The 57,671-nt window shown below is 69.5% G+C and carries 41 protein-coding genes (2 of these 41 cut by a window edge); 24 read left to right on the forward strand and 17 right to left on the reverse strand.

Annotated features, from left to right (window positions below; translation table 11 throughout):
• The 5 genes from plsX to RAH39_RS03920 form a co-directional block, all read left to right on the forward strand.
• Positions 1–924, forward strand: the 3' portion of a protein-coding gene (gene plsX, locus RAH39_RS03900; protein ID WP_306591494.1) for a phosphate acyltransferase PlsX. Its footprint begins 102 nt before the window's first position; 924 of the gene's 1,026 nt are visible here — the last part of the coding sequence; its start codon lies off the left edge, out of view; its stop codon occupies positions 922–924.
• 96 nt (positions 925–1,020) lie between these two features.
• Positions 1,021–1,959, forward strand: coding sequence for an ACP S-malonyltransferase (fabD, locus tag RAH39_RS03905; RefSeq protein WP_306591495.1), 939 nt, complete (start codon positions 1,021–1,023; stop codon positions 1,957–1,959).
• Between the two features lie 153 nt (positions 1,960–2,112).
• Positions 2,113–3,903 carry a 2-oxoacid:acceptor oxidoreductase subunit alpha gene (locus tag RAH39_RS03910; protein ID WP_306591496.1) on the forward strand — a complete coding sequence of 597 codons (1,791 nt, stop codon included), beginning with the start codon at positions 2,113–2,115 and terminating at the stop codon, positions 3,901–3,903.
• An 8-nt stretch (positions 3,904–3,911) separates the two neighbouring features.
• Entirely contained in the window at positions 3,912–4,799 is an 888-nt protein-coding gene (locus RAH39_RS03915) for a 2-oxoacid:ferredoxin oxidoreductase subunit beta (protein ID WP_306591497.1), read from the forward strand.
• Positions 4,800–4,839: 40 nt separating this feature from the next.
• Complete coding sequence (locus RAH39_RS03920) at positions 4,840–5,364, forward strand: ferritin-like domain-containing protein (protein ID WP_306591498.1); 525 nt, start codon at positions 4,840–4,842, stop codon at positions 5,362–5,364.
• Between the two features lies 1 nt (position 5,365).
• Here the strand turns inward: RAH39_RS03920 and RAH39_RS03925 are convergent, their stop codons facing one another.
• The 5 genes from RAH39_RS03925 to RAH39_RS03945 form a co-directional block, all read right to left on the reverse strand.
• Complete coding sequence (locus tag RAH39_RS03925; RefSeq protein ID WP_306591499.1) at positions 5,366–5,746, reverse strand: hypothetical protein; 381 nt, start codon at positions 5,744–5,746, stop codon at positions 5,366–5,368.
• Between the two features lie 262 nt (positions 5,747–6,008).
• A complete protein-coding gene (locus tag RAH39_RS03930; RefSeq protein ID WP_306591500.1) occupies positions 6,009–7,574 on the reverse strand; it encodes a DHA2 family efflux MFS transporter permease subunit in 1,566 nt (521 codons plus the stop codon).
• 16 nt (positions 7,575–7,590) lie between these two features.
• A complete protein-coding gene (locus RAH39_RS03935; protein WP_306591501.1) occupies positions 7,591–8,703 on the reverse strand; it encodes an HlyD family secretion protein in 1,113 nt (370 codons plus the stop codon).
• Between the two features lie 11 nt (positions 8,704–8,714).
• On the reverse strand, positions 8,715–10,097 hold the full coding sequence (locus RAH39_RS03940; RefSeq protein WP_306591502.1) for a TolC family protein: 1,383 nt from the start codon (positions 10,095–10,097) through the stop codon (positions 8,715–8,717).
• A 38-nt stretch (positions 10,098–10,135) separates the two neighbouring features.
• Positions 10,136–10,618, reverse strand: coding sequence for a MarR family winged helix-turn-helix transcriptional regulator (locus RAH39_RS03945; protein WP_306591503.1), 483 nt, complete (start codon positions 10,616–10,618; stop codon positions 10,136–10,138).
• Between the two features lie 138 nt (positions 10,619–10,756).
• Here RAH39_RS03945 and RAH39_RS03950 point away from each other — a divergent pair, with 138 nt between their 5' ends.
• Positions 10,757–11,737: an alpha/beta hydrolase gene (locus RAH39_RS03950; protein WP_306591504.1), complete on the forward strand. Its 981-nt coding sequence runs from the start codon at positions 10,757–10,759 to the stop codon at positions 11,735–11,737.
• On the opposite strand, the gene RAH39_RS03955 is transcribed toward RAH39_RS03950, so the two are convergent.
• Positions 11,738–12,163 (reverse strand): hypothetical protein, encoded by a 426-nt coding sequence (locus RAH39_RS03955; protein WP_306591505.1) that lies wholly within the window; start codon positions 12,161–12,163, stop codon positions 11,738–11,740.
• 154 nt (positions 12,164–12,317) lie between these two features.
• Between RAH39_RS03955 and fabG the strand changes: the two genes are divergently transcribed.
• Both fabG and RAH39_RS03965 read left to right on the forward strand, forming a co-directional pair.
• Positions 12,318–13,061: a 3-oxoacyl-[acyl-carrier-protein] reductase gene (gene fabG, locus RAH39_RS03960; protein WP_306591506.1), complete on the forward strand. Its 744-nt coding sequence runs from the start codon at positions 12,318–12,320 to the stop codon at positions 13,059–13,061.
• 13 nt (positions 13,062–13,074) lie between these two features.
• Positions 13,075–15,003 carry a SpoIIE family protein phosphatase gene (locus RAH39_RS03965; protein WP_306591507.1) on the forward strand — a complete coding sequence of 643 codons (1,929 nt, stop codon included), beginning with the start codon at positions 13,075–13,077 and terminating at the stop codon, positions 15,001–15,003.
• A 4-nt stretch (positions 15,004–15,007) separates the two neighbouring features.
• On the opposite strand, the gene RAH39_RS03970 is transcribed toward RAH39_RS03965, so the two are convergent.
• A complete protein-coding gene (locus RAH39_RS03970; RefSeq protein ID WP_306591508.1) occupies positions 15,008–17,713 on the reverse strand; it encodes a serine/threonine-protein kinase in 2,706 nt (901 codons plus the stop codon).
• A 97-nt stretch (positions 17,714–17,810) separates the two neighbouring features.
• Here RAH39_RS03970 and RAH39_RS03975 point away from each other — a divergent pair, with 97 nt between their 5' ends.
• Positions 17,811–19,739, forward strand: a complete 1,929-nt coding sequence (locus RAH39_RS03975; protein WP_306591509.1) for a S9 family peptidase — start codon at positions 17,811–17,813, stop codon at positions 19,737–19,739.
• Between the two features lie 43 nt (positions 19,740–19,782).
• Here RAH39_RS03975 and RAH39_RS03980 read toward each other — a convergent pair whose 3' ends face one another.
• Positions 19,783–22,350 carry a response regulator gene (locus RAH39_RS03980; RefSeq protein ID WP_306591510.1) on the reverse strand — a complete coding sequence of 856 codons (2,568 nt, stop codon included), beginning with the start codon at positions 22,348–22,350 and terminating at the stop codon, positions 19,783–19,785.
• A gap of 83 nt (positions 22,351–22,433) precedes the next feature.
• A complete protein-coding gene (gene xseA, locus RAH39_RS03985; RefSeq protein ID WP_306591511.1) occupies positions 22,434–23,744 on the reverse strand; it encodes an exodeoxyribonuclease VII large subunit in 1,311 nt (436 codons plus the stop codon).
• Between the two features lie 159 nt (positions 23,745–23,903).
• On the opposite strand from xseA, the gene RAH39_RS03990 reads away from it, so the two are divergent.
• The 6 genes from RAH39_RS03990 to RAH39_RS04015 all read left to right on the forward strand — a co-directional run bounded on the left by RAH39_RS03990 (position 23,904) and on the right by RAH39_RS04015 (position 35,260).
• The gene (locus tag RAH39_RS03990) at positions 23,904–27,197 is read left to right on the forward strand and encodes a S41 family peptidase (RefSeq protein WP_306591512.1); all 3,294 of its coding nucleotides are present in this window, start codon (positions 23,904–23,906) and stop codon (positions 27,195–27,197) included.
• Between the two features lie 167 nt (positions 27,198–27,364).
• Positions 27,365–28,990, forward strand: a complete 1,626-nt coding sequence (locus tag RAH39_RS03995) for an L-lactate permease (RefSeq protein WP_306591513.1) — start codon at positions 27,365–27,367, stop codon at positions 28,988–28,990.
• A gap of 112 nt (positions 28,991–29,102) precedes the next feature.
• A complete protein-coding gene (locus RAH39_RS04000; protein ID WP_306591514.1) occupies positions 29,103–30,248 on the forward strand; it encodes a glycerate kinase in 1,146 nt (381 codons plus the stop codon).
• Between the two features lie 82 nt (positions 30,249–30,330).
• Entirely contained in the window at positions 30,331–32,205 is a 1,875-nt protein-coding gene (locus RAH39_RS04005) for an aldolase/citrate lyase/malate synthase family protein (RefSeq protein ID WP_306591515.1), read from the forward strand.
• Between the two features lie 311 nt (positions 32,206–32,516).
• Positions 32,517–33,917 (forward strand): FAD-binding oxidoreductase, encoded by a 1,401-nt coding sequence (locus RAH39_RS04010; protein ID WP_306591516.1) that lies wholly within the window; start codon positions 32,517–32,519, stop codon positions 33,915–33,917.
• Positions 33,914–35,260 (forward strand): (Fe-S)-binding protein, encoded by a 1,347-nt coding sequence (locus tag RAH39_RS04015; protein ID WP_306591517.1) that lies wholly within the window; start codon positions 33,914–33,916, stop codon positions 35,258–35,260. Before RAH39_RS04010 ends, RAH39_RS04015 begins: the two co-directional genes overlap by 4 nt.
• A gap of 66 nt (positions 35,261–35,326) precedes the next feature.
• Here the strand turns inward: RAH39_RS04015 and RAH39_RS04020 are convergent, their stop codons facing one another.
• The 3 genes from RAH39_RS04020 to RAH39_RS04030 form a co-directional block, all read right to left on the reverse strand.
• The gene (locus RAH39_RS04020; protein ID WP_306591518.1) at positions 35,327–38,137 is read right to left on the reverse strand and encodes a M20/M25/M40 family metallo-hydrolase; all 2,811 of its coding nucleotides are present in this window, start codon (positions 38,135–38,137) and stop codon (positions 35,327–35,329) included.
• Positions 38,138–38,241: 104 nt separating this feature from the next.
• Positions 38,242–39,555, reverse strand: coding sequence for an aminotransferase class I/II-fold pyridoxal phosphate-dependent enzyme (locus RAH39_RS04025; protein WP_306591519.1), 1,314 nt, complete (start codon positions 39,553–39,555; stop codon positions 38,242–38,244).
• A 175-nt stretch (positions 39,556–39,730) separates the two neighbouring features.
• A complete protein-coding gene (locus RAH39_RS04030; RefSeq protein WP_306591520.1) occupies positions 39,731–41,146 on the reverse strand; it encodes a pyridoxal phosphate-dependent decarboxylase family protein in 1,416 nt (471 codons plus the stop codon).
• A 104-nt stretch (positions 41,147–41,250) separates the two neighbouring features.
• Between RAH39_RS04030 and RAH39_RS04035 the strand changes: the two genes are divergently transcribed.
• A complete protein-coding gene (locus tag RAH39_RS04035; protein WP_306591521.1) occupies positions 41,251–41,517 on the forward strand; it encodes a toxin-antitoxin system HicB family antitoxin in 267 nt (88 codons plus the stop codon).
• A complete protein-coding gene (locus tag RAH39_RS04040; RefSeq protein ID WP_306591522.1) occupies positions 41,514–41,876 on the forward strand; it encodes a type II toxin-antitoxin system PemK/MazF family toxin in 363 nt (120 codons plus the stop codon). The genes RAH39_RS04035 and RAH39_RS04040 overlap by 4 nt, the downstream gene beginning before the upstream one ends.
• Here the strand turns inward: RAH39_RS04040 and RAH39_RS04045 are convergent.
• From RAH39_RS04045 to RAH39_RS04060, 4 genes are all read right to left on the reverse strand, one after another.
• The gene (locus RAH39_RS04045; protein WP_306591523.1) at positions 41,873–42,640 is read right to left on the reverse strand and encodes a carbonic anhydrase; all 768 of its coding nucleotides are present in this window, start codon (positions 42,638–42,640) and stop codon (positions 41,873–41,875) included. The genes RAH39_RS04040 and RAH39_RS04045 overlap by 4 nt on opposite strands.
• A gap of 325 nt (positions 42,641–42,965) precedes the next feature.
• Positions 42,966–44,252, reverse strand: coding sequence for an ABC transporter permease (locus tag RAH39_RS04050; RefSeq protein WP_306591524.1), 1,287 nt, complete (start codon positions 44,250–44,252; stop codon positions 42,966–42,968).
• A 2-nt stretch (positions 44,253–44,254) separates the two neighbouring features.
• Positions 44,255–45,481 (reverse strand): ABC transporter permease, encoded by a 1,227-nt coding sequence (locus RAH39_RS04055; RefSeq protein ID WP_306591525.1) that lies wholly within the window; start codon positions 45,479–45,481, stop codon positions 44,255–44,257.
• A 7-nt stretch (positions 45,482–45,488) separates the two neighbouring features.
• Entirely contained in the window at positions 45,489–46,709 is a 1,221-nt protein-coding gene (locus tag RAH39_RS04060; RefSeq protein WP_306591526.1) for an efflux RND transporter periplasmic adaptor subunit, read from the reverse strand.
• Between the two features lie 149 nt (positions 46,710–46,858).
• Between RAH39_RS04060 and RAH39_RS04065 the strand changes: the two genes are divergently transcribed.
• The 4 genes from RAH39_RS04065 (at position 46,859) to RAH39_RS04080 (ending at position 51,070) form a co-directional block, all read left to right on the forward strand.
• Complete coding sequence (locus RAH39_RS04065; protein WP_306591527.1) at positions 46,859–49,246, forward strand: TonB-dependent receptor; 2,388 nt, start codon at positions 46,859–46,861, stop codon at positions 49,244–49,246.
• Between the two features lie 111 nt (positions 49,247–49,357).
• Positions 49,358–49,519 (forward strand): hypothetical protein, encoded by a 162-nt coding sequence (locus RAH39_RS04070; RefSeq protein ID WP_306591528.1) that lies wholly within the window; start codon positions 49,358–49,360, stop codon positions 49,517–49,519.
• Entirely contained in the window at positions 49,509–50,525 is a 1,017-nt protein-coding gene (locus RAH39_RS04075) for a ChuX/HutX family heme-like substrate-binding protein (RefSeq protein WP_306591529.1), read from the forward strand. The genes RAH39_RS04070 and RAH39_RS04075 overlap by 11 nt, the downstream gene beginning before the upstream one ends.
• Before the next feature lie 50 nt (positions 50,526–50,575).
• Entirely contained in the window at positions 50,576–51,070 is a 495-nt protein-coding gene (locus RAH39_RS04080) for a ferritin (RefSeq protein WP_306591530.1), read from the forward strand.
• A 46-nt stretch (positions 51,071–51,116) separates the two neighbouring features.
• On the opposite strand, the gene RAH39_RS04085 is transcribed toward RAH39_RS04080, so the two are convergent.
• On the reverse strand, positions 51,117–51,956 hold the full coding sequence (locus RAH39_RS04085) for a transporter (RefSeq protein WP_306591531.1): 840 nt from the start codon (positions 51,954–51,956) through the stop codon (positions 51,117–51,119).
• A gap of 95 nt (positions 51,957–52,051) precedes the next feature.
• On the opposite strand from RAH39_RS04085, the gene RAH39_RS04090 reads away from it, so the two are divergent.
• The 3 genes from RAH39_RS04090 to RAH39_RS04100 form a co-directional block, all read left to right on the forward strand.
• Positions 52,052–54,133 (forward strand): S46 family peptidase, encoded by a 2,082-nt coding sequence (locus RAH39_RS04090; RefSeq protein ID WP_306591532.1) that lies wholly within the window; start codon positions 52,052–52,054, stop codon positions 54,131–54,133.
• 122 nt (positions 54,134–54,255) lie between these two features.
• Positions 54,256–56,334, forward strand: a complete 2,079-nt coding sequence (locus RAH39_RS04095; protein ID WP_306591533.1) for a S46 family peptidase — start codon at positions 54,256–54,258, stop codon at positions 56,332–56,334.
• 105 nt (positions 56,335–56,439) lie between these two features.
• Positions 56,440–57,671, forward strand: the 5' portion of a protein-coding gene (locus RAH39_RS04100; RefSeq protein WP_306591534.1) for a S46 family peptidase. 835 nt of this gene lie beyond the right edge of the window; the window shows 1,232 of its 2,067 coding nt (coding positions 1–1,232); the start codon lies at positions 56,440–56,442; its stop codon lies beyond the right edge, outside the window.

The following is a 57,671-nucleotide window of genomic DNA, read 5'->3' on the forward strand; positions in this document are numbered from 1 at the left end:
TTCCTGTTCCTGGTGGGGGACGAGGCGGTTCTGCGCCCGCAATTGGCGCGGCACGGCTTCACGCCCGCGCTGATGGCGCGCGCGGAGGTGGTGCACGCCTCCCAGACGGTGGTCATGGAAGACAAGGCCACCAGCATTCTCAAAGAGAAGAAGGAAAGCTCCATCCGCGTGGCCGCCCAGCTGGTCCGCGAGGGGCGCGCCCACGGCGTCGTCTCCATGGGGCATACGGGCGCCGCGATGGTCGCCTCCAGCCTCGTCATCGGGAAGCTCGACGGCGTGGACCGGCCGGCCCTGGCCAGCGTTCTGCCGAACATGACCGGGGAACCCACCGTCCTGCTGGACGTGGGCGCCAACGTGGACTGCCGCGCGGAGCACATCGCCCAGTTCGCCGTGATGGGTTCCGTCTACGCCGAGGAAGTCCTGGGGCTGGAACGGCCCCGCGTGGGCATCCTCAGCGTCGGGGAAGAGGACGGCAAGGGCACGGACGTGACCAAGGACGCCTCCGCCATGCTGCGGCAGATGGAGATCCGGTTCGAAGGCAACGCCGAAGGCCGGGACATCTGGAACGGCAATTTCGACGTCATCGCCTGCGACGGGTTCGTGGGCAACGTCGTGCTGAAATCGAGCGAGGCTCTGGCGGAAGGCATCCTCGCCGGCCTCCGCGACAGCTTCATGGAAGGCGCGGTCACCAAGCTGGCCGGCCTTCTGGCCAAGCCCGCCATGAAGCGGTTCAAGAAGAAGCTCGACTACGCGGAGTACGGCGGCGCGCCGCTGCTGGGCGTCAAGGGCGTGAGCATCATCGGCCACGGCCGCAGCGACGCCAAGGCCGTCCGCAACGCCATCCGCGCCGCCCTCCGAGCCGCGGAGCACCGCCTCCACGAGCGCATCCAGGAGCGCGTCGCGCTGCTGCTTCCGCAGGACTGAATCCTTCCCGCCGCGGATGAACGCAGATGGACACGGATGGGTTTTTCATCCGCGTTCATCCGTGTTTATCTGTGGCTGATTGTTGCGGGGGTCGAGATGAGCAAGGTGGCGTGGCTGTTTCCGGGGCAGGGATCGCAGGCGGTGGGGATGGGCGTTGCCTTGGCCCAAGCCGAGCCCGCCGCTCGGGCGGCGCTGGCCGAGGCCGATGAGGCCCTGGGATTTCCGCTATCCCGGCTGATGGCGGAGGGGCCGGAAGAGACCCTGAAGCTGACGGAGCACACTCAGCCCGCCATCCTCACGCACAGCACGATGGTGGTCCGCGCCTGGGGCGCCCGGCTGCCGCAGCCCGACTTCGCCGCGGGGCATTCCCTGGGCGAGTACAGCGCCCTCGTCGCCCTGGGGGCGCTGGATTTCCGCGACGCCGTGCGCACGGTGCGCGAGCGGGGCCGCGCCATGCAGGAGGCCGTGCCCGTGGGCGTGGGCGCCATGGCGGCGCTGCTCGGGATGAGCCTCGCCGACGTGGAGGCCAGCTGTGCCGAGGCCGCCGCGGCGACGGGCAAGGTGGTGGTCCCCGCCAACTTCAACGGCCCCGGCCAGATCGTCATCGCGGGCCATGCGGAAGCGGTGGACGCGGCCCTGGAGGCGGCGAAGGCGCGAGGGGGCCGCAAGGCGGTGAAGCTGCCGGTGAGCGCGCCCTTCCATTCGCCTCTGATGGAGCCCGCGAAGGCGCGCATGGAGCCGGTGCTCCGCGCCCTGGCTTTCCACGCGCCCCTCTGCCCGCTCGTGAACAATGTGGACGCGGCGGCGGTGACCGCGCCCGAGGCCCTGCGGGACGGCCTCGTGCGTCAGATCCCGGGCGCCGTGCGCTGGCAGGCCATCCTGGAGCTGCTGCTCGATGAGGGCGTCACCACGTTCGTCGAACTGGGACCGGGGAAGGTGCTCGCCGGGTTGGCGAAGCGTCAAGCCAAGGAGCGGAACGTCGAGGTCTCGACCCTCAGCTTGGGGGCTCCCGAAGACTTGTCGCAGCTCAGCTAAATCCGCGCTGCCACGCTTTTCCGCCGGGAAGGTGTGATGAAAAGCAAGGCCCACCGCGAGTAGGGTGAAGCGAAGGCCCACGTCTTCACAGCGTGCGGCGGCGGAGGTCCGATGGGCATCCGGTCGCTGCCAACCCTCTCCCCCGAGGTGCCCATGCGCAAGGATCTTGTCTTCGGAATGGCCGGTTCAGGAGGGGACGGCATCGTCTCCGCCGGCGAATCCCTTCTGCAGGCCGCGGCAGCCGAGGGCTACCACGGCGTGATGACCAAGAGTTTCGGCTCCCAGATCCGGGGCGGCGAATCCTCCTGCCGCGTCCGCATCAGCACCGAGCCCATCCTGAATCCCGGCGGCAACCTGGACGTGGCCGTGGCCCTCAACTGGGAGGACTTCCTCCGGTTCGGCGCCGAGCTGCCCGTGAGCGGCACGACCGTGGTGATCTACGAGGCCGCCACCGGCGTGCCGGAAAGCCAGATCCCGCTGGTGGGCGTGACGCCCCTGCAGGTGATCGCGGTGCCCATCGCGGAGATGGCGAAGGCCACCGCCGGCACCGAGCGCGCCAAGAACACCGTGGTCCTCGGCGTCATCGCCGGATGGTTCGGAATCGGCGGCGAGGCCGTGATGGCCGGGATCAAGAAGAAGCTGGCCAAGAAGGGCGAGGAGCTGGTGGCGGCCAATCAGCGCGCGTTCGACGCGGGCTTCACCTTCGCCCAGGAGCATCCGCTCAAGGCGGACATGACCGTGGTGCCCTCCACCGCGAAGGGCGCGCCCAAGCTCCTGACCGACGGCAACGACATGTGCGCCGCGGCGGCCATCTTCGCGGGCTGCCAGTTCTTCGGCGGCTACCCCATCACGCCGTCCACCGAGATCATGCAGTTCTTCACCAACCACGTCTGGAAGTACGGTGGCGCCGTGCTCCAGGCCGAGGACGAGATCGCCGGCATCGGCGCCGCGGTGGGCGCGTCCTTCGCCGGCAAGAAGTCCATGACCGCCACCAGCGGCCCCGGCCTCTCCCTGAAGTCCGAGATGATGGGCCTCGCCAGCATCGCGGAACTGCCCCTCGTCATCGTGGACGTGCAGCGCGGCGGCCCTTCCACGGGCCTGCCCACCAAGACCGAGCAGTCCGACCTGTTCGCGGCGGCCTTCTCCGCCCACGGCGACGTGATCCGGCCCGTGCTCGCCCCCACCTCCGTGGCCGACACCTTCCGGATCACCGTGGAGGCCTTCAACATCGCCGAGCGCTACCAGACGCCGGTGATCGTCCTCTCCGACCAGGAGATCTCCCAGCGCAAGGAGACCCTGGATCCCATCGACACCAGCGGGTTCAAGGTGGAGGAGCGGCTGCGCCCCACCGCCGCGGATCTCCAGGACTACAAGCGCTTCAAGCAGACCGAGAACCACATCAGCCCCATCAGCCATCCTGGGATGCCCGGCGGCGCCTACCTGGCGGCGGGCATCGAGCACACGGAATCCGGCTCCCCCACCAACAGCGGGACGGTCCACCAGCGGATGAACGACAAGCGCACGAAGAAGTTCGATCCGCTCAAGGAGCGGAAGGACCTCTTCGAGGTCACGGGCAACCCCGACGCGCCGCTGGCCCTGGTGGCCTGGGGCAGCGTGGCCGGCGTCTGTCGCGAGGCCCTCCGGATGGCGCAGGAACAGGGCCTGGACGTGAAGCTGCTGGTGCCCTACCTGCTCTATCCCGTGGCCGAGCAGACCTACCGCGAATTCTTCGCGTCGGTCCAGAAGGGGCTCATCGTCGAGCAGTCCCACCTGGCGCAGACCTTCAAGGTCCTCCGGATGCACCTGGACCTGCCCAAGGGCGTGCAGTCCCTGGCCCGCAGCGGCGCGAACCCCTTCCTGCCCGGCGAGATCGTCGCGGCCCTCCACCATCTCCTCGCGGAGCTGCAGCGCAGCCACGAGGGCAGCCTCCAGCCCCAGGAGTGAGGTCCACCATGAGCGCCACCATGACCACCGCCTCCGAATTCCAAGCGAAGGACTACAAGAGCGACCTCAAGCCGATCTGGTGCCCCGGCTGCGGCGACTACTCCGTGGTGCAGGGCATCTACCGCGCCCTGGCCGCCATCGGCCGCGCGCCTCACGAGATCGCGTTCATCTCGGGCATCGGCTGCTCCAGCCGCATTCCTGGCTACACCACGGCCTACGGGTTCAATACGGTCCACGGCCGGGCGCTGCCCATCGCCCAGGGAATCAAGCTGGCCAACCCGGATCTGCTGGTGTTGGCGGCGGGCGGCGACGGCGACGGGTTCTCCATCGGCGGCGGCCACATCGCCCACTTGATCCGCCGCAACATCGACATCACCTACATCGTGATGGACAACCAGATCTACGGCCTCACCAAGGGCCAGCTCTCGCCCACCTCCCAGAAGGGCCGGATCACCTGCACCTCCCGCTACGGCAGCCTGGAGGAGCCCGTGAATCCGCTCCTCTACGTCCTGGCCTACGGCGCGGGCTTCGTGGCCCAGGCTTCGCCCACGGATCTGGCGGGGATGTCCGCCGTCATCGAGGAGGCCATCCGCTACCCCGGCTTCGCCTTCGTGAACGTCCAGTCCCCCTGCGTCACCTACGGCGAGGAGGCCCAGCAGATCAAGGGCCTCAAGGCCATCAGCGAGAGCCTCGCGGCCCTGGGCCACGATCCCTCGAACCGACTGGCGGCCATGGATCTCGCCCAGCACTACGGCGAGAAGATGCACTTGGGCGTGCTCTACCGGAACCCCGAGCCGCCGCCCACCTACGACGCGATGGTGCGCGAGCGCCAGGCCGAACTCTCCAAGGACGCGCCGTCCCGGGAGCGGATCCTGGATCTCTTCATCAAGAAGTGACCGCCTTCTCCACTTTTCCACCCCACCCGGGAGGGCCGCCATGGCCACGCGCGGAATCGACTTTGCGAACCTGAGCTTGATCGAGGCCCTCGATCTCGCCGTTCTCATCGAAGCGGAGGCCGAGGAACGCTACCAGGAGTTCGCGGCCCAGATGGACCAGCACCGCACGCCGGACGCGGCCCGCTTCTTCCGCCTGATGGCGGTGAACGAGGCCAAGCACGGCCGCGACCTGGCCGAGCGGCGGACGCAGCGCTTCGGCGACGCCCCTCCCACCGCCACGCGGGCCATGATCTTTGACGTGGAGGCGCCGGACTACGACGCCGCCCGCGCCTTCATGACGCCCAGGCAGGCCATGAAGGCCGCGCTGGCCTCGGAAGTGAAGGCCTACGCCTTCTTCGTGGCCGCGCTTCCCGCCATCCAGGACGCCGAAGTCCGCGCCCTGTTCGAGGAACTGCGGGACGAGGAGATCGAGCACCAGGACCTAGTGAAGGCGGAGCTGGCCAAGCTGCCGCCGGACAGCGGCCTGTCCGACGAGGACTTCGTCGACGAGCCCGCTGCCCAGTAGGTCACCGCGCCGGCCTTCTCCACAGGTCGAGGAGCACCACTGTTCCCAGGACGAGATAGGCGGCGGCCAGCAGCCCGACCGCCGTCCACGTCCATGCAAGATGACCCGGCCGCAACTCCGCCTGGATGAGGTCGAACAGCACCGCCGCCGCGCCCGCCGCGAGGAGGATGCGGCGGCCTCGCCAGGTCGTGCGGCGGAGGTAGCCCGCGCCCGCCGCCAGGAAGACCAGGGGGAAAAGGGCGAAGTGCACGCCCCGCGCACCGAGGGCGGCATAGACGTCGATGCCCGTGGTTTCCAGCGCCAGCGGGCGCAGGTCCTCGAACGCGGTGAGCCGCGGAGGCTGGCCGCCCTCGCCATGGCACGCGGCGCAGTTGCGGGCCACCACGGCCTCCACGGGAGCGTAGGCCTCCCGCGGCGCCGCCTTCGACCCAGCTCCGGAAGACGGCCACTTCCGCAGGGCTGGCGTGGGGGGCCATCACCCCTTCCACGACGGCGATCAGGCGCGACTGGCCGGACTTCGCCGGCCGGTCCGGCTTCAGGACGAAGCCCAGGCCGCCGGCTAAAAGGGCTCCGAGCGCCAGGATCGCCGCGGTGGCGAACAGGCGCTCGGAGAGGGGCAGGGTCCGCAGGCTCACGGCACCCCGCTAATCGATGGGCACGTCGCCGGTGGCCCGGCTGCCCCGCATGAGGAACAGCAGCGGGAAGAGGACGAAGCACATCATCCCCATGAACCAGAACGTGTCCGAGAAGGCCATCATGCTCGACTGCTTGAGCACGGTGCCGTAGACGCTGCCCTGGGCCATGTGGGCCGCGTCCGCGGGAGACAGGCCGCCGCGGAGGACGCCCATCTGGGCCGCGCGGTCCAGGAAGCCCTGGTAGGCGGGATCGCCGGGCGTCAGGTGGCCCATCAGGTTGGCCTGATGGACCTGGGCCCGCCGCGCCAGCATGGTGGTGGCCAGGGCGATCCCGGTGCTGCCGCCGATGTTGCGCACCAGGTTCATGAGGCCCGCGGCGTGGCTGGTCTTCTCCGGAGGGATGTGCTGGAAGGCGGAGACGTTGATGGGGATGAACAGGAAGGCGAAGCCCAGGCTCTGGACGACGCGGGACCACATCGCCGTCTGGAAATCCACCTGGAGGTTGAACCCGGCCATCTGGATCAGCCCCAGCCCGCAGGCGAAGAACCCGATCCCGATGAGCCACCGCGTGTCCACTTTCTTCAGGAGCAGCGCCACCACGGGCATCATCAGCATGATGGCCAAGCCGCCCGGACTCAGCACCCAGCCGCTGAGGAGGGCCGTGTAGCCCAGCAGGGTCTGGAGGAAGATGGGCAGGAGCGCCAGGCTGCCGTAGAGCACGAAGCCCAGGACGAACAGCATCAGGATGGCCACCGCGAACGTGCGGTCCTTCAGCAGGCGGAAGTCCACGATGGGCCGGGCCTTCCGCAATTCGTAGAGAACGGCGAAGACCAGCGCCACCGCCGCCGTGATGGCGAAGAAGACGATGAAATTAGAACTGAACCAATCCTTGCGCTGGCCTTCGTCGAGGACGATCTCCAGCGAGGCGAGGCCCAGGGTGAGGATCCCGATTCCCAGGTAGTCGAACCGCGCGCCCTCCTTGAGGGAGATGCGGTGGAACGTCGGCGGGTCCTGCACCAGCGAGCTGGTGAGCGTGAAGGACAGGAAGCCCACGGGGATGTTGATGAGGAAGATCCAGTGCCAGCTGAAGTTGTCCGTCAGCCAGCCGCCGAGCACGGGGCCGATGATGGGCGCGAGCACCACGCCCATCCCGTAGACGGCCATGGCGGCGCCGCGTTTCTCGTGCGGGAAGGTCTCCACCAGGATGGCCTGGGAGATGGGCTGGAGGCCGCCGCCGCCGAGGCCCTGGAGCACGCGGAAGAAGATCAGCCAGCCCAGCGACGGCGCGATCCCGCAGAGGAACGACGCCACCGTGAACACGGTCACGCAGGTGAGGTAGAACCGCTTCCGGCCGATGAGGCTGGAGAAGTAGCCGCCGAGGGGCAGCACGACGGCGTTCGCCACCAGGTACGACGTCAGCACCCAGGTGGTCTCCTCCACCGTGGCCGACAGGTCCCCCGCGATGTGCGGAAGGGCCACGTTGGCCACACTGGTGTCGAGGACCTCCATGAAGGTCGCGATCATCACCGTAAGGGCGATGACCCAGGGATTGATGGTGCGATGGGAGGAGGTCACTGGGCGGTTCCGGCGCTCACTTCAGGATCACCGTCGCCTCGACGTTCATGCCGGGGCGGAGGATCACCTTCTTGGCGTCCTGCTCGTCGATGTGGATCTTCACGGGGATGCGCTGGACCACCTTCACGAAGTTGCCCACGGCGTTCTCGGGGGGAAGGAGGCTCATCCGCGAGCCGGTGGAGCCGGCGATGGAATCCACGCGGGCCTTCAGCACGACGCCGTTCATGTCCACCTTGATTTCGGCCTCCTGGCCGGGCTGCATCCGGGCAAGCTGCGTCTCCTTGAAGTTCGCGGTGACCCAGGTCTGGTGCAGCGGAATGAGGGTGAGCAGGCCCTGGCCGGGCTGGATGGTCTGGCCCGCTTCCACGATGCGGCGCGTGACCACGCCGTCCACGGGGGCGAGGATCTGGGTGTAGCCGAGCTGCAGCTCCAGCCCTTCCTGGGCGGCGCGGGCCTGCTCCACCTGGGCCTGGGCGGACGCCAGGCGGGCTTCGGCGGCGCCCACGGCCACCTTGCGGATGTCGGCCTCCTGGTGGGAGGAACCGAGGCGCTGCTGGGCGGCGCGCCACTCGCTCTCGGCCACTTCCGCCTGGGTGCGGATGGTGTCGAACTGCTGGGCGGAGATCTCCTCGCGGTCGGCGAGGGGCTTCATCCGCTGGACGTCGCTCTTGGCCTTGTCGAGGTTCGCCTTCCGGGCGTCGAGGGTCGCCTTGACGGTCTCCAGGTCCGAGCCCTTGCCCTGCTGGAAGGCCACCCGGGCGCGGGCCAGATCGGCCTTGGCGCCCTCGACCTGGGCCTGGGCCTGGGAGTAGGCCGCCTTGGCCTGGGCGAGGCGGGCCTGGATGTCGCGGGGATCGACGGCGACGATGGGATCGCCGGCCTTCACCGCCTGGTTGTCCTCCACCAGCACCTTGTCGACGGTGCCGTAGACGCGGCAGGAGATGGGCACGAGGTGACCGTCCACCTGGGCGTCGTCCGTGCTCACGCGGTTGCGGGAGTAGAACCACATCCCGGCGCCGATGAGCAGGACGACGGGCACGCCGATTTTGAGGGCGAGCATGGCTCGGGAGCCGTTGGGGGCCGGTTCCTCCACGGGAGGCACGGCCTGGGCGGGGGCATCTTGGTTCATGGGAGTCTCCATCAGCGGGCGAAGGTCTGTTCGAGCTGCCCCGTGGCCCGGGCCAGGTCCGCGCGGGACTGGTTCAGGCGGTAGAGGGCGCTGATCTGGTTGTCGTTGGCGCGGGCGAGTTCGTCCTGCGCGTTGATCACTTCGATGTTGTTGCTCACCCCCGCCTCGAAGCGGTGGCGGGCCTGGGAGAGGGCCTCGGTGGCGAGGTTGACGGCCAGATCGGCCACTTCCACCTCGTGGGAGCCCGCCTCCAGTTCGGCCTGGGCGACCTGCACCTCGAGGCCCACCTGCGCGCGGATGTCGCGGCGGCTCTCCTGGACGCGGGCTTCCTCGGACTTGGCGCGGGCGATCTGGGAGGAGATCAGGCCGCCGGTGAACAGCGGCACGCGGACGCCCAGGGTCACCTGGTAGGTGTGGGTCCAGGGCTGGGACTGGAGCGTGGTGGAACCGATGACGCCGCTGGCCGTCAGGGTGGGCAGGCGCTGGCTCTGGGCGGCCTGGCGCAGGTTCGCGGCGGCCCGCTCGCGGGCGTCCAGCACCGCCAGTTCCGGGCGCTGGGCCAGGCCGGCCTGGTAGGCCTCCTGGAGCCCGGCGCCGGGAAGGGCGGGGGCGGCCAGGGAATCCGCCAGGTCGATCACCGTCCCGGGGGCCAGATCAAGCAGGCGTCCCAGTCCCGCCAGGGCCGTGAGGCGCTGGGTTTGGGCCTGGATGAGGCGCTGCCGCTCGGTCTGGAGCTGGACCTGGGACCGCAGGCTGTCGAGCTTGGTGCCCACGCCCTCCTTCTGCTGGTTTCCGGCCAACTGTGCGAGGGCTTCGGCCAGTTCGATCCGCGATTCCGCGGCCTTCACGGAAGCGGCGGCCCGCAGGGCGCGCAGGTACTGGCCCACGACCAGCCCGGCCACTTCCTCGCGGACGGCGCGGCCCTGGGCGCGGGCGGCGTCCTCCCCGTGGCGGGCGGCCCGCCACTTCTTCCACAGGCTGAGGTCGAAGAGGGACACCTGGGCCTCTACGCCCACCTGGCCCCAGTTGAAGGGACCCACGACTTCCGGCCCATTGGGCTGGGGCATGCCCATGAGGGCGTCGAGGTTGTACTTGTTGCGCTGGCCCAGGGCCTGGGCCCCCACCTGGGGCATCAGGGCCGCGGCGGCGGAGCGGCGGTCGTCGCCGCTTTCCGCGATGGCCAGCAGCGACTGCTGGACCTTGGGATTCTGATCGAGCGCGATCCGCAGGGCCTGGGACAGGGTGAGCGTCACCGATTTCGCCGGAGCGGCGGCCGGGGCGGGGGCTGAGGGAGGGGCCTGGGCCGCCAGGGGCGTCCCGGAGGCCGCCGAAGCGGCGGCGAGCGCGAGGCAGAGCGCGGATCCCCGGCCTGGGCCCGCGAAGGTGCGTGACATGAAAACCTCCATCCGACGTGAGGAAGCGCCCGCGCGGCTCATAGGGAAGCCCCCGCGTTGGCGCGCATGCGGTTCAGAAATCCTTTGAACTGGTCCAGTTCCTCCCGCGTGAACCCCTTGAGGTACGCGTTCAGCACCTTGATGGCCACCGGGGGGAGGAGAGGATACAGTTCCCGGCCCGCCTCCGTGAGTTCCAGGGTGATGACCCGACGGTCCGAACGGCTCCGGACCCGGTGGATCAGCCCTTTTTCCTCCAGCCGGTCCAGCATCCGCGTCATGGACCCGGTGTCGTAGCGGGTGAAGCGGCAGAGTTCCGAGGCGGTGGAGGCGCAGCCGTTGGCGATCCGCATCAGGATCACCCACTGGGCGCCGGTGATGTCCATCGCGAGGCTGGTCATCTCGTCGTCGAAGGCCATGAGCAGCCTGCGGGAGATGTCGGCGATGGACAGCCCCACATTGTCCTGCGGATTGTAGTTTTCAGCGGTATATAGCGCCTCGACTACCCGGCTTTCCTCGTCCATTGTCGACTCGACCCTATTAAATGCTTAAGCAACCACTGCCAAGGCAGTAATGTATCGGCCGGGGGAAGCCCTTGTCAACCGCCCTTCGGGAAACCGCGAACCTTTCGCCGGTGCCGTCATCCTGGAGGTGGAGGTTCCATGGTCCGCCCCGCCCTGTTTCCCGCCCTGCTGGCCCTGCCTCTGCTGGCCCAGCCCGCTCTGGATCGCCACGTCGGCTTCCCGGGCTTCAACGCGTTTCCCCTCAAAGGGAGCGTGACGCCCAGCGGGAACCACCCCTACTTCGCGGTGATGGTGGCCGGGTCGGGCCCCACCGACCGGGATTGGTCCAATCCCCTGATTCCCCTTTCGAGCCACGGGGGGCGCGACTTCGCCGCGTGGCTCCAGGCGCAGGGCGTGGGCTCCCTCCGGTACGACAAGCGGTTCATCGGGTCCAAGGATCCCAAGCTGGACGTGTCCCTGGACGCGCAGGTGGGGGACATCCGGGCCGCGCTGAAGGCCGCGCGGGACCTGCCGGAAGCGAAGGGGAAGAAGCTGCTGCTGGTGGGCCACAGCGAAGGGGCGCTGCTGTCGCTGCTGGCGGCGGGGGAGGCGGACGCGGTGCTTCTGCTGGCCCTGCCGGGCGCCAGCATGGGCCGCACCATCCTCGCCCAGGTCAAGGGCCAGCTGGACGCCGCCCAGGCTCCTGAAGCCGTGACCCAGGCGAACCTCCAGTTCCTGGAGGCGGCGCTCGACGCCCTCCGTCGCGACCGTCCGCTTCCTCCCGCCGGCGATCAGGTCGCGCCCGGCGTCGCGCGGCTGGCGGCTTCCCTGGCGGTGCCCGCCACGCGCAGTTTCGTGAAGGACACCCTGGACCTGGACCCCTGGACCCTGGCCCAGCGCCTGGCGGTGCCCTGCGCCGTGGCCTGGGGGGACCGCGACATCCAGACGCGAAAACCCGACGGGGTGCCTCCCGGCTTCAAGGGCGCCGTCATCGAGATCCCCGAGGCCAACCACCTATTCAAGCGGGAGACCCGGGCGCGGGCCGGCCTGACCGGACCGGACGCCATCAGCGCCTACGGGGACGGCGCGCCCCTGGCGGATCTGGCGCCCCTGGCGGCCTGGCTGAAGACGCTGAAATAGCTATCGCGTCGGCGGGACGGCGACGAACAGGGTGTGGATTCCGCCGTGGTCGGAGGTCATCCCCGACAGGGTGAGCGTCTGGGCCATGTGCTCGCTGAAATACTTCGCCAGACTGGCCTTGCCGTCGCGCCGGGGATGGTGGGGCTCGGGCATGAGGATGTAGAGCGTCCCGCCGGAGGTCAGGAGCCCCGCGGGCGCCCCTTCGGCCACGCACTTGGACCCGCAGTCCCGGTGGGCGTCCCCGCGCTTTCCCAGCTGGGTGTAGCACGACACGTCCACGATCTCGCCGGTGACCGTCAGGGGCTTGCCTTCGGCCAGGACCTTCTTGTTCGCCTCGGTCGCGGCGGCCTCGTAGGTGGTGGCGGACCAGGCGGGTTTGGCGGGAGCGGGATCCTGGGCCAGGAGCGCCAGGGCAAGGAAGAACATGGAAGCCTCCTGAAAAACCTCAGGGTAGGCGCGCGCCGGTCCTGCACAACGGAGGAAATGGAAAAATGCGGTCCATCGGGTTTCCTCCGGCCGCGGCGGAAGCAAGGAGCCGCTCCGTTGGGCAGGCTAGACTGGCCCTTCATCCGGAGGTCCCATGTTCAGCCTTCAGGGCAAGGTCGCCCTCGTCACCGGCGCCAGCCAGGGCATCGGGGAAGCCATCGCGAAGCAGCTCGCGGCCCAGGGGGCGACGGTGGTCTGCGCGGCCCGGACGCTGAGGAAGCTGCAGGAAGTGGCGGACGCCATCGAAGAGGCCGGCGGCAAGGCGGACGTGGTGGTGGCGGATCTGTCGGATCCCGCTTCCGTGCGGGCCGCGGTGGCGACGACGGTGGAGCGCCACGGCGCCATCCACATCCTGGTGAACAACGCGGGAATCACCCGCGACAAGCTCCTGATCCAGATGAAGGAAGAGGACTGGGACGCGGTCATCGACACCAACCTCAAGGGGGCGTGGACGGCCATCCAGGCGTCCACCAAGCCGATGATGAAGCAGCGCTGGGGCCGGATCATCAACATCGCGTCCGTGGTGGGCCAGATGGGCAATCCGGGCCAGTCCAACTACGTGGCGGCCAAGGCCGGGCTCATCGGCCTCACCAAGTCCGTGGCCCGGGAGCTGGCGAGCCGCAACGTCACCGCCAACGCGGTCACGCCCGGCTACGTGGAGACCGCCATGACCGCCGGCCTGCCCGACGCGGTGAAGGCAGAGTTCACCCAGCAGATCCCGCTGGGACGGATGGGCACGGCGGCCGACATCGCCGCGGCGGTGGCCTTCCTGGCCAGCGAAGAGGCCAGCTACATCACGGGCCAGGTCCTGGGCGTGAACGGCGGCCTGTACATGTAGCTCGGAGGACACCGTGGGTCTGCTTCCGGACGGAGTCCCCGACCGCTTCCGCACCGCCTGGGCGGGGTTCCGCTTCCGGCGCCACTGGCCGTGGGTGGCGGTGGTGTGGGGCATCCTGCTGGCGCTGCCGCCGGGGCGTTCGGGCTGCGCGGCGCTGCTGCTGTGGATCGGCGGGCCCGTGCTCGCCTTCCGCGGGCTGCGGTGGATCTGGGACCGGCTGCTGTTCCGGGTGTCGCGCCGGCTGTGGGTCATCCTCGCGCTGATGTCCGCGCTGCCCGTGGCGGCCCTGGCCCTCGCCTTGATGGCCCTGAGCTGGCTGGGGCTGGGCGCCCAGGTGAGCCGGTCCACGCAGCAGGCGCTGGGCACCTGGGAAGGGGCCCTGAAGATGGCCGCCCGCGAGCCCGGCGACGCCGCGGCGCTGCAGCTCCTGCGGAGCTATGGCGACGCGTGGGTGGAGCATGTCCGCGAGCTGCCTCCGGGCGTTTCCGAGACCTTCCTCGGGATGGTGTGGGCGGACCACCGCGAATCTGATCCCGGCGCGCCCGGGCAGGACACCTACCTCCGCGCGGTGCGGAAGGAGCCCGGCGGCTACCGCGTCCTATCGCTCCCCCTGGGCGTTCTGGGGGATCGCACCCAGGCGCTGGCGGGGGGACAGGTGGCCTTCGGCCTCGCGCCCCGCCAGGGCGAAGACGGCCACAGGATGCGGATCCGGGCCGGGAAGGAAAGCCGCGAATCGGCGGTTCTGGTGGGCCAGGGGGAGGCGCTGGCGGCCTGGACCAAGGGCGTGCCCCTGGAGGGTTCGGGGCTGTTCGCCCCCTTCCGCCTGCCGCCCCTGGCCTTCCCCCTCACCGAGTGGGCCACGGGCCGGCCCCTGGTGCTCACCGCGACGCCGGAGACGAACCTCTACGCCCTGTTCGCGGGCTACCGCAGTGGGGAAGGCCAGGCCCTGTCCGAGGGCATGGTGAAGGCCGTGGTGGTGCTGACCCTGGTGCTCGTCGCCCTGCTTCTCGCGCAGCTGGTGGCGGCGCTGCTGGGGCTCGTCCTGGCCTGGTCCCTCGGGCGGGCCGTGAACGACCTCCACGGCGGCGTGAAGCGCCTCAGCCAGGGCGATTTCACGGCCCGCATCCGGCCCCGGGGCCGCGACCAGGTGGCCCACCTCTCCGCGGCCTTCAACGAGATGGCGGGCCGGCTCCAGACCGCCGCCACGGAGCGGGAGGAGCGGCTGCGGATGGAGGAGGAACTGCGGGTGGCCCGCGAGGTCCAGATGCGCCTCCTCCCCGACCTGGAAGCCCTGCGGATGCCGTCCATCCGCGCGACGATCCTGCCGGCGCGGGAAGTGGCGGGCGACTACTACGACCTGTTCCCCCTGCTGGACGGCGGCCTGGCCTTCCTCATCGCCGACGTCAGCGGGAAGGGCACCAGCGCCGCCTTCTACGCCGCGGAGACGAAGGGCGTCCTGTCTGCCCTGGACAAGCAGGCCCTGGGGCCCGCCGAGGTGGCGGAGCGCCTCAACGCCATCTGGTGCGGGGGCCACGGTCGGAACCTGTTCCTCACCCTCGCCTACGGGACCTTCCATCCCCGCACCGGCCGGTTCGCGTTCGTGCGGGCGGGCCATCCTCCGGCCTACCTCCGCCGCGCCGACGGCACCGTGACGCGCCTCCAGCCGAAGGGCCTGGGCATCGGGCTCACGGCCACCCGCTTCGCCGCCGCCACCGAAGTCTGCGAAGGGAGCCTGGAACCGGGCGACTGCCTGGTGTTCTTCACGGACGGGCTGTCCGAAGCCCAGGACGCCGCGGGCGGGTTCTACGGCGAAGCGCGGCTGGAAGCCCTGCTTCGCGGCCCTGCGGAGAACCTGCAGGCCGCCATCCTCGCCGACGTCGTCGCCTTCACCGCCGGGTGTCCCCTGGCGGACGACCTCACCCTCCTGATCCTCAGCCGCTGATCGCTCAGCGCGCGGCGGTCAGTTCGCGCACGATTTCCGGCGCCTGGACCTTCGCTCCGGCCAGGGCCTTGGCGAAGAGGGCCTGGGCCTCTTCCGTGCGGCCCTCGCTCCGGGCCAGCCAGGCCTGGGCGCGCAGGATGTAGGGGGTTTCCTCGGCGGAGCGGGCGCGGCTGCGCTCCAGCAGGCTGCGGCCCAGGGCGCGCCGGCCTTCCCGGGCGAAGCACTCGGCTTCCCCGGCCAGGCAGTGGGCCTCCATGGAGGCGTCCCCCAGCTCCTGGTGGAGGGCGAGGGACTGGGCGTAGAACCCCCGTGCGGACACGTAGCGGCCGGCGGTGCGGTGGATCTCCCCCAGGTTGTAGAGCGCGAGGCCCTCCTTGGGGCGGAGGCGGGTCTTGCGCGCCTGCTCCAAGAACCGCTCCCCCATTTCCTGGGCGCGGTCCAGGTCGCCCCGGGCCTGGGCGACGCTGGCGAGGCCCATGAAGGAGACGGCCAGCCCCGCCTCGTCTCCCAGCGTCTGCTGGAGGTCGCGGGTCTGGCGGTAGAACGCGTCGGCGCGGTCCAGCCCGCCCTCCTGTGCCAGGGCCAGATCGCCGAGATTGCCCGTCAGCAGGGCTTCCCCCCACCGGTCCCCGTGGGCGCGAACGGTCTTGAGGGCGTTGAGGTAGTGGGCCTCCGCCGCCGGGAGGTTGCCCCGCGACCGTTCCACCACCGCCAGGTTGTTGAGGGCGTGGGTGGCGTTGAGGGCATCGCCGCTGCCCTGGTAGAGGTCGAGGGACTTTCGGTACTCGGCCTCCGCGTCGGACAGCTTGCCCAGCCGCTGGAACTCCATGCCCCACAGGAGGTGGACGCCGGCCTCGAAGGCCGTCTGGCCCAGGGCCTGGGCCAGGGCCATGGTGGCCCGCCCGGTCTCTTTCGAGGCTTCCCACTCGCCGCGGGCGGCCTGGTCGCCGGACAGGTAGTGGAGGGCCTTCATTTCCGAAAGGCGGTCGCCGTGGGCTCGGGCCGCCCAGCGGGCCCACTGGAACACGGGCGCGGCGGGAGCCTCCGTCAGATGGGCCAGGCACCGGGCGTAGCCGAGGACGGCGGGGGCGAAATCCGGCGCCAGGGTGGCCGCGGCCAGGAAGGCCGGGGCGGCTTCCTTGAAGAGCCCCCGGTCCATCAGCTCCGCGCCCCGGGCGTAGGCGTCCAGGATCTCCTCCCGCAGGGCGGGGAGCGAGGTGGACGAGGAGGCGCCCGCCGCCCGGACGAGCTCCGCCGTCAGCCGCCGTGCCAGGGGCAGCGCCACCACCGGGCGGTCGCCGGGCTCGCGAAGCTCGCCGGCCCGGCGCACCCGTCCCTTCGCGTCGACCAGTTCGTAGGTGAGGACGGCCTCTCCGTCCGCGTTCCGGGCGAGTTTCCCGCGCAGGGTGAGCTGCGCGCCCAGCGCCGCGGCCAGGTGCGTCTCGGCATCCCGGGCGAGGGCGCCCCGCGGCGCGAGATGCAGGGAGGCGCGGGCGCGGCCCAGCGTGTCCGCGTCCAGGGGGGCCAGCTTGGGGTGGCCGCTGAGGGCGGTCTCCAGGATCTCCGGCAGGATCAGGTGGGTGGCCGCGTCCAGGCGGGGATCGCCGGTGGCGTTGAGGAAGGGCATCACAGCCAGGCGCGCGGGGCGCTCCCGCGTCAGGTCGGCGATGGCGCCCCGGTTCAGGAAGAGGTGGACGCCCAACCCCCCCGCCAGGGCCGCGGCGGTGCCCACCGCCGTCCAGCGCAGCAGGGTCCGGGGGCGGAGCAGCCGGTCGAGGGTCTCCACCACGCGCCCCGCGGTGGGCCGCTTGAAGGGGTGGGGCTCCAGCATGGCCCGCAGCAGGTCCGCCGTGCCCGAGGGCAGGCCGCGGGTCTTCCATTCCCGGCGATCCCCCGCCAGCGTGGCCTGGAGGCGCGCCCGGCCTTCGCCGGGAAAGGGATGCTCGCCCGCCAGCAGTTCCCAGGCCACCACCCCCAGGGAGAACACGTCGCTGGAGGAACCCGCCGCTTGGCCCTGGATCTGCTCGGGGGAGGCGTAGCCGGGGCTGCCCATGAAGGTGCCCGCCTGGGTGAGGCGCTCCCAGGAGCGGCCGGAGGTCCCCGACGGCGGTGGGTGGGTCGCCCCGTTCCCCGCCGGATCCGAAGCGGCGGGCCGCGCGGGCGCATCGTCGCTCGCCCGGCCATCTCCCAGCCGGGCGAGGCCGAAATCCAGGACCTTCACGTGGAGGGGCTGGGTGGCCGAGCGGGGCACCACCATGATGTTGCTGGGCTTCAGGTCGCGGTGGACCAGGCCCTTCGCGTGGGCCGCCTCCAGGGCGTGGGCCACGGCGCGGATGACCTGGAGCTTTTCCCGCGTGCTGAGCTCCGCCTGATCCAGGGTGGAACCCTCCACCAGCTCCATGGCGATGAAGGCGCCCTGGGGACCGTCCACCCAGTCGTGGATGTGGCAGACGCCGGGATGGTTGAGCTGGGCCAGGGCCAGGGCTTCGCGCCGGAACCGCTCGACGGCGCCCGTGTCCCCGGCTCCCCCCGGATGCAGGGCTTTCAGGGCGACGCTGCGCTCCAGCGCCGAATCCCAGACCCGGTAGACCTCGCCCATTCCGCCGGTGCCAAGCAGCGCCTCCACCCGGAAGCGCCCGATGACGGCCCCGATGGCCAGGATCCGGGACTCGGCGGCGGAGTCGGACGAAGGCGGGAAGTCGTTGGACATTTTGCACCAGTCGTTTTTTTTACCTTAGCACGGGCAGCTAACCTGTCAGGGGCTCCGCGGCGTACCCCGCAGGACCACCCCCACAAGGAGGCTTTCCATGCGCCTGTCTCCCCTCGGCCTCGCCGCCGCCCTCCTGGGCGCGGCGGGCGCCCTTCCGCTTTCGGCCCAGCTTCCGCCCCCCATTCCCCGCGCGGTCCTGTTCGGGAATCCGGAGCGGAGCACTCCGCAGCTCTCCCCGGACGGGAAGCGGATGGCCTACCTCGCGCCGGACAAGGGGGTGCTGAACGTCTGGGTGAGGACCGTCGGGCAGAAGGACGACAAGGTCATCACCAGCGACCGCAAGCGGGGCATCCGGTCCTACTTCTGGCAGCCGGACGGCCAGCACGTCCTGTACGTCCAGGATCAGGACGGCGACGAGAACTGGCACCTCTACCAGACGGGCCTGGACGGCGCGACGACCCGCGACCTGACGCCGTTCAAGGGCGTCGCCGCCCAGATCGTGGCGCTGGACGAGCGGTTCCCCGACACCATGCTGGTGGGCCTGAACCACCGCGATCCCCGGGTCCACGACGTCTACCGCCTGAACCTGAAGAACGGCGCCCTGGACCTGGACACCCAGAACCCCGGCGACGTCCTGGGCTGGGAGACGGACCACACCCTCACCGTGCGCGGGGCGCAGGTGATGAAGCCCGACGGCAGCACGGAGATCCGCGTGCGGGACGACGCCAAGTCGCCCTGGCGGACCTTTCTCACCTGGGGCGCCGACGAGACCAACGGCGGCGTCGCCAGCTTCACGCCCGACAACAAGGGCCTGTGGGTGATGTCCAGCGTGGGCGCGAACGCGACCCGGCTGGTGCAGGTGGATCTCGCCACCGGCAAGCAGACCGTGGTGAGCGAGGACGCCGCCTACGACCTCGGCGGGCTGCTCGTGCATCCCACCAAGCACACCCTGGAGGCCGTGAACTACACCAAGGCCCGCCGCGAGTGGGTGCTGCTGGACAAGGGACTCCAGCCCGATTTCGACGCCCTCCGCAAGGTCCGCGACGGGGATCTCGCCGTGGTGAGCCGCGATCTGGCCGACAAGACGTGGCTCGTGGCCTACACCATGGATGACGGCCCCGTGTACTGGTACGCCTACGACCGCGCGGCGAAGAAGGCCGACCTCCTGTTCAGCAACCAGCCGAAGCTGGAAGAAGCGAAGCTGGCCAAGATGCAGCCCGTGAGCTTCAAGGCCAAGGACGGGATGACCATCCACGGCTACCTCACGCTGCCCGTGGGCCTGCCCCCGAAGAACCTGCCGCTGATCGTCAACGTCCACGGCGGTCCCTGGGCCCGGGACACCTGGGGCTACCGGCCCGAGGTCCAATGGATGGCCAACCGCGGCTACGCCGTCCTCCAGGTGAATTTCCGCGGCAGCACCGGCTACGGCAAGGCCTACCTGAACGCCGGCGATCGGGAGTGGGGCCGGAAGATGCACCAGGACCTGCTCGACGGCCGGGACTGGGCGGTGAAGCAGGGCTACGCCGATCCCAAGAAGGTGGCCATCTATGGGGGGTCCTACGGCGGCTACGCCACCCTGGCGGGGCTCGCCTTCACGCCCACCGAGTTCACCTGCGGCGTCGATATCGTCGGGCCCAGCAACCTGGGAACGCTCCTCGCGTCCATCCCGCCCTATTGGGCACCCATGAAGGCCATGTTCACCAAGCGCATGGGCGATTCGGAGGCCATCCTGACGGAGCGCAGCCCCCTCTACAAGGCCGGCGACATCGCCCGGCCCCTGCTCATCGCCCAGGGCGCCAATGATCCGCGGGTGAAGCAGGCCGAGAGCGACCAGATCGTCGCCGCCATGCGGAAGAACAACCAGCCCGTGGACTACCTCCTGTTCCCCGACGAAGGCCACGGCTTCGCCCGCCCCGAGAACCGGATGAAGTTCTACGCCGCCGCCGAGGCCTTCCTCGCCCAGCACCTGGGCGGCCGGGTGGAAGCGCCCACCGAAGCGGAGAAGTGGGACGCGCTGAAGAAGTAGCCGGCGGCGTCGAAGAAAACGGGCGGCTCCGGCCGCCCGTTTTTCATGCGGGCCGGTGCTTGGCGAGCACGTCCAGGACGGTCTGTTCCAGCGCCCGGACGGTGAACGGCTTCTGAAGGAACGCCGCGAGGCCCCGGCCCAGGAAATCCTGGATGGATTCCTGCGCGTTGTAGCCGCTGGTGAGGATCACGGGCAGGTCGGGGCGGTGGCGGCGGATGGCGCGGAAGGCCTCGCGTCCGTCCATGTGGGGCATGGTGAGGTCCATGAGGATCAGGTCCACCTTCCGGTCCTCGCGGAGCACCGCATCGACGGCCTCGCGCCCGTTGGAGGCGGTGACCACGGACAGCCCGATGGACCGCAGGGCCGCCGCGGCGGAATCGCGGATCATCTCCTCGTCGTCCACCAGCAGCACCGTCACGTTGCGCGCCAGGGCCGGGGGCGGCGCGGGCGTGTCCTCCTCTTCCGTCTTCACGTCGGTGATGGGGAACAGCAGCTTGAAGGTGGTGCCGCCCCCGGGCTCGCTGTAGATGCGCATTCCCGCGCGGTGGCCCTTGAGGATGCCCACGGTGGCCGACAGCCCCAGTCCCCGGCCGGTGACCTTGGTGGTGAAGAAGGGCTCGAAGATGCGCGCCTGGATCTCCGGCGGCATGCCGCAGCCGGTATCACTCACTTCCAGCGTGGCGTAGGTCCCCGTGGGCAGGTCGGATCCGTGGAGGATCTGGTCCAGGTAGCCGCGGTCCGCTTCCATCACCGCGGTGCTGAGGCGGATGGTGCCCTCTGTCTCGCCGATGGCGTCCGCGGCGTTCGTCACCAGGTTCATGATCACCTGCTGGATCTGGGCGGCATCGGCCTCCACGGGCGGCAGGTCGGGGGCCAACTGGAACCGCAGGGTGATCTTCTTGGGGATGGAGACCTCCAGGAGGTGCGTCACTTCCTTGACCACGTGGTTCAGGTCGTAGGAGCGCACCACGAAGCGGCCCTTGCCGGAGTAGGCCAGCATCTGGCGCGTGAGGTCCGCGGCCCGGTGGATGATCCGCTCCAGGCTCTCCAGGTGGGGCCGCGCGGGGGATTCGGGCGCCAGCTTCACCTGGGCCACGTTCAGGTGTCCCAGCATGGCGGTGAGGAGGTTGTTGAAGTCGTGGGCGATGCCGCCCGCCAGGACGCCCAGGCTCTCCAGCTTCTGGGCGTGCTGCATCTGGCGTTCGAGCACCGCGCGGGCGCCTTCGCTGCTGCGCCGTTCCAGCTCGGCGGTAGCCCGGGCGGAGAAGATCCGCAGAAGGGAGGCGACTTCGTTGGGCGCCGTCAGTGGAGTCCGGTGGAGCACCGCGAGGACGCCCCGGGATTTGCCCTGGGAATCCAGCAGCGGCGAGCCCACGTAGCTCTGGGCCCCCATGTGGCGGAGGGGCGCGCAGGTAGGGAAGGCCTCCTGGACGCCCGAGGGGTAGATGCACAGCTCGCCGCGGGCGGTGAGTTCGCAGGGGGTGCCCTCGGGCTCGTAGTCGAAGGCCTCCCCGGGCTTTCCGTCCTCCAGGGACACGGCCAGGGCCTTCATCCGCCACCGGCCCTCCTCGAACACGCTTTCGGCGATGAAAGCCAGGTCTGCTCCCGTGGCGCGGGCGAGGTAGGCCGTCAGCTCGTGGAGGAAGGTCTCGCCCGTGGCCGCGGACACGCCGCTGGCGACGTTCAGGATCCGCTCCTCCACCCGCCGCCGTTCGCCCAGCTCCCGCTCCAGCCCGCGGTTCAGCTCGCGGATCTCCTCGGTGGCGCGCCGCACCCGCCGGCGGAACGCCAGGGCCATGGTCGTGGCCAAGGCGAGGAGGGCCAGGACGGCGAAGCCCGCCCGCCGCACCCAGGGCGGAAGGCTGCGGCCCTGGGGCGCCAGCCAGCGGTTGATCGCCCGCTGGTAGCCCGAATCCGGCGAGCCCTTGCCTTCGGTGAGGTAGGCGTCCAGCGCGGCCAGCAGATCCGGGTTGCGCCCCTTGGCCACGGCGAAATAGGTATCGAACGGGGCGAACACCACTGCGGTGCGCTCGGCCAGGAACCGGCCTTCCTGCGAGTAGCCGAAGGTGCTGGAGGTCACGCCCCCGTCCACCCGTCCCGCCGAGACCGCGCCCAACACGTCATCGAAGGTGTAGAACTCGATGAGCGCGCAGGGCAGGTTGAACCGGGCGCACAGGTCCCGGAAGTGGTCGCCGTTCACGTCGCCGCGGACCACGCCGATCCGCCGGTCCCGGACGTCCAGGATGGTGCGGATCTCCGCGCCCGGCCGGGCGTAGAGGATGGACCAGACCGTGTAGGACGCGGCCTTGCCATAGTCGAGGCCGGCGTCCCCCTCGGGCGAGCGGGCCACGCCGGGAAGGAGGTCCACCTCTCCGGCGCGCGCGCGCTCCAGGCCCTCCTGCCAGGTGCCGGGAACGAAGACCAGGCCCCATCCCTTCCGCCGGGCCACGTCGCGGAGCATGTCCACGTAGAAGCCCTGGGCCTCGCCGCGCGGGCTCAGGAAGATCGCCGGCATGTGGGGGAACACCGCCACCCGCACCGTCCGCTGGGGCGCGGCCCAGAGGTAGGCGGCCGACAGAACCACGACCAGTGTGGCCGCAGAACGGAGCATGAGAAAAAAAGGGGAAGACCGGAATCGGAACATGAACCTGCCTGGGATCCTATCGATCCCTTTACGGTTCATTTGAACTTTGGTCAGCCCAGGGTGGCCCGGCGCTCTCCGTCCTTCCACCGCAGGCGGAGCATCGTCCCTGTTGGCTGCGCTTCCGAGCGGGTCACGGGCTTGCCCTCCGGATCGAGGGCCAGGACGAAGCCCCGCTCCAGGGGACCCGTGGGATCCAGTCCCCGCAGGCGCTCGGCGAGCACCGCCAGGCGGTGGTCGCGCCGCTGGAGACTCCGCAGCGCCGCGGGCCCCAGGCGGCGCTGGGCCTCTCGGACCCGGGGACGATCCGGCTGGCGGGCCGCGACCGCCGCCGCCTCGGCGAGCCGATGGCGGAGGAGCGCCAGGCGCGCGCCCGCGGCGTCCAAACTCCGACTGGGGCGGACCAGCGCCAGCCGCTGGCCGAGGGTCCCGAGGCGGGTCGCGGCCTCGCGCAGGGGATCCGTCCGCTGGAGGCCGTGATCGACCAGGAGGTTGAGGGTGGTTTCCAATCCGCGCAGGCGCCAGGCGGTCCGTGCGGCCAGGGCTTCGGTCCGCCGTCCCAGCTCCGCCGCGAGGGCGCTCCGGTCGGGCGTCGCCAGTTCCGCCGCCTGGCTGGGGGTCGCCGCGCGGCGATCCGCCGCCAGGTCCACGAGCGTGGTGTCGATCTCATGGCCCACGCCCGTGATGACGGGGATGCGGCATTCGGCCACGGCCCGCACAAGCTCGGGGTCATTGAAGGCCCACAGATCTTCGAGGCTGCCGCCGCCGCGCACCAGGAGCAGTGCCTCACAGCCCCAGTGCGGATCCTGCACCTCCTGGAGCGCCAGCAACGTCTCGGGAACGCAGCGGTCGCCCTGGGCCGCGGCGGGCGCGATCAGGAGGTCGATTCCCGGCGCCCGGCGGGCCGTCACCTCCAGCACGTCCCGGAGGGCCGCGCCGCCCAGGGCGGCGACGATGCCGAGCTTCTTGGGGAACCGGGGCAGGGGCCGCTTCGGGCGATCGAACAGCCCCTGGGCGCGCAGGTCCGCCTCCAGGGCCCGCAGCCGCGCCTGAAGGTCGCCCACGCCCGCCAGTTCGCAATGGGTGACGGCCAGCGTGATCGTTCCGCCCCCGACGTAGAGGTTGAGGCTGCCCCGCACCACCACCCGCTGCCCGTCCGCCGGCCGGTGCGACAGGAAGCGCTGCTGGCTCGCCCACACCGCGCAGGACAGCGCCGCGCCCTCCTCCTTCAGGGTGAAGTACCAGTGCTTCCCCGAGCCCCGGAAATTGGACACCTCCCCCACCACGCAGATCGCGGAGAAGGGCGGCTCCAGCTTCGATTTCACCTGCTCCAGCAGGCGCTTGACGGAAAGCGGCGCGTCCATCCCGGCATCATCGCACGGGGGAAAGGCGGGGTTCCCCACGGATGAATCCTGATGAGCGCGGAGGAGCCGGACTTTTTATCGCGCTTATCTGCGTTCATCCGTGGCCTATCCCTTTTGCATCGTCATACAATGCTTCAGCTCTTTCCCACGAGGTGAATGATGCGCGGACGACCGCTCCTTCTCTCCCGCCTGGCCCTGTGCCTGGCGCTGCCCGCGGCTTTGTCGGCCCAGACGAAGCTGCTGCGCTTCCCCGACATCCACGGGGACAAGGTGGCATTCACCTACGGCGGCGACCTCTGGACCGCTCCGGCCTCCGGCGGGACGGCGGCGCGGCTGACGGCCCATCCGGGGCTGGAACTGTTCGCGAAGTTCAGCCCCGACGGGAAGTGGATCGCCTTCACGGGGCAGTACGACGGCGACGAGCAGGTCTACGTGATTCCCAGCGGGGGCGGCGTTCCGCGCCAGCTCACCTTCGATCCCGCCGCCGGCCCGCTGCCGCCGCGGGGCGGCTACGACCACCAGGTGGTGGGCTGGACCCCGGATGGCGCCAGCGTGCTGTTCCGCGCGGCCACCGACGCGGACGGCGTCCTCACCCGCACGGCGCTCTACACCGTGAGCCTCAAGGGCGGCCTGCCCCAGAAGCTGCCCATGCCGACCGCCGGGCCCGGCTCCTTCTCGCCGGACGGCAAGCGCATCGCCTACGCGCCCATGTTCCGCGACTTCCGCCACTGGAAGCGCTACGAGGGCGGCTGGGCGCAGGACCTCTACGTGTTCGATCTGGCCACGAAGCAGCAGAAGAAGCTTGCCGCCACCAAGCGCACGGAGCGCGATCCCATGTGGATCGGCGACAAGGTGTACTTCGCCTCGGACCGCGACGGCACGCTGAACCTCTACGCCGCGGATCCGGCCACGGACGCGGTGAAGCAGCTCACCTTCCAGAAGACCTGGGACGTGCGGTGGCCCTCCAGCGACCACCAGTCGCGGATCGTATATGAACTGAACGGCGAACTGCGGGTGATGAACGTCCAGGACGGCAGCGACCGCGGCATCGCCATCGCGGTGCCCACGGACGGCGGCGCCTCGCGGCCCGCCCGCATCAACGTGGAGCGCAACATCGAGGAGTTCGCCCTGTCGCCCAAGGGCGAGCGGGCGCTGTTCGTGGCCCGCGGCGACCTGTTCACGGTGCCCGTGGAGAAGGGCCCCGTCCGCAACCTCACGGACAGCTCCGGCGCCCACGACCGCCAGGCGCGCTGGTCGCCGGACGGCAAGCGGATCGCCTTCATCTCCGACATGAGCGGCGAGGATCAGGTCTACCTCCTGGACCAGGACGGGAAGGGCAAGCCCGAGGCCCTGACCTCCGGCCTGGCCGTGCAGCTCAACGCGCCCGCCTGGAGCCCCGACGGCAAGCACTTGGCCTTCACCGACAAGGACGGCGTGGTGTACGTCCTGGGCGTGGCCGACCGCAAGCTCGTCAAGGCCGGGAAGGATCCCCTGGCGCGGGTCTACGACCTGTCCTGGTCGCCGGACAGCCAGACCCTGGCATTCTCGCTGTCGAACCTGAACGGCACCCGCAGCCTCCACGCCTGGACCCTGGGAGACCAGCAGCTCCGCCGCCTGACGGGCGACCTGTTCCAGGTGAGCGACCCCGCGTGGGATCCCGACGGCAAGTACCTCTACGCCCTCAGCCGCCGCGACTACGCGCCCCAGATCAGCAATCTGGAGTTCGACTACGCCGGCAACCGCAACATGGACGTGATCGCCTACGCCCTGCGGAAGGACGTGCCCCACCCCTTCCCGCCGGAGAGCGACGAGGTGGGCGCAGCGCCGGAGAAGAAGGAGGACGGCGACAAGAAGGCCGACAAGCCCGAGGCGCCGAAAGCTCCCGCGACCGTGCGCATCGACTGGGACGGATTCGAGCAGCGCGGCACCCGCGTTCCGCTGCCCGCCGACAACCTGGGCGGGCTGGAGGCGTCCAAGGGCTTCCTGCTCTACAGCAAGGGCCAGCCCTTCGTGTACGGCGAGACCAGCGGTCGTCGCGCCGGGAACAGCCTGTGGATCTTCGACCTGAAGAAGCGCCAGGAGAGCGAGCTGCTGCCGGAGATGCAGGGCTGGGTCCTCAGCCAGGACGGGAACAAGGTCCTGGCCCGCGTGGGACAGGGGCCGGCGGCTTCGTTCCAGCTGATCGACGCCAAGCCCAAGGCCACCGAGAAGAAGACCGTCTCCACGAAGGACCTCTACGTGGACCGCATTCCCGCGGAGGAGTGGCGCGAGGTCTACGACGAGACCTGGCGGCGCTTCTGCGACTTCTTCTACGTGAAGAACATGCACGGCTACGACTGGAAGGCCCTGCGCGAGCAGTACCGTCCGTGGCTCCAGCACGTCACGCACCGCTCGGACCTGACCTACGTCCTGACGGAGCTGATCTCCGAGCTGAACATCGGCCACACCTACACCGAGGGCGGCGACTACGTCCTGCCGGAGCGCGCCAAGGTGGGCCTGCCCGGCGCGCGCATCGAACTGGATGCCGCCGCGGGCCGCTACCGCCTCGCCCACATCTACCGCGGGCACAACGAGGAGCCCAAGTACCGCAGCCCGCTGACGGAAGTGGGCGTGGACGCGCGGGAGGGCGACTACCTCCTCGCCATCGACGGCGTGGAGCTGAAGGCCGACGACAGTCCGTACCGGCTGCTGCGGAACAAGACCTTCACCGTGACCCTCACGCTCAATGCCAAGCCCAGCTTCGACGGGGCGCGGCAGGTCACCTACCGGCCCATCGACAGCGACGCGAACCTCCGCTATCTGGACTTCGTGCTGCGCTCGAAGGAGTCGGTGGATCGTCTCAGCGGCGGGAAGGTGGGCTACCTCCACATCCCCGACATGGGCGGCCCCGGACTGTACGAGTTCATCAAGTGGTACTACCCGCAGATCCGCAAGGAAGGGCTGGTGGTGGACGTCCGCGCCAACGGCGGCGGGAACATCAGCCAGATGATTTTGGAGCGCCTCGGCAAGAAGCTGCTGGGCACGCGGTTCGGCTATGCGGGCGAGCATCCCAGCACCTATCCCGGCACCGTCTTCCACGGCCCGATGGTGGCGCTCACCAGCGAGACGAGCGCCAGCGACGGCGACATCTTCCCCTATCACTTCCGCTTCGCGGGCCTCGGTCCCCTCATCGGAAAGCGGACCTGGGGCGGCGTCGTGGGCGGCGGAAACTCGCCCCTCGTCGACGGCGGCAGCGTGTTCGTGCCGCAGTCCGGAACCAACGCGCCCACGGGCGAGTGGATCATCGAAGGCGAAGGCGTGACGCCGGATATCGACGTGGAGAACGATCCCGCTTCGATGCTCGCGGGCCGCGACCTGCAGTTGGAGCGCGGCGTGCAGGAGGTGCTGAAGCGGATGGCCGAGAAGCCGATGGCGCTTCCCAAGCGGCCCGCGGATCCCGTGAAAACCAAATAGGTCTAATGGTCAGACCGCGCAAAAAGCGCACGGAAAAATCCTCACGGAAAGTTGTGGTGACAGGGCCGGAGCCGAGGTGGTTCCGGCCCTCGTTTTTTGATGCGGTTTGCGCTTGGTGAGGCCCTTTTCCGCGGCTACTGTTTGGGCAGTTGATCCGGAGGTAGACAATGTTGTTAGGCGCTCTCGCGGCCATGCTGCCGCTCATCGTCCTGCTCATCGGCATTCCGCTGATGATGAAACCCGCCGCGAAGGTGGCGCCCGTGGCCTGGCTGGTGACGGTGCTCGCGGCCATCTTCGTGTTCCACTTCCCGGCCAAGACGACGTTGCTGGCCGCGGTCCAGGGCGGTCTTACCGGCCTCTTCCCGATCATGTACATCCCCTTCGGCGCGCTGGTGGTCTACAACACGCTGAAAGTCACCGGCTGGATGGACAAGATGCAGAGCGCCATGGCGAGCCTCACCGTGGACCGCCGCGCGCAGGCGCTGCTGATCGCCTTCGGCTTCGGCGCCTTCCTGGAAGGCATCTGCGGCTTCGGCGCGCCCGTCGCCATTCCCGCCAGCATCCTCATCGGACTGGGCTACAACCCGATGATGGCGGCGCTCGTGTGCCTCGTGGCCAACACCGGCCCCGTGCCCTTCGGCTCCCTCGCCATTCCCACCGTGACGCTTGCGAAGACCACGGGCCTCGACCTGATGAAGCTCTCCCAGATGACCGGCCGCTTCATGGCGCCGCTCGCGCTGATCATGGCCTTCGTCACCGTCTACGCCATGTCCAAGTCCAAGGGCATGAAGGGCGCGGTGGGCGCGATCCTGGTGTCGGGCCTCAGCTTCTCCATCACCCAGTACCTCGTGTCCAACTACATCGGCCCCGACCTCACCTCCGTCCTGGCGGCGCTCGTGTGCCTCGTGGCCACCGCCGTCTACCTCAACTTCCAGAAGGGCGCGAAGCCCTGGCTGTTCGAGGACGAAGCGCCCGTCACCGGCGCCACCGCCGAATTCCATCCCAAGGAGCTGTTCCTCTCCTGGCTGCCCTACCTGCTTCTGGCGGTGCTCGTGATCGCCGTGAACCTGCCCAAGACCAAGCCCCTGTTCAGCGGCGCCGCGGCGGGCTGGAACTGGATGCTGATCAAGGCCCAGCTCTACAACCCCGGCAAGCTCTACACCTTCACCTGGATCCAGAGCCCCGGCACCATCATGCTCATCGCCGGCCTCATCGCGTTCCCGTTCATGGGCATCAAATACTCCGTGATGGGCGAGCAGTTCGGCAAGACCTTCAAGCAGATGATCCCGTCCTTCATCGCGGTGGCCTGCATTCTGTCCATCGCCGAGGTGATGAACCTGGCCCTGCCCATCATCGATCCCAAGACCAAGCTGGCCGTGGTGGGCGACCTCGCGACGAAGCAGATCTCCATGGTCGCGACCATGGCGAACGGGCTCGTGGCGCTGGTGAGCAAGCACGTCTATCCGTTCCTCAGCCCGCTGTTCGGCACGCTGGGCGTGTTCCTCACAGGTAGCAACACCTCCGCTAACGCCCTGTTCGGCAACCTCCAGAAGCTCACCGCCCAGGGCATGGGCCTGTCGGACATCCTGATGGCCTCCGCCGGCAGCGCGGGCGCCTCCGCGGGCAAGATGATCTCGCCCCAGAGCATCATCATCGCCGCCACCGCCGTGGGCCTCGCCGGGAAGGAAGGCCTGATCATGCGCCAGACGATCAAGTACACGATCCCCTACGTGATCATCCTGGGCCTCATGGTCTTCGGCTTTGCGTTCTTGTTCCCGGGACTCGTGCCCTGAGTTTCAAAGAGGATCACCACCAAGGCACCAAGACACCAAGAAAAGAGAAAGCAGTTCTTGGCGTCTTCGTGTCTTGGTGGTGAAGTTTTTTTGAGTGAATGAGGTTCGATCTATGCGCATTCTCGTGGCTCCTGATTCCTACAAGGGGAGCGTGTCGGCGCTCGGCGTGGCCGAGGCCATGGAGCGGGGCATCCATGCGGTGTTTCCGGCGGCGGAGGTGATCAAGGTTCCCATCGCCGACGGCGGCGAAGGAACGGTGGAAGCGCTGGTGGCGGCCACCAGCGGGCGGCTGCTGCACACGGAGGTTCGCGGCCCCCTCGGCGAGCCCGTCCGCGCCCACTGGGGCGTCTCCGGCGATGGAAGCACCGCGTTCCTGGAGATGGCCTCGGCCTCGGGTCTTCCGCTGGTTCCCCGAGAGCGGCGCGATCCGCGCGTCACCACCACCTTCGGAACCGGCGAGCTGATGAAGGCCGCCCTGGACGCGGGCCTGCGGAAGCTGGTGATCGGGATCGGCGGCAGCGCCACCAACGACGGCGGCACGGGCATGGCCCGGGCGCTGGGCGCGCGATTCCTCGATGCCGAGGGCCGCGACCTGCCCGAGGGCGGCGCCGCGCTCGCTCGCGTGGCCCGCGTCGATTTGTCGGGTCTGGATCCGCGGCTGGCGGAGACGTCGATCCTCGTCGCCTGCGACGTGGACAATCCCCTGTGCGGCCCCCGCGGCGCGTCCGCCGTCTACGGACCCCAGAAGGGCGCCACGCCGGAGATGGTCCAGGAACTGGACGCGGCCCTGGGCGTCTTCGCGGACGTGGCCACGACGGCGACGGGGCGCGACATCGCGCTCCAGCCAGGAGCTGGCGCCGCTGGCGGCCTGGGCGCGGGGCTGCTGTTCTTTACGCCCGCCAGCCTGCGGCCGGGGGTCTCCATCGTGCTCGAAACCACGGGCTTCGAGACGCTGACGGAAGGCGCCGACCTCGTCATCACGGGCGAGGGCCGCACCGATTTCCAGACGGCCATGGGCAAGGCGCCAGTGGGCGTGGCGGCGGTGGCCAAGCGCCACGGCGTGCCCGTGATCTGCATCGCGGGCGGCCTGGGCGACGGCGCGGACGACGTGCTGGGCCACGGGATCGACGCCCTGGCCACCACCGTTCCCCAGCCCATGACGCTGGAGGCCTGCATGGGCCAGGGCGCCGAACTGGTGGAGGCCGCGGCCGCGCGGGCCTGCCGGCTGGTGAAAGTCGGCATGTCGCTGCGCGGCTGACCCCGCGTCAATCTGTCGCCCTTCCTCGATTTCATCGACACTGGAGGCGCCTGGGCACCGGGCGCCGGATATGGAGACTGCGATGACCACGACCCTCGAATTCCGCGCCGGCGTCCTGGCGGACTACGCCGATGTCTACACGCCGGAAGTCCTCCGCGCTTTGGAGGCGCTGGCGCCCCTGGACGACCGCCGGCGCGGGCGCATGGCCGCTCGGCTCGCCCGCCGGAAGGCCCGCGCCCAGGCCGGCGAGCGCATCGGCTTCCTGGATCCCGCCGCGCTGATTCCCGGTACCCAGATCACCGTGGCGGACGCCCGCGCCGGGAAATTCGACGGGGCGGTCATTCCCGCGGACCTCCAGCGCCAGTGGATCCAGGGCACCGGCCCCGCCACCAAGCCGCGCTCCGACGCGCGCTCGGGCATCCGCAACGCGGCCTACGCCCTGCTGTCCGGCGCCGACGGATGGATGTTCGACGGCGAGGACGCCCTGGGCCAGGTGGACACCATGTCCCTGGACAACCACCGCAACCTCAAGCTGGCCCTGGCCCGCGATCCGCTCTTTCTGGAAGTGGCGGAGGAGGTCTCCCGCGAGATGAACCAGTGGGCCCAGGGCTTCTTCGGGCGGCCCATCGTCGCGGACTGGCGGAAGCAGCTGGACTTCACCACGGTGATCTACCGCGCCCGCGGGCTCCACCTGGAGGATCGCCACATCCGCCGCAACGGCCATGGCTTCTCCGCCTCCATCGCGGACCTGGTCCTCTACGTGGTGAACAACCACGAGCGGCTGCGCGCGGCGGGCCGCAGCATCGTGCTCTACCTCCCCAAGACGCAGACGGCCGAGGACGCCGCGGTGTGGAACGCGATGCTCCTGGCGCTGGAGGCCCACCTCGGCCTGGAGCCCGGCACCATCAAGGTCTACGTCCTGGTGGAGCAGCTGGAGCAGTGCTACCAGCTGATGGAGATCCGCGCCGCCCTGGCGCCGCACTTCGTGGGCTTCAACACCGGCCGCTGGGACTACATCAACAGCGTGTCCGACGCCCTGGCGTGGGACCGGGAGTTCGTGAATCCCGACATCAGCGCCATCACGATGACCTACGGCTACATGCGCACCTACGAGGACCGCGTCCGCCGGGCCATGAACACGCCCGACCGCAACGGCCGCTTCGCCCTGTGGCAGGGGGGGATGGAGCCCAACATCCCCGTGGGCTCCGAGGCGGGCGTCGCCGCCAGCATGAAGCGGGCGGTGGCCGGCGCCGAGCGCGAGCAGCGGGAGGGCGCCTCCGGGAAGTGGGTGGCCCACTGGAAGATGGTCCACATCGTGCGGCCCGTGTGGGAGCGCGTCGGCGAGGCCAACCAGATGGGCCGTGCGTTCCCCGCGCTGGGCTACGGTCCCGAGGACGCCGCGGCCCTCACGCGGCTCGAACCCGCGCCGCGCACCGTGGCCGGCGCCCGCGACCTGCTGTCCGTGGCCCTCCAGTACGGGAACGCCTTCCTGCGCGGCTTCCAGGCCGCCGCCCTGAAGCCCGCCGATTTCTTCGGGAACGACGACGTGCTCTACCTGATGGAAGACATGGCCACGGGCGAGATCCGGCTGTCCATTCTGTGGGAGTGGCTGCACAAGGGCGCCGCCTTCACCGAGGCCGACGCAGGCACCGGCGTCGCCGCGGGAGACCGCCTGACGCCCGCGCTCTTCGCCCGCCTGCTGGAGGAGGAATACGCCAAGCTGCGCGCCGCGGGCAACCGCGACGTCCACGACGACTCCAAGGACACCACCCTGCCCATCGCCCGGGCCATCGTGAAGACCTACGTCCAGAGCGGCGTGAAGGCGCCGTGGTACGTGGACCTGCTGAACCTCAACCTCGGCGTGGAGGGCCTGGCCGAGGCGGAAGCGCGCATCGCCCGCTTCCTCGCGACCTTCGAAAAGGAAGGCACGCGCATCACCGAGAACCTCGACTTCTGACGAAGGCTCTTCGCGGCGATGTATGAAGGCCCTCCTCGCGGGGGCCTTCCTGCGTAAGGGGAGGTCGACGGGGGCTGATATGGTCAGACCACCAGACCAAAATGTGACCACCATCATCGATCCCCAGGCGCCTGTCCCTACAATCAGACATGGCTTCGCCCCGAGCGGGCCGGGCGGTCATTTCCCGGACTCCCGCCGACTTCTCATGCCATCGGTCCGGCCCGCGGGAAACGGCATTCCGCAGGCCGATTCGCAGCGCGGCCGGCTTACCCATGCATTGCATTCCGTCACGCCAACCACAGGAGGAGCAGATGCTCGACAAAGGGGTTGTGGAAAAACTTCACGCCATCGTTGGCAAGGACAACGTGCTCACCCGCAAGGTGGAGCTGGTCGCCTACAGCTACGACGCCACCGCCGACATGCCCCGGCAGATGCCCGACGTGGTGGTGATGCCCACCACCAGCGACATGGTCCAGGAAGTCGTCAAGCTGGCGAAGGCCCATGACCTCGCCATCTATCCCCGTGGCGCGGGCTCGAACCTCAGCGGCGGCACCATTCCGTTCAAGAAGGGGATCGTCCTCTCCTTCCAGCGGATGAACCAGATCCTGGAGATCGACACGGCCAACCTCACCGCCACGGTGCAGCCCGGCGTCGTCATCGCGGCGCTGAACGCCGCCATCGCCCAGCACGGCCTCATCTATCCGCCCGATCCCGGCACCGTCGCCACGGCCACCATGGGCGGCTCCAGCGCCGAGAACTCCGGCGGGCTGCGCGGCCTGAAGTACGGCGTGACCAAGAACTACATCATGGGCATGGAAGTGGTCCTGGCCAGCGGCGACAAGGTGCGCTTCGGCGGCAAGACCGTGAAGAACGTCACCGCCTACGACTTCTCGAACCTGTTCATCGGCTCCGAGGGCACCCTCGGGATCACCACCGAGCTGACCTGCAAGCTGATCCCCGCGCCCAAGTTCCGCCGCACCATGATGGGGATCTTCAGCACGCTGGAGGACGCGGGCAACGCCGTCGCCGGGATCATCGCGGCGCACGTCATTCCCGCCACGCTCGAGATCATGGACAACAAGACCATCCGCACCGTCGAGGCCTTCGCCAACATCGGCCTGCCGGTGGACGCCAAGGCCCTGCTGCTGTGCGAAGTGGACGGCATGTCCCAGGACCTCGTGGACTCCGAGGCCCAGGCGGTGGTCGAGGTGCTCAAGCGGAACAACTGCGAGTACAAGGCGGCGAACACCGACGCCGAGCGCGACCAGCTGTGGCTGGCCCGCCGCAACGCCCTGCCGGCGCTCGCGTCGCTGGACAACACCTGCATCGTCGAGGACGCCACCGTGCCCCGCAGCCGCATCACCGAGATGCTGGTGGCCTGCGAGCAGATCGCCGAGCGCCACGGCGTCACCATCGGCACCTTCGGCCACGCCGGCGACGGCAACCTCCACCCGACGATCCTCTACAACATGTACGACGAGGACCTCACCGCCCGCGTCCACCTCGCCATCGACGAGATCTTCGCCACGGCGCTGGCCCTCGGCGGAACCCTGTCCGGCGAGCACGGCATCGGCATGGCGAAGATGAAGTACCTCCGCAACGAGCTGGGCCAGAGCGGGCTCGACCTGATGCGCACCATCAAGGAGGCGCTGGATCCTGACTACCGCCTGAACCCCGGGAAGATGGTGCCCCTGCCCGAGGTCGTGGCATGAGCGCGGACACCGCCCTTTCCGCCGCCTGTACGGCGCCCACGTACCACGACGACCTGCGCCTGGTGCGGGACGAGATCGACAAGTGCATGAAGTGCGGCAACTGCATGGCCGTGTGTCCCGTCTACTCCGTGGACAAGGACGAGATGGCCGTGACCCGCTCCAAGATCGCCGTGGCCGACGCCGTCCTGAAGGGCGACCTGTCCCTGGACGATCCCGAAGTCTCGGACATGGTCTTCAACTGCCTGGTCTGCAAGTCCTGCATGAGCAACTGCCCGACCAAGGTGGGCTACGACCGCATCGCCCTCGGCTTCCGCGCTGCCCTCGTGCGGAAGAACGGCCTGCCGTGGCTGAAGAAGCTGATCTTCTCCGCCCTCAAGAACCCCAAGGCCTTCGGCGCCGCCATGAAGGTGGGCGCGTCGCTGTCCGGCATCGCCTTCAAGGGCGACCGCAAACTGAAGGCCATCTCGCCCCGCTCGCCCTTCGCCCTGGTGGGCGGCAGCGTCGGGTTCGACGCCGAGCGCAAGCTGCCCGAGCTGACCGTCAAGCCGCTCCAGGAGCGCGTCCCCGACGTGGTGCGCCCCGCGGAGGTCAAGGTGAAGGCGGCCTTCTTCACCGGCGATTCGCTCAACCACTTTTATCCCGACACCGGCCAGGACCTGATTGACGTCCTGGTGGAGAACGGCGTGGAGGTCCACATCCCCAAGGCCCAGGCCTGCTGCGGGATTCCGGTGCTGGTCCACGGCGATGCCGAGACCGCGCGCCGCATGGCCCGCCACAACCTCGACACCTTCGAGGCCACCGGCTGCGACTACCTGGTGACGGGCTGCGGCTCCTGCGGCGGCGCCTGGCAGCACGACTACGTGGACCTGCTGGCCGGCGATCCCGTCTACAAGGTCAAGGCGGAGCACTGGGCCAAGCGCACCTACGACGTGTCCACCTTCCTCACCAAGGTGCTGTCGTTCCGCCAGCCCAAGGGCACGGTGGAGACGGTCGTCACCTTCCACGATTCCTGCCACCTGAAGAAGGGCATGAAGGTCTTCGCCGAGCCTCGCGCCATCCTGAAGAGCATTCCCGGCGTGCAGCTCAAGGAGATGTCGGCGCCCGACACCTGCTGCGGCAGCGGCGGCTCCTACGTCCTCTCCCACTACGAGACGGCGGCCACCATCGGGAAGAACAAGGCCGCGGACATCGACCGCACCGGCGCCGACATGGTCTCTACGGGCTGCCCCGCCTGCATGATGCAGCTCCTGGAGAACGTCAACCGCCACGGCCAGAAGCAGACGGTGAGCCACTACATCTCCCTGCTGGCCGAGTCCTACCGCCGCGAGAAGGCCGCCTCCTAGGCGTCCGGATCGGCGCAGACAGGAAGGCCCCGGTCGTCGACCGGGGCCTTCCTGCTTTCCGTCCGCTCAGCCCTTGGCCAGTTCCGCCGCGAAGCCGTCCAGGGCGCGGTAGTAGGGCTCGATGCTGGGGATGTAGTGGCGCTCGCCCGCGGCGTGGGGGCCGATGCCCGTCTGGCCCCACACCACGCCCTGGCCCCCGGGCGCGAATCGCGCGGAGGTGCCCGCGCCCTTGCGGCCCAGGCGCGCCTCGCCGCCCGCGCTGCCGATCCCGGCGAGCAGCGCTTGGAGGTGGGGATTTTGGGGATCGCAGGCGACGCCCGGCTCCCACGCGGAGGGCTGGAATTCCAGCCCCTGTTCCGCGGCCAGGGCCTCGATGTCCGCCCGCAGGCCCGACACGTCGTCCTGGGGGATGGGGCGGATCTCCACGCCAAGGGCGCCCAGGTCGGGCGTGATATTGAAGATGCCGGGCGTCCCCACCTGGATGTAGGCGAAGCGGGCCAGGGACTGCCAGCCGTCGGGCGAGGCCAGCGTCAGGCGTCGGGCGAACAGGCCCCGCAGCGCCTCCCGGGCGGCCAGGAGGCGCTCCGTGAGATCCGCGCCGCCTCCCAGGCCGCTGTGGGCGCGGGCGCCCCGGGCTAGCAGCTCGAAGCGGAGCACGCCGCGGTTCTCGGTGCAGACCTCGCCCCACAGTTCCGTGCCCTTCTCGCCGGTGCGCTCGCCCGCCACGAAGAGCGCCGGAGCGTAGCCCGTCTCCCGCTTCAGGATCTCCAGGACGTGCGGCGTGCCCATGGGCTCCAACTCGCCGTTCTCCTCGTTCCCCACCAGCAGCAGGTTCACGGGCGGATAGGGCGTGCCCTTCTTGAGGACGTCCTTCATCCACACGAGGTAGGTGGCCACCACGGTCTTCATGTCCGCCGCGCCGCGCCCCCACAGGTAGTCGCCCTCCACCTTCGGCTCGAACTGGCTGTCGTCCGGCTCCGGCGCCACCACGTCGAAGTGGCCGCTGAGCATGGCCGGGGCCGTTTCGCCCCCGGGGAAATGGGCGAGCACCGCGGGAAAAGGGCCGTCGTGGAAGACGCGGACAGGGACGCCGTGGTTGCGGAGGTAGTCGCAGATGAAGGTGTGGGCCCGGTGGATCTCGGGTAGCCGCTCCTGGGGGCACGCGGTGACGCTGGGGATGCGCACCAGGCGCTGGGCCAGGGCGACGATCTCGGCGGCCTTGTCGGGGTAGTCCGCGTCCACCACGGTCTCGGGCCGGGGACTGAAGCGCACCGGCGCCGCGGGATCCAGCTCGACCTCGTCCCGGGCCCGCTCGACGAAGTCCTGGAGCTTGCCTTCCTCGCCGCGCAAATCGGCGAGGTGGGCGGTGACGGTCTCCACCTCGTCGCGCACCTGGGCCTTGCGGGCCTCGCCCAGCTCCACGAGCAGCTCGGGAGGCACCACGTCCGAGCTGCCCAGCTTCGCCTGGAGGCGCTGGCGGATCCTCTCGGCGGTGCTGGGCGCGCCCGCGACCTGCTCCCGCAGCGGCTGGAGGTCGTCCCAGTAGCCCAGTGCCTCCGCCAGCGGCCGGAGCTGCTGGAGCGTCCAGTCCAGGAAGGCGCGCAGCGCCACGGGCTTCGCGGTGAGCGGGTCCTCGATGACGGCGCGCAGCCCCTCGCGGGCGGCGAGGTTCTCGTTGCGGCGGGCGCGGGCGATGTCCTCGGCGTCGTAGCGGAACCCCCGCGCGAATTCAGGATCGCCGTAGAAGCGCAGCAGCAGCAGGTGCTTGAGGGTGAGGTTCGCCACGTCCAGCGCCAGTTCGTGGCCCGGGTCGTCGGTGCGCACCTCCACGCGGGCCATGGGCAGGTCGATGCGGGCGAACAGGTTCTGCCGCTCGATCTGGGCGGCCATGTCCTCCACGTTCCGCGTCTCGCCCGCGGCGAACAGGCCCCGCGCGTAGATGTCGTGGAGCTGATCGCTGGTCACCTGGATCAGCCGCTCCACGGGCTCCGCCTGGGAGCGGGCGCGGACGGGGATCCAGTTGTTGTTCCCGAAGCGGACGCCGCTGCGGACCAGGTCGTAGGACAGGCGCAGGTAGTCGGGATGGCTGCGGTTCAGGTCCGCCACGTCCAGGGCCGGCGGGTTGGGGAAGGTGAGGTTCCGCACGGATTCGTAGGGCGTGAGCCGCACCACGGGCCGACCGTTCTCCTCCGAGGCCTGGAGGGGCGTGCTCGCGCTGGTGGCGATGAACAGGGCCGCGAAGGCCCGCATCAGCCGCGTGCCCGTGATGTAGACGCCGTTCTTGTAGTCGTCCAGGTGGCGGTCCCCGCGCTGGGCGTCGGGCAGGTGCATGAAGTCCCAGGCCAGCATGGGCTCGGGCAGGCTGAGGTTGGAGTGGGTGCCGGCGGTCGCGAGTTCCGTCCCGTACATCTCGACGCAGCGCTGGAGGTAGCGGCGCTTGGCCAGGTGCCAGGACTCCGGCACGCAGTCCGGGCCGATTTCGGGCAGGACGAGGAGGTTGCCGTGCCAGTAGTGGAGCGGCTCGCCGAAGGCCCGGCCGGCCTTCGCCAGGGCGTTGATCAGCGCCGCCTCCAGCAGCCGCCCCTCGTAGACCGCGCCCTTGGGCGTGTGGTACGGCCGCGTCACCCACTCGATCATCCAGTGGAAGACTTCGAGCTGGTGGTACTCCTCGGTCCACGGCGCCAGCACCTGCGAGCGCAGGTAGTCCACGAAGGACATCCGATCCGGCCCCGTTCCCACCGTCAGCAGGGGCCGGAACTGCGGATCCACCAGGTTCCACTCCAGCTCCAGCCCGCACAGCCCGCCCCCCGGCCGCGTCTCCAGCGCCGTCTGCCGCGCCAGCTGGAACTTCTCGACGAAAGCGTTCAGGTCGAACACGGATACTCCGGACTCATCGGGAAAGAAACTGCGAACCACCAAGTCACCAAGAACTGCGAAAGAAATTCGATTTGTCTTTCTTGGTGCCTTGGTGGTGATCCTTTTCAGTTCTGAAGGGTCTTCAGGGCTTCCATCAGCCGCTCCGCGGCGCCCTGGGTGCGCTCCACGGGCGTGGCGTAGGAGAAGCGGATCCACTCGGCGCCGTAGGGGCTGAAGAAGGCGCCGGGGACGACGGCCACGCCGTGGTTCTCGGCGAGGTGCTGGCCCAGGGGCTCGGAATCGGCCCAGCCCTGGGCGGCCACGGCGTCCGCCACGCGGATGAAGGCGTAGTAGCCCTGGCCGATGATGTGGGTCAGGCCCTGGTCCTTCAGGAAGCCGCGGAGCCAGGCGCGGCTGGCGCGGGTGGGATCGGCGATGGGCGCGGAGGCCTTCCGGAAGCCCATCTCGTAGGCGGCCATGGCCACGGCCAGGCTGAAGAAGGAAGGGATCACGGTGTGCGAGGCCTGGGCGACGATCACCTTCACCACGGCTTCGTCCGCCAGCAGGTGGCAGTTGCGGACATTGGATCCGCCGAGGCTCTTGGTGATCCCGTCGAGGATCATCAGGCGCTTGCGCAGCTCCGGCTCGAAGGCGCGCAGCAGGACGTTGACGTCGTAGGGCTCGCCGTCGCCCACGGCGTGGTACATCCAGTCGAACAGGACGAAGGCCACGCCCGCTTCCAGCGCCGCGCGGGCCAGGGCGATCTGGCGATCCAGGGTGAGGGTCTGGCCCGTGGGGTTGTCGGGGCTGGTGATGACCAGGCCCGCGACCTTGCGGCCGGATTTCGCGGCCTCGGCCACGCAGGCCCGGATCCCCTCTTCGGAGTAGGCCCAGCCTTCCTCGGCCCGGCCCGGCGCCCACATCACGTTGGCGCCGATGCCGTAGGGGCCCCAGTTGTAGCTGATCCACGGCACGCGGCTCACCACCACCACGTCGCCCTGGCGGCCGTGGCCCAGGGCCAGCATGGCCTGGTAGGCCTTCACCAGCCCGTCGCGCCCGCCCTGGGTGCCGATGACGTTGGCCGGCCCCCAGCCGGTGGCCGCGTCGAGCTTCCAGTACTGCTCCGCCACGGCCCTTCGGTAGGCATCGGTGCCGAAGGGCATGTCGTAGGCCGTGCCGTGCTGCTTCTGGAGCGCGAAGGCCCGGTCCAGCAGCGCCTCGGGCACGCCGGGCAGCGACGCGCCGCCATCGCCCTGGCTGGCGTCGAAGACGGGCACGCCGGGCTGCTTCTCCTGGAACACCTTCAGCGACTTGTTGATGAGGAACATCCGCGACGGCGGGATGGGCGCCAACCGGCCCAGGTGGTCGCCCACGGGGACGAGGTTCCCTTCGGATACAGCGAAGGCAGGCGTCTCGGGAGAGAGCAGCGGCGTCGACACGGAGCCTCCAGGGCGGGCGGGGGACCGATATATGAAAAGGTCGTCCCCGCGGAAGCGCGAGGGACGACGGGCGTTTCGCCAGGATAGCAGGTCAGACCACCCGACCGACACCTCGAATCTCCCGAATGCAACGGGAAAGTCCGGGATTTTGACGGTTCGTCGGAGAAGGGCGGGTTCACTCCGCCTGGGCTGCCTCCACGAGGGCCCGCCACAGCGCCTCGACGTGGCGCCGCTCCGTGGGCTCCGCGCCGATGCTGACGCGGAGCATCTGCGTTCCCTTGAGGACCGACGGCGTGAGGTAGGCGCGGCCGCTCTCGTTCACGCGGCGGGCGATGTCGAGGTTGTGGGCGGCGTGCGCGGCGGCGTCCAGGCCGGGCTTCAGGTGGCGAAGGCAGACGGTCTGGAGGGGCACCGGCGCCAGGCGCTCCCAGTCCGGCGCGGCGTCCACCTGCGCCTTCAGCCACTGGGCGTTGTCCAGGTCGCGGCGGAGGCGGGCCTGGAGGCCCTCCACGCCCACGTCCATCAGGTAGAACCACAGCTTCAGCGCGCGGAAGCGGCGACCCAGCTGGATGTGCCAGTCCCGGAAATTGGTCACCTGGCCGTCCTGCGCGGTGCGCAGGTAGCTGGGATTGGTGCTCATGACCCGGATCAGGTGCTGGGGGTCGCGCACGTAGTAGGCGCTGAGGTCGAAGCCCACGCCCATCCACTTGTGGGGGTTGAACACCACGCTGTCGGCCCGCTCCACGCCGTCCCACATCCAGCGGCACTCGGGCAGGACCATGGCCGTCCCGGCGAGGGCGGCGTCCACGTGCAGCCACATTCCGTGGGCCTCCGCCAAGTCCGCGAGGGCGGCCACGGAATCCACCGCGGTCGTTCCCGTGGTCCCCACGCAGGCCACCAGCGCGCAGGGGCGCAGGCCGATTTCGAGGTCCTTCTCGATGGCCGCGCGCAGGAGGTCCACGCGGATGGCGTGGTCGTCGTCCGTGGGGATCAGCCGGAGGAAGCTGCGGCCGAAGCCCGCGAGGAGGGCCGCCTTCTCGATGGAGCTGTGGCCCTGGTCCGTGGCGTAGACCACCAGCGGCGCCTCGCCGCTCTGGAGGCCCTCGCCGTTCTGGGCGTACTCGGAGGCCCGCTCCCGCGCGCAGAGAAGGGCGGTGAAGGTGGCGGTGCTGGCGGTGTCGTGGATGACGCCGGTGAACGCCGGGCTGAGGCCCACCATCTGCCGGAGCCAATCCATGACCACTTCCTCGACTTCGGTGGCGGCGGGGCTGGTCTGCCAGCTCATTCCCTGCGCGCCCAGCCCCGAGGCGGCCAGATCGCCGAGAATCGACGCGTAGCTGGTGTTGCTGGGGAAATAGGCGAAGAATGACGGGTGATTCCAGTGGGTGATGCCGGGCAGCACGTCGCGCTCGAGCGCCGTGAGGGCCTGGGCCACGCGGCCCCCGTGGAGGGGCGGATGATCCGGGAACGCAGCTCGGATCTCGCCGGGTTGCGCGGGGCTCATGACGGGCAGGCGCTCCAGGCCTTCGCGGTAGTCCGCGATCCAGTCCACGAGCTGATATCCGAGGCGGCGGAATTCTTGGGCGTCCATCCCTCCATGGTGGCCGGAAGCGGAGCGCCGCGCGATCAGCGCCGCGCAAGGCAGGGTTGCTTCCGGCGCGGGGATGCCTAGAATGATGGCAAAGGATGCAATCAATGTTCACCACCACCCTTCGCCTCGACGACGACCTGGGCCGCTTCCTCCGCGAGGCGGCGGACGCCCAGGACATGAGCGTCAACGGCTGGGTGGCGGACCTGCTGCGGCGGGAGCAGGCCGCGGCGGCCCGGCGCAGGTTGGCCGCGGATTGGGCCGCCTATGGCAAGGATGAGGCGGCCCAGGACGTGGACTACGCCTTCTCCGCACAGGCGGACGTGGCCGCCGAGCCTCCCCACCGGACCTACCGCGCCCGGAAATCGAAATGATCCGGGAGGATCTGCCCCGGTGCTCCCGCGGCGAGATCTGGCTGCTGGATTGGAACCCGCGGCGGGGCTCGGAGCAGGGCGGTTTCCGGCCCGGCCTCATCGTCCAGTCGGATCTCGGCAATCACGCGCCGGGAGCGCGCACCACCATCGTGGTCCCTCTGACCACCCAGGCCCGGCCCTACGTCTTCTACGTTCCCCTCCCCAAGGGAAAGGACACCGGCCTGCCCGCGGATTCCTGGGCCAACGCCACGCAGCTCTTCACGGTGGACAAGAGCCGACTGGCGAAGCGCCTGGGCCGGGCCTCCGCTGAACAGCTGGAGAGCCTGGCCCAGGCGCTGGCGGGGGTCCTGGAAATCTAGTGGTGCTGGGCGACGGTGGCCGCCTTCACTTCGACTTCCTTGAAGAACTGGACCTTGCCGGAGGCCAGGTTGTAGACGGCGGGGACCACGCGGATCTTGCCGGCCGCGGCCAGGTCATGCAGCAGGACGGAGCGGTCCAGGATGGAGTGGGCCTGGCGCTTGGCGTTGGCTTCCTCCAGGCGGGCGGTGTGGCCCTTGGCGTCCTCGTTGGGATCCTGGGGCGTGCTCTCCAGCAGGCCCGCCATGCCGGCCTGGAGGGACCACAGGTTGCCCGGCAGGGGCTGGCCGTTGGCCTCGCGGACGGCCTTCACGGCGCCGCAGCTGGTGTGACCCATGACGACGATCAGCTTGGAGCCCAGGTGGGCGGCGGCGTATTCGGCGGAAGCGATGCCCTGCAGGTCGGGGGCGTTGCCCGCTTCGCGGATGGTGAACAGGCGGCCCATCTCCTGATCGAACACCAGGCTGTCGGGCACGCGGCTGTCCGAGCAGGTGATGATGGTGGCGAAGGGGGACTGGCCCTTGGCCAGGGTCGTCCGCAGCGCCGCGTCGTTGCCCGTGTCCACGGTGCGCACGCGCTTGCCGGCGACGAAGCGGCCATTGCCGTCCGTCAGTTCGGCCAGGGCGGCTTCCGGCGTCGCGGGGATGCCCGAGACGGAGGCGGCCGCGGGCGCCGCGGCCTTGGTGGTCGGATGGGCGGCGTGGCTCTGGGCTCCGAGGGAGAGCGGAGCGAGAAGGGCGAGCGTTGTGAAAAGGCGGAGGTTCATGATGGCTCCTGTGGTGTTTTTCCTGGATCGTCCCCCTTAAAGGAAGTCTTAAATTCGTGCGATCCCCAGAAAACACGGCCCATTAAACGCGATCAGGCGCTTAATGAGCCGGCGGAAGAAGCGCTGCGGCGAGGGGAGTTATTCGTAGCGCAGGGCCTCGATGGGATCCTGTTTCGCGGCCTTCAGGGCGGGCCGCGGGTCCCCCTCCGCGAGGCGAAGCCGAGTGGGAGGACGCGCCGGCGGCGCGTCCGTTCGCGGGGGAGCAGGCGCCGTGCGCCGAGCCAAAGGCGAGCGCCCAGGCGCTGGCCCACGGGCGATGGGAAGCCTATTCGTAGCGGAGGGCCTCAATGGGATCCTGTTTGGCCGCCTTCAATGCGGGCCACAGGCCGAAGATCAGCCCGACGGCGGTGCTGACGCCGAAGCCCAGGACGATGCTCCAGATGGGCGCGGCGGCGGGGAATTCGAAGGCGAGCCGCACCAGCATGGCGATCCCCAGCCCCACGGCGATGCCGACGGCGCCGCCCACGCCGGTCAGCGTGACGGCCTCCACCAGGAACTGGGTGGCGATGTCCCGGCGGGTGGCGCCCAGGGCCTTGCGGATGCCGATCTCCCGGGTGCGCTCGGTGACGCTCACCAGCATGATGTTCATGACGCCCACGCCGCCCACCAGCAGCGCGATGGCGGCGATCAGGATCATGGCGCCCGCGATGCCGCCGGTGATCTGCTGGAAGGTCTTGAGCTGGGCCTCGCTGGTGAAGATGGCGAAGTCGTTGGGCTGGTTGGCCCGCAGGCCCCGGCGGGCGCGGAGGATGGCCACTTCCTGGTCCATCATGTCGTACATCCGCTTGGGGTCCTTGGGAACGGTGGCGATGTGGATGGTGTCGCCGGTGCCGTTCTTGATCTGGGGGAACATGTCGTCGAAGGTGCTGATGGGGATCAGCAGGATGTTGTCGGCGTCGCCGCCCAGGAAGCTGCCCTTCTTCTCCAGCAGGCCCACCACGCTGAAGGCGATCCCGTTGATCAGCACCTGGCGGCCGATGGGATCCTTCCGCCCGAACAGGGCGGTGGCGGTCTCGGGCCCGACGACGCAGGCGCGGGAACTGTGGGTGATGTCGGCGTCGCTCAGGAAGCGGCCGTCCTGGACGAAGGCGTTGTTGGAGGGCGCGTAGTCGGAGTTGGTTCCCACCAGGGTGGGGCCGTTGGCCTCGGTGCCTTCGGGGGTCTTGACCGTGAGGGAGGCGCCCGCGGCCCCGAAGAGGTAGCGCTCCTGGGAGACCGCCGCCGCCAGCGTGGCGGTGCGCTTGAGGGCCTCGGCGTCCTCGATGGTGAGGTTCCGCCGGCGCTTCTGGTCCTCGGGCAGGGGACCGCCGCCGCCGAAGCGCGGCTCGTACTTCTGGAACTGGACGAGGGTGGTGCCGAAGGCGCTGAAGCTGTCGGTCACCGCCCCGTTGAACCCCGACACGAAGCTCACCATGGCGATGACGGTGGCGACCCCCGCGACGATTCCCAGCAGCGTGAGGAAGCTCCGCAGCTTCTGGGCCACCATGGCCCGGAAGGCGAACCGCACGTTCTCGCCCCCGATGGCCCCGAATCCCGTTTTCCGGCTGCGCATGGTCACTCCGCCCGGATCGCGTCGATGACGACGAGGTTGGAGGCGCGGTAGGCGGGGAGGAAGCCCGCCAGGAGGCCCACGAGGGTGCTGAGGAGGATGCCCGTCAGCACGATTCCGGGCGTGATCTGGGCGGGGAAGTCCGCCAGGGCCCGGATGGTGAAGGCCCCCGCGGAGCCCACCAGGACGCCGATCACGCCGCCGCCTGCGGAGAGCAGCGCGGCCTCCAGCAGGAACTGGCGGCGGATGTCCTTCTTCTTGGCGCCCAGGGCCATGCGGACGCCGATCTCCTGGGTGCGCTCCACCACGCTCACCAGCATGATGTTCATGATCACGATCCCGCCCACGCCGAGGCTGACGCTGGAGATCAGCATCAGCAGGAGGAAGGCGGCGCTGCTGATGGCCTTCCACAGCTGCTGGAGGCTCTCCTGGGTGAGGATCCCGAAGGGATCGGGGCTCTTGAAGCTGGTGTGGCGCATGGCGCGGAACATGGCCCGCACCTCGTCCATGGAGGCGTCCAACCCTTCGACGCCGCCCCGGGCCTTGATGTGCAGCTCCAGGGTCTCGTTGGCGGCCATGAAGTTCTTCCGGTAGACCTGGAGCGGGATGTAGATCCGGCCGTCCTGGTTGAACCCGATGCTGCGGCCCTGCTTGGGCATCACGCCGATGATCCGGAAGGGCAGGCCCCGGATGAGCAGGATCCGGCCCACGGGGTCCAGGTGGGGGAACAACTCTTCGCGGGTATTGGCCCCGATCACCGCCACGGCCTGGGAGGCCTGGTTCTCGTTGTCGCTGAAGTAGCGGCCCGATTCCATCTCCAGGTTGAACAGCGTCCCGAAGTTGGCCGTGGCGCCGATGACCACCACGTCCGGCAGGCGCTTGTCGCCGTAGTTCACGGGCATGGCGTTGCCCGAGGCGGCGGACACCTGGCTGGCTTCCTTCAGCAGCCCGCTGGACAGGCGCTCGTACTCCGTCCAGGTGATGGGCGGGCGCTTGACGGCGTCCAGGAACTCCTTGCGGCTGCGGATGATCCCGAACTTCTGGACGATGAACACGTCCGGCGCCAGGACGATGATCTTCTCCTTCACGTAGGTGTTCAGGCCGGAGATCACGCCCACCACCGCCACGATGGTGCTCACGCCGATGATGACGCCCAGCAGCGTCAGGAAGCTGCGGAGGGTGTGCGCGCGGATCGCCCGCACGGCGGAGCGGAGGAGTTCGGTGTAGTTCATGGACGGCTCAGCCCTTGGGCTCTTCCTTCTTCTTGGCCTTCTCCACGCGGACGTCCTCGCCGCCCTTCAGGTCCCGGAGCGCGCGGTTGGGGCCGGTGATGAGGGTCTCGCCGCCCTTGAGGCCCGAGAGCACTTCCACGGACAGGTCGCCCATGAGGCCGGTCTTCACCGGGACGAACTTGGCCTTTCCGCCCTCCTGGAGGAACACGCCTTCCTCTTCGCGGGGCGCGCCGGGCTGGCGGGTTTCGCCGGGCTTGAGCTTGATCTCCCGCATCACCAGCGCCTGGAAGGGAATGGCCAGCACCTGGTCGCGGTTGCCGGTAAAGATGTCCGCCTGGGCGGACAGGCCGGGCTTGATGGTGAAGGGCGGATTCTTGATCCAGACCTTGACCTTGAACTTGGTGGCCTCGTTGGCGGTGGTCTTGAGGATGGGGCTGCCGCCCACTTCGGTGACCTGGCCCTGGAAGACCTCGTTGGGATAGGCGTCGATCCGCACTTGGGCCTCCTGGCCCAGCTTCACGCTGGGGATGGAGGCTTCGTCCACTTCCATCTCGGCCTCCACCTTGCTCATGTCCGAGACGGTGAGCAGAACGGTGCCGGCCTGGTTCTGGATGCCGGGGACGGCGGTTTCCCCTATCTCGATCCGGCGGGCGGTGACCACGCCGTCCATGGGGGCGGAGATGGTGGAGTAGCCCAGGCCCACGTTGGACTGGCTGACGTTGGCCCGGGCCTGCTCCGCGCGGCGGCGGGCGGTTTCCTCGGCGGCCTGGGCCGTGTCGAAGGTGGTCTTGGCGCGCTCGAAGTCGGCGGTGGCGATGATGCCGGCGGAGCGGTTGGCCTTGGCGCGCTCGAAATCGGCGCGGGCCTGGACGAGGTTGGCCGTCGCGGAAGCCAGGTCGGACCGGGTGGCGTGGAGGTTGGCCTGCATGGCATCGGCATTGGCCTGCGCGCTGCGGGGATCGATCTCCATCAGGAACTGGCCCTTGGTGACCCGGTCGCCTTCCTTCACGGCGAGGCGCGTCACCTGGCCCATCACGTTGGCCGAGATGTCGGCCTTGGTCACCGCCTGGATCCGGCCGTTGGCGCTCACCTTGGACTGGATGTTCTCCTTGGCCACCGTGGATATCTGGACGGCGGTCCCCTTGTCCTTCGTCCCTGCCACGATGAGGCCCGCGACGAGGACGACCACCAGGCCGCCAGCGATGATCCACACCTTTTTCCGCTTCATCTCGAAAGCCTCCCCGCGCGCTGAACGTATTCATGATCTTCGCGCAGGCCCTTCAAGGGTTTAGTAAAAGGTTGAGGGTCTAAATGAAAAAAAATTCTATTGACGGGATCGCATTTTTTTGGAAATGATTTCCATCTGGAGGCTTTTCCATGGTGCCTAGCGGTTCCCGTCCCCTTGTCCTGGCCCTGCTCGCGGCGGGTTCCGCCTTCGCCGCGGCCACCAGCGGCCAGATGTCCGGCCGCGTATCGGATGACCGGGGACGGCCCGTGGCCGGCGCGACGCTGGTGCTGTCCAACCCCGTGTCGGGCTACCGCCAGCAGGCGAAGACCGACGCCCAGGGTACCTTCACCTTCCGGAACGTGCCCTTCAACGCCTACCACCTCGACACCCGCGCGCCGGGGCTGGTCGCCACCCACCAGGACGTGGACGTCCACAGCCAGTTGCCCCTCCAAGTGGCGGTGGGCCTCAAGCCCGAGGGCGCCGTCGTGGTGGTGGAGGAGAACCTCCGCCTGGTGGAGGACCATCCCTCCACTCACCTCTCCATCGACAAGACCACCATCGAGCGCGCGCCGGCGCCGGTCCAGAGCCGCGCCATGGAGAGCATCTTGCTCACCACTCCGGGCTTCATCGCCGACGAGAACGGCCGCTTCCACTTCCGCGGGAGCCACGGCCAGATGACCTACGTGGTGGACGGAATCCCGGTATCCGACCAGGTCCACGCCACCTTCAGCAACAGCATGGATCCCTCCCAGGTCGAGAGCATGGAGGTGATCACCGGCGGAATCTCCGCGGAGTACGGCGGCAAGCCCGTGGTGGTGGTGAACCTCACCACGAAATCGGGGCTGGGCACCCCCGGCGGCTTTGAGGGCGAGGCCACCTTCGGCGCCTCGCGGTTCCGCACCTCCGAGGCCGGATTCTCCGCGCGCGGCGGGAAGGACGCCTTCGGGTGGTTCGTGAGCGGCGCCGCCAGCGAGAGCGACCGCTTCCTGGATCCCGTCAATTTCGAGAACCTGCACAACCACGGGAAGACCGGCCGGGCCTTCTCGCGCTTCGACTGGATCCTCGGCAGCCAGGACACGCTGCGCTTCTCGCTGTCCGGGGGCCGCACGGACCGGGAGGTGGCGAATCTGGTCTCCCAGCAGGCCCAGGGCCAGGATCAGCGCGCTACGACGTCGGATTTCAACGCGAGCCTGGCCTGGGCGCACCTGTTCAGCGCCGCGCAGAGCCTGGACGCCTCCGTGTTCTACCGGGCCTCCCGGGCGGAGCTGAAGCCCAGCGAGGACCTGGCCGACGGCTTTTCCGCCGCGCCGCGGCCGGATTCCCCCTACTGGGCGAAGCAGGACCGCACCCTCGACAACCTGGGCGTCCAGGTGGCCTTCACCCAGCGGTGGGGCAAGGAGAACCTGCTGAAGGCGGGCGTCCAGCACATCGCCTTCCCCATCCACGAGGACTTCCGCTTCGCGGTCACGGACGACGCCGCCGTGGCCGATCCGTCCGACCCGCTCTATCCCTACACGCCCGCCGGCGGCGGCCGGATCTTCCGGTTCGACGCCCGGATCCGGCCGACGCTCACCTCGGCGTTCATCCAGAACGACATCCACCTCGGTTCCTTCTTCCTCGCCCTGGGCCTGCGCCACGACGCCTACAAGGTGGAGGACCTGTCGGACAACCTGTTCCAGCCCCGCGTGGGCCTGAGCTACCACTTCGAGACGGGGACCGTCCTCCGCGCCAGCTACGACCGCCTGCTGGTTCTCCGCGAGAACGAGAACCTGGCGCTGTCGCTGTCGCAGGAGGCCTGGGATCTCGGCCCCAACGCCGGCACGCCGCGGCAGCCCCTGCGCCCGGAGCGCCAGCACTCCTACAGCTACGGCGTGGAGCAGCAGCTGGGGCGCGCGGGCCGGGTGATGGTGGAGTACTGGGAGAAGCGCAGCCGCAACGCGGGCGACAACGCGCAGTTCCTCAACACGGGGGTGCTGTTTCCTGTGGGCGCCGACCGGGGCCTGTTCCGCGGCATGAACGTCCGCCTCGACCTGGTGCCCGTGAACGGCTGGTCCGCCTACCTCAGCCTGGGCCGCACCCGGGCCATCTTCCAGGCGCCCCTGGTGGGCGGGCTCCAGCTGGAGGCGCCGGAAGCGGCCCCCGGCGAGCGGTTCCTCATCGACCACGACCAGAAGCTCAGCGCCCAGGCGGGCGTGACCTACGAGCACCAGGGATTCACGGCCCAGGTCATCGGCCGCTACGATTCGGGCCTCGTGGCGGGCGATCCCACCGAAGTGGCCGGGAATCCGGACTACGACTTCGGGTCGCGCTACGTGCGGCTGGATTCCGAAGGGACCTGGCGCATTCAGCCGCGCACCACCTGGAACCTCAGCGTGGGCCAGGAGTGGACGCTGGCGGACCACCACCGGCTGGCGGTGGGCCTGGACCTGCTGAACGCCACCGACGAGAAGGGCCTGTACAACTTCCTCAGCACCTTCGGCGGCACCCACGTCATCCCGCCCCGCACCCTGGCCGCCCGCGTGAAGTGGAAGTTCTAGCAGGTGTGATTAAAATCATACTGAGACTTAATCTCAATATGTGTAATCTGGTTCCGGTGGGGTCCGCCGGGCCCATCCCGGACTCGGCGTCACCTTCCGCAGGAGGTTCCGATGATCCGCGTCCGGGGTTCCGTGGAAGCTCTCAAGGCGCTCCTCGCGCCGGGCGATGAGCCCCGGGCGGAGCGGAGGCCGGCGTCGCCGGCGGACCGGAAGGAGGCCCCTCGCGCGGCGGCGGGGCCCGCGGCGGCCGGGGAGGTGCGGAATGCTGAGTGAAGGGAACTGGATCGGATCGTTCACGGCCGGGGAAGCCCGGAGCAGGGAAGGCGGACCTTCGGATCTGGAGGCGCTCCACGCCCGCGAGGACATCCGGCTGATGCCCCTCCAGCGGAACGCCCGGGGCCTCCTGCTGGACCTTCCTTCGCTGGGGCGCGTGGACTACACCACCCGCAACGCCTGCGTCACCTGCACCCGCCGGGAAGCGGTCAAGGTCGTCCTGCCCGGTGACGAGGGCGCCACCCTGTTCGGCGACGCCAGCGGCCTGCGGTGGCTGGATGCCTCCTGGCGGCACACGGTGGCGGTGCTCAGCCGCACCATGGACTTCACCGACACGCCGCCCTGCCTTCTGCTGTTCGGGGAAGGCGGCGACCTCGCCCACCAGGTGACGCTGCCGGATCCCGCCGCCTGGGAGGCGTTCATCACCCTGGTCCGCCGTCACCACGGCTGCTGGAACTGCCTGCGGCACCGCCCCGCCGCCGCGGGCCCCGTGGTCCCGAAATCCCTCGACTGCCCCGTGTGGATGCTGCGCGAGGCGTGGAGCCAGGCGGAATCCGACCGCGACCTGGAGGTCCGGCTGGATGGCCTCGGCATCGACCGCCTTCTCGCGCTGCGGGCCATGGAGGGCCTCTACACCCACCTCGTCCCCCGGCACGACCTGGCGGGCTTCCTCCAGGGATTGGCGGACGCGGGTCTGCCGGTTCACGCCCAGGTGGGCAACCGCCACTGCACCCAGGTTCTCGAATCTCCCGTGGAGGAGCTGGTCCTGGGCTCCCAGGGCTGGACCTTCCGGATGGGCGACGCCGCCCTGGAGCTGGATCCCTCCCGCCTCGACGGGATCTGGTCCGTGACCCAGCCCACCCCTTCCGGCGAGCGCCACCGGCTGGAGTGCTACGACGCGGCCGGGGAGCGGGTCCTGGCCTTCGCCAGTCCCCAGGCGCCGGATGCCCTGGCGCGGCTGGGCTGGCAGCGGCTGCTGGGCCGGTTGGATGGGCTCTCCTTCTGAGCCCTCGCGCTAGACTCTTCTTCATCCCATAGCGGAGAAGGAGGTCATTCGTGATCAGCAAGACCATGCAGGACGCGCTGAACGCTCAGATCAACCTGGAGCAGTATTCCGCCCAGCTGTATCTGGCCATGGGCGCCCATTGCGCCGGCAAGAGCTTCAAGGGCTTCGCCCACTGGCTGGCGGTGCAGGCCTCCGAGGAGACCGCCCACGCCGCCAAGCTGATCACCTTCCTCCTGGACCGCGGCGGCAAGCTGGAGCTGCAGGCCATCGCCGCGCCCCCCAAGGATTTCGGCGGCGTGATCCAGGTCTTCGAGCAGACCCTGGGCCACGAGAAGACCATCACCGCGAGCATCAACGCCTTGTTCGAGCTGGCCCGGGCCGAGAAGGACCACGCCAGCGAGATCGCCCTCCAGTGGTACGTCACCGAGCAGGTGGAGGAAGAGGCGGGCGTGGGCGAGATCGTGGATCACCTGCACGCCGTCGGCGATCAGGGTGGGGCCATCTGGTACCTGGACTCCAAGATGGGCAAGCGCGGGAAGAGGTAAGCCGCCGCCAGCTTCCGGAGGGGCCGCTGCTGCGGCCCCTTCGCTTTCAGGGCGTCCGCGCGGCCTTCCCGAAGGGGTGCTCGAAGCTGAGGTAGAGGAGCAGGGCCGTCTCCCCGCGGGTGGGGCCCACGCCGAAGGGCACCGCCACCCCGGGCACGACCTGGAGGCCGCCGGGAAAGTCGTAGGCCCAGCGGATGCCGGGGCTGAGGTAGGCCGCGCCCTGGCCCTGCACGGATCCGGGGCCCATCACGCGCTGGGTGCGGGTGTAGAGATACTCCAGCATCAGGTTGAACCGGGGGGCCGCCAGCCAGACGAAGCTCTGGCCCAGCTCCCAGTCCCGCGTCGTCGCCCGGGCCGCGGCGGTGCCCGCGCGCGGGGTGAGGGTGCCGCCGGCGTTGAAATGGCCGACCAGGCTTGGACCGAGGGTGAAGCTCACCGGCAGGCTCACCTGATACCCGGCCGCGCCCTTGCCGTAGCCGTCCTCGGCGTCGCCCGTGGGCAGCAGGAGGGAGAACCGGGGCGCCACGGCCAGCGCGGCGTCCCCGTCGCCCACCAGCTGGTAGCGGTAGTTCAGGGCGACGTCCCCGAAGCCCTGCCTCCGGCCCGGCGCCGCGCCGATCCGCTGCCAGGGCAGGGTGTAGCTGAGCTGGTGGGCGATCCCGCCGACCGGCCATTCCTGGGTGAAGACCGCGGTCCAGTCCCCCGTCCGCCGGTCGCGGGTGAAGGTGTTGATGTGCTGCACCACGCCCGGGTCCTGGTTGTAGGCCTCTTCCACCAGGAAGGAGTTGTCCTGGATGGGACCGGGCGGCCGGTCCTGCGCGGCCAGGGAGGCGGCGAGGAGGAGGGCCGGCCAGCCGGCGCGGAGGGGGGAGAGCGTCGCGGACATGGCGCCGATGATGGGTCTCGCGCCGGGGTGAAAGCGATACTTCGTGATACGATGGTCATTTACCGCCGCCAGCCGTTCGTTCGAAGGAGAATCCCATGCAGCCCCGCGCCCTGACCCTGTCCGTGCTCGCCCTGGCCCTGGCCGGATCCGCCCTCCGGGCGGAAGAAGGCATGTGGACTTTCGACAACCTGCCGACCAAGAAGATCTCCGAGAAGTACGGCTGGGCGCCGGACCAGGCCTGGCTCGACCACGTCCGCCTCTCCGCCCTGCGGTTCCCCGGCGGATCGGGCTCCTTCGTCAGCAAGGACGGGCTGGTGCTCACCAACCATCACGTCGGCCGCGGCTGGATCCAGCGCGTCAGCAGCAAGGAGGCCGACTACGTGAAGAACGGCTTCGCCGCCGCCACCCGCGAGCAGGAGATCAAGGTTCCCGGGCTGGAGCTGATGACGCTCATGGCCATGGAGAACGTCACCGCCCGGGTGGCCAAGGCCGTGAAGCCCGGCACGCCCGAGAAGGCCGCCCTGAAGGCCCGGGACGCCGAGATCGAGAAGATCAAGCAGGAGATGCAGGAGAAGAGCGGGCTCACCTGCGAGCACGTCACCCTCTACCAGGGCGGCGAGCACTGGATCTACAGCTACAAGAAGCACACCGACGTGCGCCTGGTGTTCGCGCCCGAGCAGCAGATCGCCTTCTTCGGCGGCGATCCCGACAACTTCACCTACCCCCGCCACAACCTGGACTTCTCCATCTTCCGCGTCTACGAGAACGGCAAGCCCTACGCGCCCTCGCAGTTCCTGAAGTGGACGGACACCGGCCTCAAGGCGGGCGACCTCACCTTCGTCACCGGCCATCCCGGCCGCACCAGCCGCCAGGACACGCTGGCCCAGATGATCTACTCCCGCGACTTCGCCATTCCCATGCGCCTGAAGTCCATGGAGCGCCGCAAGGCCGCGATGGTGGCCTACGGCAAGACCTCGCCCGAGGCCGCCCGCCAGGTCAACACCCAGATCTTCGGGATCGAGAACAGCATCAAGGCCACCACCGGCTACTGGTCCGGGCTGAAGAACAAGGAGGCCATGGCCCGCATCGAGGCCGCCGAGAAGGACCTGCGCGCCCGCGTCGCCAAGGATCCCAACCTCGCCGCCGAGACCGGCCAGAGCTGGACCAAGATCGATCAGGCCACCCAGGTGGCGAAGGGGCTGACCAAGGAATCCCTCAACGTCGGCACGGCCAATTCCGTGCTGCTCGGCCACGCCCTCACCCTCGTGCGGATCGCCGACGAGGAAGGCCTCCCCAGCGAGAAGCGCCTGGCCGAGTACAGCGACGCCAACCTGAAGGCGGCCAAGGCCCGCGTCGGAATTCCCGCGCCCTTCTACAAGGAGCAGGAGATCTTCCTGTTCACGCAGGGACTGGAAGATGCCGTCAAGGAACTGGGGTCTCAGCACCCCTTCGTAAAGGCGATGCTGGGCGGGAAGTCCCCCGCGGAAGCGGCGAAGGCCGCGGTCGAGGGTTCCAAGCTGGCGGATCCCGAAGTCCGCAAGGCGCTGCTGGCCGGCGGGAAGAAGGCCGTCGCCGAGTCCCAGGATCCGATGATCGTGCTCGCCCGCAAGCTCGATCCCCTGAGCCGCTCCCTCCGCAAGAAGCAGGAGGAGCAGGTCCAGAGCGTGATTACCGAGCACGGCACCCGCATCGCCAAGGCCCGCTTCGCCGTCTACGGCAAGAACACCTATCCCGACGCCACCTTCACCCTGCGCCTCTCCTACGGCGCCGTGGCGGAGTACAAGGGCAACGGGACGCTGATCCAGCCCTTCACGACCTTCGGCGGCCTCTTCGACCGCTACGACGGGTGGGGCGGCAACGCGGCCCACGCCCACGAGAACGCCTGGACGCTGCCCCAGCGCTGGGTGGACAAGCGGGCGGAGTTGAACCCCTCGCTGCCGTTCAACTTCGTCCACAAGGTGGACATCATCGGCGGCAACTCCGGCTCCCCCGTCATCGACACCAAGGGCGAGCTGGTGGGCCTGATCTTCGACGGCAACATCGAGAGCCTGCCGGGCAACTACTTCTACGACGAGGCCGTGAACCGCGGCGTCTCCGTGGATGCCCGCGCCATCGTCCACGCCCTGGACAAGGTCTACGGCGCCGCGTCGCTCGTCGCCGAGCTGACGGGCAAGTAGGACTCCGCTAGGGGGAAAGGTCTCTCACCGCAGAGGGCGCAGATAAAAGCAGAGCCTGGGTTTTCATCTGCAAAATCTGCGTCATCTGCGGTTCCTCTTCCTGAATTTCTTCCGGAGTTCCCATGCGCCTGACCGCCGTCGCCCCGTCCCTCGCATTGCTGCTTGCCCTCCCCGCGTTGCGCGCGGACGAGGGGATGTGGACCTTCGACAACCTGCCCCTCGCGCAGCTCAAGGCCGCCCACGGCTTCGAGCCCACGCGGGAATGGCTCGACCACCTGCGCCTCGCCAGTCTGCGCTTCCCCGGCGGGTCGGGCTCCTTCGTCAGCGCCGACGGGCTGGTCCTCACGAACCACCACGTCGTGCGCGGGCTGGTTCAGCGGCTGTCGACGCGGGAGCGGGACCTGCTGAAGGACGGGTTCGTCGCCGCGGACCGCGGCGCGGAGCTGAAGGTCCCCGGGCTCGAACTGATGCAGCTCGTCCAGGCCGTGGACATCACCGCCCGCGTGGCCCAGGCCCCCGGCCGCACGGAGGCCGAGGTGCTACGGGCCCGGGAGCTGGAGAGCCAGAAGGCCCGGGAGGAACTTCGCGTCCGCACCGGGCTCACCGTGGAGATCGTCTCCCTCTACCAGGGCGGCCAGACCTGGCTCTACGGCTACCGGAAGTTCACCGACGTGCGCCTCGTCGTGGCGCCGGAACTGGCGGTGGCGCGGTTCGGCGGGGACTACGACAACTTCACCTATCCGCGCCACCACTTGGATTTCGCGCTGCTGCGGGTCTACGAGCAGGGTCGGCCCTACCGCCCCGAGCACCACCTGGCCTGGACCCGCGGCGGGCTGAAGGCGGGAGATTCCACCTTCGTATCCGGCCATCCGGGCTCCACCAGCCGCCTGTGGACCCTCTCCCAGATGCGCCACGCGCGGGACGCCGGCACTCCGCGCCAGATCAAGACCATGGAGCGCCGCCGCGCCGCCCTGGAGGCCTTCGCCGCCCGCGGGTTCGAAGCCCGCGCCCTGGTGGGCGGCCAGATCTACAGCCTGGACAACGGCCTCAAGGCCACCCGGGGCTACCTCGCCGGCCTGAAGGACGCGGAAGGGATGGCCCAAGTGGAAGCCGCCGAGCGCCGGCTGGTGGCCGCGGTGGCGGCCGATCCGCGGCTGAAGGCCGAGGCGGGCGGGAGCTGGGAGCGGATCGAGGGCGCCCTCCGCGAATCGGAAGCCCTGGCCCCCGAAACCCAGGTGGTCCACGCCCGGAGTTCCGAGCTGTTGGCCACGGCGCTCAACCTCGTGCGGATTCCCGCGGAGGTCGCCAAGCCCGAGAAGGACCGCCTGCCGGAGTTTTCCGACGGCGGCCTGCAGGCCCTCCGCGAGCGCCTGATCAAGCCCCGTCCCGTCCCTTTCGACGCCGCCCTGGAGGTCCACCTCCTGACTGACGGGCTGAAGGAGGCGCAGGAGGTGCTGGGCGCCGACCACCCCTTCGTGAAGGCGATGCTGGGCGGCGCGACGCCGGAGGCCGCGGCGCGGAAGGCGGTGGAAGGCAGCCGCCTTCAGGATCCCGACGAAGTGCGGCGGCTGCTCGACGGGGGCGCCCCGGCCCTGGCCGCCAGCGGCGACGCGATGATCGCCCTGGCGCGGATCCTGGATCCCTTCCAGCGGGACCTCCGCACCCGCACCGAGGCGCGGGTAGAAGGGCCCCTCCGCGATCACGCCGCGCGGATCGCCCGCGCCCGCTTCGCCCTCTACGGCACGTCCACCTATCCGGACGCCACCTTCACGCTCCGCTTCTCCGCGGGCGCCGTCGCCGCCTATCCCGCGAACGGAACCCTGATCCAGCCCTTCACCACCTTCCACGGCCTGATGGATCGCTTCGAGGGTTGGGGCGGAACGGCCTCCGGCCTCGATCGGGACACCTGGCGCCTGCCCGCCCGCTGGCTGGCCCGCCGGGACACCCTCACCCTGACCACGCCCTACAACTTCGTCTCCACCAACGACATCATCGGCGGCAACTCCGGCAGCCCCGTGGTGGACAAGCGCGGCGAGCTGGTGGGCCTGGCCTTCGACGGCAACCTGGAGAGCCTCCCGGCCCGCTACTACTACGACGGCCGAGCCAACCGCACCGTCAGCGTGGATGCCCGCGCCATCCTCGAAGTCCTCGCCAAGATCTACGAGGCCCCGCGCCTCGTGGCCGAGCTGACGGGGAAATGAACTTTCAACCGCAGATGACGCAGATAAAAGCGGATCCTCGGATTTTCATCTGCGAAATCTGCGTCCTCTGCGGTTCCCCTTTCTGAATTTGCTTTCGGAGTTTCCATGCGCCTCACCGCTCTCGCCATGTCCCTTGCCTCGGTCCTCGCCCTTCCCGCGCTGCGGGCGGACGAGGGGATGTGGACCTTCGACAACGTCCCCGCTCCCAAGATCAAGGCCAAGTACGGGTGGGCGCCGGGCCAGGCGTGGCTGGACCACGTGCGCCTGTCGGCGGTGCGCTTTCCCGGCGGGTCGGGCTCCTTCGTCAGCAAGGACGGGCTGGTGCTCACCAACCACCACGTGGGCCACCACTGGACCCAGCTCGTCTCCGACGCCCAGCACGACTACGTGAAGAACGGCTTCGTCGCTGCGGGACGGGACCAGGAGATCAAGGTTCCGGGCCTCGCGCTGCTCACGCTCGTGGAGGTGGAGAACGTCACCGCGCAGGTGGAGAAGGCCGTGCCCAGCGGCGCGGATGACCAGGCCGCCGCCAAGGCCAAGTCGGACGCGCTCGCCGCCCTCGCGAAGGAGCAGACCGCGCGGACGGGCCTGGACTGCCAGCCGGTCATCCTCTACCAGGGCGGCCAGTCCTGGATCTACCGCTACAAGAAGCACACCGACGTGCGCCTGGTGATGTCCCCGGAATACGGCGTGGCCGCCTTCGGCAAGGACTGGGACAACTTCAGCTGGCCGCGCCACGACCTGGATTTCAGCCTCTTCCGCGTCTACGAGAACGGCAAGCCCTACGCGCCGCCCCACCACCTCGCCTGGGGGAAAGGTGCGGGCTACGGCGACCTGGTGTTCACCGTGGGCCACCCCGGCCGCACCTCGCGGCTGGAGACCCTGGCCCAGATGGAGGCCAAGCGCGACGTGACGAATCCTCTCGCTTTGCGCGGGCTGGACCGCGGCCGTACCGCCCTCCACGCCTACGCCGCCCAGGGCGAGGAACAGGCCCGCACGGTCTCCGACCAACTCATGAGCCTGGAGAACGCCTACAAGGTGGTTGCGGGCGAGACCGATGGGCTGAAGGACGTCGCGGCCATGGCCAAGGTGGCGGCGGCGGAGAAGGAGCTGCGGGCCAAGGTCGCGGCGGATCCCAAGCTGCAGGCCCTGGCCGGGGACAGCTGGAGCCGCATCGCGGAGGCCGTCGCCCAGCAGGGCGCCTTCGCCAAGGAGGCGTCCGTGGCGGCCGCGCTCCGCACCAGCGTCCTGGGCATCGCCCTGCCGCTGCACCGCTACGCCTCCGAGCGGGCGAAGCCCGCCGACCAGCGGTCGCCCGAGTACCGCGATGAAAAGGC

Origin of the sequence: Geothrix sp. 21YS21S-4 (assembly GCF_030845995.1) — a bacterium.
In the GTDB taxonomy this organism is placed as follows: domain Bacteria; phylum Acidobacteriota; class Holophagae; order Holophagales; family Holophagaceae; genus Geothrix.

Excerpts from the sequence above, each read along its gene's own strand:
- RAH39_RS03980 (WP_306591510.1), bottom strand. The coding sequence starts at position 22,350 with ATGCTCCGTTCTGCGGCCACACTGGTCGTGGTTCTGTCGGCCGCCTAC.
- RAH39_RS04050 (WP_306591524.1), bottom strand. The coding sequence starts at position 44,252 with ATGCGCAGCCGGAAAACGGGATTCGGGGCCATCGGGGGCGAGAACGTG.
- RAH39_RS04085 (WP_306591531.1), bottom strand. The coding sequence starts at position 51,956 with ATGTCCGCGACGCTCTCCCCCCTCCGCGCCGGCTGGCCGGCCCTCCTC.
- RAH39_RS03945 (WP_306591503.1), bottom strand. The coding sequence starts at position 10,618 with ATGGACGAGGAAAGCCGGGTAGTCGAGGCGCTATATACCGCTGAAAAC.
- RAH39_RS03910 (WP_306591496.1), top strand. The coding sequence starts at position 2,113 with ATGCGCAAGGATCTTGTCTTCGGAATGGCCGGTTCAGGAGGGGACGGC.
- RAH39_RS04090 (WP_306591532.1), top strand. The coding sequence starts at position 52,052 with ATGCAGCCCCGCGCCCTGACCCTGTCCGTGCTCGCCCTGGCCCTGGCC.
- RAH39_RS03990 (WP_306591512.1), top strand. The coding sequence starts at position 23,904 with ATGCGCGGACGACCGCTCCTTCTCTCCCGCCTGGCCCTGTGCCTGGCG.
- RAH39_RS03920 (WP_306591498.1), top strand. The coding sequence starts at position 4,840 with ATGGCCACGCGCGGAATCGACTTTGCGAACCTGAGCTTGATCGAGGCC.
- fabG (WP_306591506.1), top strand. The coding sequence starts at position 12,318 with ATGTTCAGCCTTCAGGGCAAGGTCGCCCTCGTCACCGGCGCCAGCCAG.
- RAH39_RS04000 (WP_306591514.1), top strand. The coding sequence starts at position 29,103 with ATGCGCATTCTCGTGGCTCCTGATTCCTACAAGGGGAGCGTGTCGGCG.
- RAH39_RS04005 (WP_306591515.1), top strand. The coding sequence starts at position 30,331 with ATGACCACGACCCTCGAATTCCGCGCCGGCGTCCTGGCGGACTACGCC.
- RAH39_RS04055 (WP_306591525.1), bottom strand. The coding sequence starts at position 45,481 with ATGAACTACACCGAACTCCTCCGCTCCGCCGTGCGGGCGATCCGCGCG.
- RAH39_RS03970 (WP_306591508.1), bottom strand. The coding sequence starts at position 17,713 with ATGTCCAACGACTTCCCGCCTTCGTCCGACTCCGCCGCCGAGTCCCGG.
- RAH39_RS04035 (WP_306591521.1), top strand. The coding sequence starts at position 41,251 with ATGTTCACCACCACCCTTCGCCTCGACGACGACCTGGGCCGCTTCCTC.
- RAH39_RS03950 (WP_306591504.1), top strand. The coding sequence starts at position 10,757 with ATGGTCCGCCCCGCCCTGTTTCCCGCCCTGCTGGCCCTGCCTCTGCTG.
- RAH39_RS04075 (WP_306591529.1), top strand. The coding sequence starts at position 49,509 with ATGCTGAGTGAAGGGAACTGGATCGGATCGTTCACGGCCGGGGAAGCC.
- xseA (WP_306591511.1), bottom strand. The coding sequence starts at position 23,744 with ATGGACGCGCCGCTTTCCGTCAAGCGCCTGCTGGAGCAGGTGAAATCG.
- fabD (WP_306591495.1), top strand. The coding sequence starts at position 1,021 with ATGAGCAAGGTGGCGTGGCTGTTTCCGGGGCAGGGATCGCAGGCGGTG.
- RAH39_RS04040 (WP_306591522.1), top strand. The coding sequence starts at position 41,514 with ATGATCCGGGAGGATCTGCCCCGGTGCTCCCGCGGCGAGATCTGGCTG.
- RAH39_RS03935 (WP_306591501.1), bottom strand. The coding sequence starts at position 8,703 with ATGAACCAAGATGCCCCCGCCCAGGCCGTGCCTCCCGTGGAGGAACCG.
- RAH39_RS03955 (WP_306591505.1), bottom strand. The coding sequence starts at position 12,163 with ATGTTCTTCCTTGCCCTGGCGCTCCTGGCCCAGGATCCCGCTCCCGCC.
- RAH39_RS03975 (WP_306591509.1), top strand. The coding sequence starts at position 17,811 with ATGCGCCTGTCTCCCCTCGGCCTCGCCGCCGCCCTCCTGGGCGCGGCG.
- RAH39_RS04030 (WP_306591520.1), bottom strand. The coding sequence starts at position 41,146 with ATGGACGCCCAAGAATTCCGCCGCCTCGGATATCAGCTCGTGGACTGG.
- RAH39_RS04010 (WP_306591516.1), top strand. The coding sequence starts at position 32,517 with ATGCTCGACAAAGGGGTTGTGGAAAAACTTCACGCCATCGTTGGCAAG.
- RAH39_RS04045 (WP_306591523.1), bottom strand. The coding sequence starts at position 42,640 with ATGAACCTCCGCCTTTTCACAACGCTCGCCCTTCTCGCTCCGCTCTCC.
- RAH39_RS03995 (WP_306591513.1), top strand. The coding sequence starts at position 27,365 with ATGTTGTTAGGCGCTCTCGCGGCCATGCTGCCGCTCATCGTCCTGCTC.
- RAH39_RS04070 (WP_306591528.1), top strand. The coding sequence starts at position 49,358 with ATGATCCGCGTCCGGGGTTCCGTGGAAGCTCTCAAGGCGCTCCTCGCG.
- RAH39_RS03940 (WP_306591502.1), bottom strand. The coding sequence starts at position 10,097 with ATGTCACGCACCTTCGCGGGCCCAGGCCGGGGATCCGCGCTCTGCCTC.
- RAH39_RS04015 (WP_306591517.1), top strand. The coding sequence starts at position 33,914 with ATGAGCGCGGACACCGCCCTTTCCGCCGCCTGTACGGCGCCCACGTAC.
- RAH39_RS04065 (WP_306591527.1), top strand. The coding sequence starts at position 46,859 with ATGGTGCCTAGCGGTTCCCGTCCCCTTGTCCTGGCCCTGCTCGCGGCG.
- RAH39_RS03915 (WP_306591497.1), top strand. The coding sequence starts at position 3,912 with ATGAGCGCCACCATGACCACCGCCTCCGAATTCCAAGCGAAGGACTAC.
- RAH39_RS04095 (WP_306591533.1), top strand. The coding sequence starts at position 54,256 with ATGCGCCTGACCGCCGTCGCCCCGTCCCTCGCATTGCTGCTTGCCCTC.
- RAH39_RS04060 (WP_306591526.1), bottom strand. The coding sequence starts at position 46,709 with ATGAAGCGGAAAAAGGTGTGGATCATCGCTGGCGGCCTGGTGGTCGTC.